Below are 40990 nucleotides of genomic sequence, written 5' to 3'. Positions count from 1 at the left end.
GAGCACGGCGAGCCCCGCCTGCGGCCCGTCCGCCATGCTGACCGCCACCGCCCGGTTGAGCTCCACGATCGGCGAGGGTGAGACCCGCATCAGTTCGCCGTAGAGCGCCGCGATCCCCGCCCAGTCGGTGTCCTCCGCACGCCGCGCCCGGGCATGGCAGGCGGCGATGGCGGCCTGGAGCGCGTAGGGGCCGCGTGCGCCGCCCAACGCTTCGGCGCGCTCCAGCGCCTTCAGCCCGCGCCCGATCATCAGCGGATCCCACAGGGCGCGGTTCTGATCGGCCAGGAGGACGGGCGTCCCGTCCGGTCCGGTGCGGGCACGCGCCCGCGATCCCTGGATTTCCATGAGGGCCACCAGCCCGTGAACCTCGGGTTCGTCGGCGGCCAGTCCCGCCAGCACCCGCCCCAGCCGCAGCGCCTCCTCGCACAGGGCCGGGCGCAGGAGGTCCTCGCCCGCCGTGGCGGAATAGCCCTCGTTGAAGACGAGGTAGATGACGCCCAGCACCGAGGACAGGCGCTCGGCTCGCTCGGCGCCCCGGGGGACCTCGAACGGCACGCCGGCCTCGGACAGGGTGCGCTTGGCGCGGGTGATGCGCTGGGCGACCGTCGGTTCCGGCACGAGAAAGGCCCGGGCGATCTCGTCGGTGGTCAGGCCGCCGACCAGCCGCAGGGTCAGCGCCGTGCGCGCTTCCACCGACAGCAGCGGATGACAGGCGGTGAAGATGAGGCCCAGGAGGTCGTCGCCGATGTCGTCATCCAGCGCCGCCTCCAGGTCCGGCGTCTCCGCCGTGTCCAGGTCGTGCGCCAGCTCGGCGTGCTTGCGCTCGAGCAGCCTGTCGCGGCGGAAGCCGTCGATGGCGCGACGCTTGGCGGTGGCCATGAGCCAGGCGCCAGGCTTGTCGGGGATGCCAGTGCGCGGCCAGGTCTGCATGGCCGTGACCAGGGCGTCCTGGGCCAGTTCCTCGGCCTGGCCGACGTCGCGGGTCATGCGCGCGAGACCGGCGATGAGCCGGGCCGACTCGATGCGCCAGACCGCCTCGATGGCCCGGCGGGTGTCGTGGGATGGATCGCTCGCGGTCACGGCGGAGGTTCATCACCTCCGCCGCGATCCCGCAAGTCCCGCTCAGGCCGAGGCGGGCTCGATAAGGTCGTCCATCTCCCAGAGAGGGCGGATTTCCAGCTCCACGTCCCCGTCCTCTCGGGGCCAGTCGCGAGCGACGGCGATGACCGCCTCCAGCGACGTCGCCTCGATGAGCGAGACGCCGGCCACCAGTTCCTTGGTCTCGGCGAAGGGACCGTCCACCACGGCGGGGCTGCCGTTCGAGAACGTCAGCCGTACGCCCTGGCTGCTGGGCCGCAGCCCGAAGCCGTCGACGAAGCGCACGTCGGGGCGTTCCTTCGTCTGGTAGGCGACCATGACGTCGTAGAGGTCCTGGCTGGCCAGCTTGCCGGCCTCGGTGTCCGGATCGGCTTTTCGGATGAGGGCGAAGCGCATGTTCTCGTCCTCAGGCCGCGCCGTGCTGCCCGGCGATCGCCGTGCGCAGCCGGTCTTCCTGTTCGGCGACTTCCGGCGTGTAGGCCTCGCCGAAGTCGGCGGCGTCGAAGACCTGGCGAATCTCGACCTGGCCGTCGCGGAAGGGCGCGCGCTTCATCCACTCGATGGCCTCTTCGCGCGACTTGGCCTGGATCATCCAGAAGCCGGCGATGAGTTCCTTGGTCTCGCTGAAGGGCCCGTCGATGACGGTGCGCCTGTCGCCGTCGTAGGCGATCCGGACCCCGTTGGAGCTCGGGTGCAGGCCTTCGCCGGCCAGCATGACGCCGGCGTTGACCAGTTCCTCGTTGAAGCGGCCCATCTCCAGCAGCTCCTGCTCGGTGGGCATGACGCCGGCCTCGGTGTCGGCGTTCGCCTTCACGATCAGCATGAACTTCATCGTCGTCTCCTCTCTCGTTCCAGGGCCGCTGCGGCCCGTTCATGGAGGCGACGAGCGGCGCGCCGGGGAATCGACACGCCGCCGGAATCTTTTTTCCTCAGTTGTCCCGCAGGAACTGCCGCAGCTGGGCCGCGGCCACTTCCGGGACGCCGGGGCCGGAAAGCTTCAGCCGGTCGATCTCGCGCTGCAGGAAGCTGGTGAAGAGGTCTGAGATCTCGGGCGAGAGATTGCGCAGCGTGCGGGCGCAGGCGCGGCCCAGCGCCAGGGCCACCTCCATGTCGATGTCGGCGACGGAGGTGCGGGGCGACAGAGTTTCGTGCGGCCGGAGGGGTCCGCCCGTTGTATCAGCCATGTTGTTGTTCTTGTGGTCTGCGATGGGACGCCCGGCGGTGGTCTCGGTGCGCGGCTGTGCGTCAGGAGGGCGCGCGCGGCGGGGCCAATGGGCGCCCTTAGTGACCACAATGTGACGTGGCGTCAGGCGCGCGCCTGACGTGGACCCGGCTTGGCCGCTAGGGCCTTGAAGCCCCGGGGGAATTCCCCGGTGAGGCTTTTGCGCCGCACCGGGGAATTAACCGCGTCAGGTCGCCGAACGCTGGGCGGCGATCCAGCCGTCGACCCGCTGTTCCAGCAGGTCCATCGGCAGGGGGCCGCCGCGCAGGACGAAATCGTGGAAGCTGCGCACGTCGAAGCGCTCGCCCAGCGCCGCCTCGGCCTTGCGGCGCAGCTCCAGCAGCTTCAGTTGGCCGATCTTGTAGGCCAGGGCCTGGCCCGGCCAGCCGATGTAGCGCTGCAGCTCGGTCTCGATGTTGTGCGGCGCCAGGGCCGAGTTGTCGCGGAAACAGGCGCGGGCCTGCTCGATGTCCCAGCCCAGCCAGTGGATGCCGGTGTCGGCGACCAGCCGGCAGGCCCGCCACATCTCGTAGCTCAGCCGCCCGAACCGCTCGTACGGCGTGCGGTAGAAGCCCATCTCCTCGCCGAGGAATTCCGCGTACAGCCCCCAGCCCTCGGTGAAGGCGGTGACGTTCACGTCCTTGCGGAAATACGGCCCCTCCTCAGCCTCCTGCTGCAGGGCGATCTGGATGTGGTGGCCGGGCGCGGCCTCGTGCAGGGTCAGGGCCGGCAGTTCGTAAAGTGGCCGCTGATCCAGCCGCGAGGTGTTGACCATGTAGCCGCCCGCCACGCCGTTCTCCATCGAGCCGGAGAAATAGCGGCCGGTGGTGTAGTTGGCCTCGATCTCGGCCGGCACCGGGCGGACCCCGTACGGGGTGCGGGGCAGGGTCCCGAACAGGGCCGGCAAGCCGTCGTCGGCGCGCTTGGCCATCTCCGACGCCTTCTCCAGCAGGTCCTCGCGCGTGGTGGAATAGAACTGCGGGTCGCTGCGCAGGAAGGCGAGGAAGCCGGCGAAGTCTCCGGTCCAGCCGGCCGCCCGCATCTCCACAGCCATGCGCGCGCGGATGCGGGCCACCTCGTCGCGGCCGATCTGGTGGATCTGGTCGGGGGTCAGGTCGGTGGTGGTGTAGCCCTGGGTCAGGAAGACGTAGAGCTCGCGGCCGCCGGGGCGGTGCACCAGGCCGAGGCTGCCGGGCGCGCGGGGCAGATAGTCGTCGCGCAGGAAGCGGACCCATTCGCGCCGGGCCGCCATCACGCCGCCCGACACCGCTGCGGCGGCGCGGGCGCGCAGGTCGGCCTGCGAGGCGGCGGGGATGGCGTCCGGCAGGTCGGCGAACGGCTTCAGCAGCGGGTCGGTTTCGGGCGTATGCGCCGCCTCCGGCTCCATCAGGCTCAGGGCGCTCTCGACCACTGATCGCGGCTGGACGAGGCCGCTGTCCAGCCCGCGCCGGGCGCTGTCCAGCTGGTCCGTGTAGAATTTCGGCATGGCCTCCAGCCGGGCGATCCAGGCCTCGGCGTCGTCGCGCGTGGCGATGCGGGTGACGCTGGCCGCATAGGCCATCGACTGGCCGGGGCCGCCCTCGGAGTTGAAGGCGCCGATGCGGTCGGTATCCAGCGGGATGCGGGCGCGGGCGCGCTGCAGCACCCAGCCCAGGAAGGCGTGGTTCAGCCGGTCGTCATCCCCCAGCGAGGCCGGATCGATCGCCGCCAGCCGGTCGGCGAAGCCTTTCAGCACCGGCTCCTGGGCCAGTTCGAAGGCGCGCGACACGTCGGGCAGGCGCGACAGGGCCTCGCGGTCCCCTTCCATCCCGGCCGAGATCGGGTCGTTGGCCCGCAGGTACGCCTCGTAGTCGGCGAGTATGGCCGCGAGGGCAGGGTGGTCGGCGTTCTTCACCGCCGGCGGCGGGGTCTGCGCCGGGGCCCCGGCCAGGGCGGGAGCTGCCGCGGCGGCGAGCAGGGCGGCGGCCCCGATGGCGATGATGGTCTTCATGGCGTCCCTCCGACTGGCGCGGGACTGCACCGGAGCCAGGGCGGCCCGTCAAGCCGCCCGTCAAGCCGGGCTCAGCCGCAGAAGGCGAAGAAGCGCTCGATGCTGGGAGCGGACTCCGGTTGCGGCGCATAGGCCTCGCGTTCGCCATTCCGCCACTGGGCCAGCCAGCCGACCCGGCGGAAGCGCTGGAACACCGGCTCGGCGGCGGAGGCCTCGGCGGTGAGGAAGACGCCGTCATGGATTTGCGAGGGCTCGGCGCTGGCGGGGAAGCGCTCGGTGTCACCGCCGGATTCGACGTGGATCTCGGGCTTGGCGCCCTTTTCGGCGATGGCGTTCAGCGCCAGCCGCCCCGACCCCCGCAGGCATTCCAGTCCCAGCTTCAGGTCGTCGCTTTCGGCAAGTCCATAGGCCAGCCGGGCGCTCTCCTCGTCCGCGTGATAGAACCAGTCATAGCCGGGGACGGGCGACGGGGCGGGGCCGGCCGCCGGGGAGGGAAGCGGCCCCGTCGCCGGCGGCTCGACCCCCGCGCAGGCGGCGGCCCCCAGGGCCAGGCCCGACAGGACAAGCAGGGCGGGAAGGCGCATGGGTCGGCTCCGGGCGATCAGCCCGAGCACAGTTCGGTGAAGCGGCGCAGTTTGGCAAGGTGCGGGCGCGGAACCTCGACGGCGCGGCGCTGACCGCCGACCGCGGCGGCCATCCGCCCGTCGGCGGCGAAGGCGGCGAAAACCGGATGGTCGGTGCGCAGCGCCAGCTTGATCGCGCCCCGCTCGGCGATCGATTCCGTCACCGCCGAGGCCTCGCCGGCGGTCACCCGGGCCATGCCCGATTCGCCGGCGCCGCCGTAGAAGGTCACCCGCGCCACGCCCGACGCGGGATCGCATTCCAGGGTGAAGCGCAGGTTGGGCGTGTCGGGCACCTCATTGGCCAGCGCCACCCGGGCCTCGTCGGCGTAGAGCGTCCACGTCCAGGCCGCTTCCGGCGGCGTGGACTGCATCGCCAGTAAGGCGAGGCCGGCGAAACTGGCGATCATGGTTCAGCCCCCGCTGATGGTCGTCACAGGATGTGATCAGACCGCTCTGGTTCCGCAATAGGCGAAAAACTCGCTGACCAGGCGCCGTTCGTCGCCGCTCGCGGTCAATTCGAAGTGACCGGCCTCGCCCTCGACCTCCAGCGTGCCGCGCCGGGCCAGCTTCTGCAGGGCGGGGTCGCGCAGCGGGATTCGGCTCTCCTCGGTCAGGCCGCCACTGAGCGGATCAATCGCGGCGGCGGCCATGGAGGCCTTGATCAGGCGCGGGCTGGCGGGCTGGACGTCGCCATAGACGACCGCCTGGGACTGGCCCGGCTCGCAGGTCATCATCAGCGCCAGCTGGTCGGAGTTCGCCATGCCATAGGCCAGCTTTGCCATGGAGCCTTCGTGGCTCAGGTGCCAGCTCATCGGGGCCGCCCCGCCTTCGACAGCGGCGTTGTCGGCCTGCGACTGGGCGGCGACGGCGATCAGGCCGAGCGCGGCGACGGCGGGAATGGCGAACTTGAACATGGAAACGGTACTCGCGTCTGACAGGGCAAACGCGGGTTTCCGTTAACGGTTCACGGCTCTGCTTCGGGAAAGCGTCTCGCGAAGCCGTGTTGGCCAAAAGGTCACGACCGGGGTCGCCTTGTCATCCCGGCCGAAGCGAAGCGGAGAGCCGGGACGGCCCACGGCCTCCAACCCTGACCTCCCGAAGGCGCGGAGTGACTGTCCGGGAGGATAGCATTGAGCGGCCCACGTCCCGGATAGCGCCTGCGGCGCTTCCGGGATGGCAAGATATCGCCTGCGATCAGAACGGGCTGAAGCGCTCGACCAGCGACTGGGCCGCCGGCGTGGCCTGGACGCGGCTGATGTCGCCGCGGCCGCCGTAGCTGATGCGCGCCTCGGCGATCTGGGTGTGGGCAATGGTGTTGGCCGAGCTGATGTCCTCGGGCCGCACGATGCCGGCGACGGTCAGTTCGCGGACCTCGCGGTTGGTGCGCACTTCCTGCCGGCCCTGGATGACCAGATTGCCGTTCGCCATCACGTCGGTGACCACGGCGGCGATGGTCAGGCTGACCTTCTCCGAACGGTTCACGGAGCCGGAGCCGTTGGCGTTGGACTCCCCCTCCAGCCCGACCAGGTTCTGCGGGTCGAAGCCGCCGGGGAAGGCGCGGCCGAGGCTGTTCTCGAGGCCGAAGAAGTTGGTGATGCCGCCCGAGATCTCGTTGGTGCGGCTGCGCTGCGTCGAGTTCTGGGTCTGGGCCCGGTCGTCGATGTCGATGCTGACGGTCAGGATGTCGCCGGCGCGGCGGGCGCGCTGGTCGCCGAAGAAGGTGCGGGCGCCGGTGCGCCACAGGCTGTTGGCGCTGGCGGCGCGGTCGGCCTGCTGCTGCTCCGGAGACGGCAGATAGACCTGGCTGGTCGGGACCAGGGCGGCCGGATAGCCGATCGGGGCCAGTTCGGGCCCGCGCACGGCCTCGATGGCGGTGGAGCAGGCGCCGAGCGCCAGGCTGGAGGCGAGGGCGGCGGCGGAGACGATCAGAGCGGTGCGCATGGTTACTGGTTTCCCTGGCGGGCGGCGAACTGTTGGGTGCGAAGGGTCTGGGCGGCCGGGCCGGCGACGGCCTGACCGGGGGCCGTGGCGACGGCGTCGATGGTGCGGCCGGATTGGAGATTGCGGATGGCGAGCCGCTGGCCCTCTGCGGCGTTGCCCTCGGCGCGGCCGGTGATGGTCAGGCGCACGCCGCCGGCTGCGTACGCCACCTCGACGATGTCGTTGCGGCTGATGATCCGGTCGGCGTAGGCGGTGCGTACCGGCGCGGCGCGGACCGGAGCCGGGGCCGCTGTCTCGTCCCCCGCCGCCGCCACGGCGGCCGGGATCGGGGCGACCGCGGCGTGGCGCACGACGACCCGGCGCAGCCCGGTCGGATTTGCCCACTCCAGCCCCGACTGGCGCGCCATGGCCTGCAGCTGCCCGGCCTCGAACACGACGGAAGGGCCCGACCGGGCGCCGATCACGACGCCGGAGGCCGATCCGGCCCCGTCGAACAGGTCGCCGAGCGTGACCTGGCCGTCCACGTCGACGGGATTGGCCTTCAGCGTGACCGGCCCGGCGAGGGCGGGCCCGGCGATCAGCAGCGCCGCGGCCGCGGCGATCAAGGCCCTCACGACTTCACCTGCCCGGCGACCGACAGCATCTGATCGGCGGTGGTGATGACCTTGGAGTTCATCTCATAGGCCCGCTGGGCGATGATCAGGGCGCTGATCTCGGCCACGGCGTCGACGTTGGAGGCCTCGGTGTAGCCCTGCAGCAGCTCGCCGAAGCCGACTTCCGCCGGCGTCCCGACGTTGGCCGGGCCGGAGGCGGCGGTTTCCAGCAGCAGGTTGTCCCCGATGGCCTCCAGGCCGGCCTCGTTGAAGAAGCTGGCCAGCTCGATCTGGCCGACGATCTGCGGCTCGGTCTCGCCCTGGGTGATGACCTGGACCTGGCCCGACTTGGAAATCGAGACGTCGATGGCGTCCTGCGGGATGGAGATGTTCGGCTGCACCGCATAGCCGTCGTCGGTGACCAGCTGGCCCTCGCCATTGACCGAGAAATTGCCCGCCCGCGTGTAGGCCGTCTCGCCCGAGGGCATCAGGATCTGGAAATAGCCGCGCCCGTCGATGGCGACGTCGTAGCGGTTGCCGGTCTGGGTCGGAGTGCCCTGTTCGGTCACGCGATACACCGATCCGGCCTTCACGCCCGCGCCGATCTGGATGCCGGTGGGAATGACCGTGCCCTGGCTGGACGACTGCGCGCCCATCCGCTCGACGTTCTGGTACAGCAGATCCTGGAACTCGGCCCGCTGACGCTTGAAGCCGACCGTGTTCATGTTGGCGATGTTGTTGGAGATGACCTCCACGTTCAGCTGCTGGGCGGCCATGCCCGAGGCGGCGGTTCTGAGCGCTCTCATGTCCCGTTCTCCTTACGCGGCCCGCCCGAGGCGCTCGACGGCGCGGCGGGACAGGTCGTTGGTGTTCTCGATCATCCGGGTCACGCTCTCGTAGGCGCGCTGGATCTCGATCAGATTGGTGATCTCGAGGATCGGATTGACGTTGGAGCCTTCCAGCATGGACTGGCGCACCTGCACGTCGTTGGCCGCGACCGGCGCGGCGTTGGAGGCGTTGCGGTAGAGGCCGTCGCCGCCCTTCTCCAGCACCGCGAGCGTGTCGAAGCGGACCACGCTGAGGCGCCCGACCGGCTGGCCGTTCTGGCTGATCGTGCCGTCGGCGGCGACGGCGACCTGCCCGAGCGCGGGATCGAGGATGATGTCGCCGCCGTCGCCCTGGACCGCCGCGCCGCCCTGGGTGGTCAGCCGGCCCTCGGGGTCGAGGGTGAAGGCCCCGTCGCGGGTGTAGGCGTCGCCCGCCCCGTCCTTCAGGGCGAAGAAGGCGCCTTCGCCCTCGATGGCGAAGTCGAGGGCGCGGCTGGTCTGTTCCAGCGCGCCCTGGCCGAAATCGCGGCCGACTCCGTTGTCCATCACGAAGCTGACGCCGGGCCGTACGAAGGCGTTGCGGGCCCGCTCGCCGACCTCCTCGCCGAGCAGCAGCTGTTCGACCTTGAAGCCGGTGGTGTCCGCATTGGCGATGTTGTTGGCCACGATGTCGAGCTCGCGGCGCAGCGTCATCTGGCGTGACAGTCCGACATAGGCGGCGTTTTCCACGGGCGGCTCCTTTCGCCCGGTCCCTCGCAACGGTCGTGCCAGCAGGGTTAATCCAGCAGGGACGGGGCTTTCAGCCGCAAAGCCTGCCTTGGCGCCCGGCAGGATTTGCCGGTTCTTAGCGCCTCGTTAACCAAAAACGTCTCGAATGGATCGGGAGATTCTCGGGGCGCGTGGCATGTTCAAATTCGGCAAGAAGAAGGGTGCGGCGGCGGGCGAAGACGCCGCCCTGCCGGCGGTCACCGATGGCGAGACCGTCGATGGCGAACCCGCCGCGCCGAAGAAGAAGAAACTGCCCCTGCTGTTCATCGTCATCCCCGCGGCCCTGGTCGTGCTGGGCGGAGGCGGCGGCGCGGCCTTCTTCCTGATGCAGCCCAAGGCCGAGGCGGCCGAGGGTGGCGGCCACGGCGCCGCGAAGAAGGGCGGCGATCACGGCAAGGCCGAGAAGAAGGGCGGGGGCCACGGGGCCGCCGGCGGAGAGGCCAATCCGGCCCTGGGCGTGATCAGCGAGGGTCCCGACGGCGTCACCTTCTACACCCTCCCGGACATGGTGGTGAACATCCAGGCGCCGGACGGCCGGCCCACCTTCCTGAAGCTGAAGCTGACGCTGGAGATGCACGACGCCGCTCTGGCCGAGCACCTGCAGGCCGAGATGCCGCGGATGCAGGACATGTTCCAGAGCTTCCTGCGCGAACTGCGCCCCGAGGATCTCGCCGGTTCGGCCGGAAGCTTCCAGCTGCGCGCGGAGATACTGCGCCGGGTCAACCTGATCGCCGCCCCCGGCAAGGTCGACGCCGTGCTGATCGAAGAAATGCTGGTGAACTAGCATGACCGACGCGGCCTTCGCCGACAGCCCGGACCCGCTGGCCGAACTGGATCCGCTGGCGGAGCCGCCGGCCCTGTCCGAGCGCGTGCTGAACCAGGACGAGATCGACAGCCTGCTGGGCTTCGACCTCGGCGACGACGACGGCTCGGAACGCTCCGGCATCCGCGCCATCATCAACTCGGCCCTGGTCTCCTACGAGCGCCTGCCGATGCTCGAGATCGTCTTCGACCGTCTCGTGCGGCTGATGACGACCTCGCTGCGCAACTTCACCTCGGACAACGTCGAGGTCAGCCTCGACAACATCTCGTCGATCCGCTTCGGCGACTATCTGAACTCCATCCCCCTGCCGGCCATCCTCGCCGTCTTCCGGGCCGAGGAGCTGGACAACTACGGGCTGCTGACCGTCGACTCCAACCTGATCTATTCGATCGTCGACGTCCTGCTGGGCGGACGTCGGGGCACGGCGGCGCTGCGCATCGAGGGCCGGCCCTACACCACCATCGAACGGGTGCTGGTCCAGCGCATGGTCGAGGTCGTGCTGGCCGACGCCCGCGCCGCCTTCGAGCCCCTGACCCCGGTCCACTTCAACCTCGACCGGCTCGAGACCAATCCGCGCTTCGCCGCCATCGCCCGCCCGGCCAACGCCGCCATCCTGGTCAAGCTGCGCATCGACATGGAGGACCGGGGAGGGCGCATCGAGCTGCTGCTGCCCTACGCCACCCTCGAGCCCATCCGGAAGATGCTGCTGCAGCAGTTCATGGGCGAGAAATTCGGCCGCGACAACATCTGGGAAGGCCACCTCGCCACCGAGCTCTGGACCACCGGCACCGAGGTCCGCGCCGTCCTCGACGAGCAGCAGCTGCCGCTTTCGCAGGTGCTCAACCTCAAGGTCGGCGACACCCTGATGCTCAACGCCACGCCGGATTCGGAGATTTCGGTCCGGGCCGGCTCGATCCCGCTGACCACCGGCCGCATGGGCCGCAAGGGCCAGCATATCGCGGTCCGCGTCGAGGCGCCGATCGATGTCGAAACCGCCTCGGGCCTCGCCAAGGGAAGACGCTGATGACCGGAATGATCCTCGATGGGGTGCTGATGCTGCTGCTGGTCGCGGCGCTCGGCTACGGGGTGCGGCTGGAGCGCAAGCTGACCGCCCTGCGCGAGGGCCAGCAGGCCTTCGCCTCGGCCGTCACCGACCTCAACGCCGCCGCCGGCCGGGCCGAGGCCGCCCTGGCCTCGCTGCGCGCCTCCGGCCAGGAGACCGACCTGCTGCACGACCGGATCGTCAAGGCGCGCGAGGTCAAGGCCCAGCTGGAGACCCTGATCGCCCGCGGCTCCGTCGCCGCCCCCGCTCCCGTCGCCGAGCCGGTCCGGGAGGCGGCGCCGGCCCGCGCCGTCGCACCGGCCCCCGCTCCGGCGGCTCCGCAGGACGAGGAACGCGCCGCCCGCATGGCCGCCCTCGCCGAGCGCATCCAGGGACTCGCCGCCCCGTCGAAGGCGCGGGCGCCCGGCGCCTCCAACGTCACCGCCATCCTCGGCGCCATGACCGCTAACCAATCCGCGAAGCAAAGCCTCAACCGCGCCCGCCGCAGTCTGGACGAAGACCTGTTCGCCGCCTGAACCATCCTTTTCGCCCTGTGGCGAGCGCACGGCGCTCGCCGACTTGAGGGCTGGAGTAGCCGATCATGAGCAAGATCCCCCGCCTGCTGCCGCTGATCGCCGTCGCCATCGGCGGGGTGGTCGCCGTCCGCGCCGTCGGCGTCGCCCCCGGCCTATTCGAGGGCGCCAGGGCCTGGGCCGAGGAGGCCGTCCCCGCCGCCGCCCCGGCCACGCCCGCCGCCGCCGTCTGCGCCCTGACGCCCGAACAGCTGGCCCAGCAGGCGGGCATCTCCCCGGCCGAACTGCGCATCATCCAGTCCCTGTCGGCGCGCCGCACCGAGCTGGACGCCCGCGACGCCGACCTCGCCTCGATGCTGCCGCTGATGACCGCCGCCGAGCAGAAGCTGGACGCCAGGGTCGCCGCCCTCGCCGCCGTCAAGGCCGAGGTCCAGGCCCTGCTGGGTCAGGTCGGCGAGCGCGAGAAGGCCGAGGTCGACCGTCTGGTCGCCGTCTATTCCGCCATGCGTCCCCGCGAGGCCGCCCGCGTCTTCGCCACCCTCGACGACGACGTGCGCCTGCCGGTGGCCGCCGCCATGCGTCCGCGCTCGCTGGCCGCCGTCATGGCCCAGATGGAGCCCGCCGCCGCCCGCGAGCTGACCGAGAAGCTGGCCGGCCGCTTCGCCGCCCAGCGCCAGCTTGCCGCCCGCGCCGCCGCCGCCGCCGAGGGACCGGCCGCCGCCGCGCCCGCGCCGGTCCAGACCGCGGAGGCGGCCGCTCCTGCGCCCACGACCGCGACGCCCCCGGCGCCGCGTCCGGCGGCCCGGCCTCCGGCCCGCCGTCCCGCGGCGCGCCCCGCGGCCCGCACGCCCGCGCCCGCTCCGGCGCAAGCCCAGGCCGAACCGGCCGGCGAGCGCCCCTACCAGCCCGCCGCCACGCCCCCGGCGACTCCGGACCGCCCGCGCCAGTCGGTGCAGTAGGCAGCCGTCCCTCTCCCATTGGGAGAGGGCTTGAGCGCCCAGGAGCCCGCAAGGGCGATTGGCTGCGCGAAAGGGTGAGGGTCGGCTCTTGCCTGACTTCCGCCAGCCGTAGCCCCTCACCCTTTCGCCTGACCAATCGCTACGCTCTTGGAGGCTCAATCCCTCTCCCGCCGGGAGAGGGCTGCCGGCTCGCCAAACAAAAGGGCCGCCTCCTTTCGGAAGCGGCCCCTGATCTCTTGAACGGGCGTGAACCCTATTCGATGTCTTCGTTGAGCAGGCCGACCTTGAAGAAGCCCTTGGCCTGCAGCTCGTTCATGACTTCCATGAACTGGTTGTAGGTCACTTCCGGGTCGGCGCGGATGAACACGCGCTCTTCCTTGCAGGCCGGGTCGCCGCCGCCGAGGGCGGCGCAGACGTCGGCCGACAGGCCTTCCAGCGTGGTCTGCTTGTCGGCGATGAAGATCGAGCCGGTCTCCTGGACGGTGATGTAGACCGGGTCCTTCTGCGGCGCGTCCGGCGGCGGCGGCACGGCCGGCGGCAGGTCGAGGCGGATCGACACGGTGGCCATCGGCGCGGCGACCATGAAGATGATCAGCAGCACCAGCATGATGTCGACGAACGGCGTGACGTTGATGTCGGCGTTCTGTTCAATGGTGTGGCCCTTGCCACCACCGGGTCCGGAAAGTTTGGCGGCCATCCGCTTCGGTTCTCCATCAGGCCCGGCGCGAGACGCGGCGAGCGACGCTTAAAGGTCGGATCGTCTCTTGGCGTTCCCGGCCCGGCTTGTAAAGCGGGTTCGGGCCGAAGATGGTTCCCTTGCGGTTTCCACCTTCACTTTACCCTTGTGAGGCGAGCGCTTTCAGCCTTTTGCGAGCTTCAGGAACCGGTCCTTCAGCGCGCTGTCGGTCTTGAAGGCGCCAGTGAACCGGGTGGTGATGGTCGAAACGTGGCGGTGATGCACGCCGCGGGTCGTCATGCACTGGTGCTCGGCGTCGATCAGGATCGCCACCCCGGCCGGCTGCAGGTGTGATTCGATGGCCTCGGCGATCAGCTGGGTCAGGGTTTCCTGGGTCTGCAGCCGGCGCGAGAAGATCTCCACCACCCGCGCCAGCTTGGAGATCCCGACCACCTTCTCGTTCGGAATGTAGGCGACGTAGGCCTTGCCGAGGAACGGGGCCATGTGGTGCTCGCAGTGGCTCTCCACCTCGATGTCGCGCAGCAGCACCATGTCGTCATAGCCCTGCACGTCCTCGAAGGTGCGGCTCAGCTCCTTCTCGACGTCGGCGTCATAGCCGTCGAACCACTCGCCATAGGCGTCCACCACCCGCTTGGGCGTGTCGATCAGCCCCGGACGGTCCGGATCGTCGCCGGCCCACGCCAGCAGCGTGCGGACGGCCTTCAGGGCCTCCTCGCGCGATGGCCGGCGCTTGGCCTGGTCGTTCTCGCCGATCAGGACGGGCTTGACGGGGGTGACGCTCATCGGGGAATTCTCGTACGCGCGGCGTTGTAAGTCGCGGGTGACTGTTTATCAGCTTGGCGGCGTATATGGGACCGCCCGTCCGTCCCGCAAGAAAACTCTCCCGCAAAGTCTCCCCATGCCGCTGACGATCCACGACACCCTGCACCGCGAGAAGCGCGTGTTCACGCCGCGCGACCCGGAGCGCGTGACCCTCTATGTCTGCGGCCCGACGGTCTACGACTACGCCCATATCGGCAACGCCCGGCCGCCGGTGGTGTTCGACGTGCTGGTGCGGCTGCTGCGCCGGACCTACGGCGCGGACAAGGTTGTCTACGCCCGCAACGTCACCGACGTGGACGACAAGATCAATGCGAAGGCGGCGAAGGAAGGCACGCCGATCGGCGAGGTCACCTCGCGTTACGAGGCCGCCTATCTCGAGGACATGGGCCGGCTGAACGTCTCCCCGCCCGACATCGCCCCCCACGTCACCGATCACATGGACGCCATCGTCGCCCAGATCGGCGCCATCATGAAACAGGGCTGCGCCTACGCCGCCGAGGGCCATGTGCTGTTCGACGTCTCGTCCTACGAGACCTATGGCCGCCTGTCGGGCCGCAACCTCGACGACATGATCGCCGGCGCCCGCGTCGAGGTCGCCCCCTACAAGAAGAACCCCCACGATTTCGTGCTGTGGAAACCCTCGAAGCCGGGCGAGCCGTCGTGGCCGTCGCCATGGGGCGAGGGCCGTCCCGGCTGGCACATCGAATGTTCGGCCATGATCGAGGAGACCCTGGGCCTGCCGATCGACATCCACGGCGGCGGCATCGACCTGGTCTTCCCGCACCATGAGAACGAGATCGCCCAGGGGGTCTGCGCCCACGGCCACGCTCATGAGCCGGCGGCCCACGCCGAATACAGCCGCTACTGGATGCACAACGGCTTCCTGACCGTCGACGCGGAAAAGATGTCCAAGTCGGTCGGCAACGTCCTGCTGCTGCACGACCTGGTCCAGAACATCCCCGGCGAGGTGGTCCGCTGGGCCCTGCTATCGGCCCACTATCGCCAGCCGCTCGACTGGAACCAGTCGCTGCTCGACCAGAGCCGCAAGGCGCTGGACCGGCTTTACGGGGCCCTGCACCGGGCGGCCGCTGTGGAGCCCTCGACCGACGAGCCGCCGGCGGAGTTCCTCAAGGCCATCGAGGACGACATCAACACCCCGGGGGCCATGGCGAGCCTGTTCGCCCTGTCGAGCGAGATCGAGCGCGCCATGACGGCCGGCGACCACGGTGTTGTCGCCCGCGCCAAGGGCGAACTGATCGCGGCGGCGGCGATTCTCGGCGTGCTCCAGGCCGACCCGGCCGCCTGGCTGGAAGGCGACGTGTCCGCTGACCTCCGCACCGAGGTCGAATCGCTGCTGGAACAGCGCGCCGCCGCCCGCGCCGCCAGGGACTGGCCCGAGGCCGACCGCATCCGCGACCGCCTCAACGCCCTGAACGTCGTCGTCATGGACAGCCCCCAGGGCGCGACGTGGCGGGTGAAGGGGTAGGGTTTGGTTTCCTTCTCCCCTTGAGGGAGAAGGTGCCCCCGGAGGGGGCGGATGAGGGGTGACACACCTATCCATCTGATCAGCCGCGAACATTCCGGAGCGGGCACGCGGACGCAGCTCCCTCATCCGGGCCTCCGGCCCACCTTCTCCCTTGAGGGGAGAAGGAATTCTGTGACGCTCTGCTGGCAATCCGCGGAATTATAGTCGGATAGTGCAGAAAACCCCCTGCCTTTCCAGACACATCGCCTTTTCTCGACCCCATCTTCCCGCCTGGGCGGACGGCGGGCGCATAATGGATGGGTTCGTTCGCCGCCGGTCTTTGACAATCGCATCCCCGCCGCACCGCCCGAGGCGCGCCGATATAGACTCTGCCGACTCCGCCCCCCCGTTTTTCGGGAGTCGCCGAAGCCCGCCCGATGCAGACTCTGCAGACTCTGCTCACTGCCTTTTTGGTTTTACCCGGGTAAAAACACGGGACCTCAGGTGATCCGCTTTACGCTGACGGGATCGCTGGCGGGGAAGGTCTCCTCCACCCCTTCGTCGACGAGGGCTTCCTGGCGGTTCTCGGCGTGGCGGTCTTCCTCGCAGAGCTGGTCCGGCTTGCCGGTCCTCGGGTCGGTCCGCCGCGCCGCCGCGATGTCGTCGGGTCGGGCCTGCTGATGGTCGGTGCGGCCGTCGTGGTCGGTGGTCATGATCTGACTCCTCAATCCTTGGGATGGTCTTCGTCGCCGTCGGGGCCGTAGCCGAGGTCCGCGATGTCGTCGTCGGACAGGCGTTTGGCCTCCCAATGGGCCGCGCTGGCCTGGGCGCCGCGCACCTCACGCATCAGGCCGGTGTAGACCAGCTCGACCTCGTCGTGGGTCTGCAGGTCGCCGCCGCCGGCATCGATCTCGGTCAGCCGGGCGCCGTCCACGCCGTACAGTTCGTCCGCCTCGGGCTCGACGCCGGACGCGGAAAGGCCCTCGTCGACGTCAGCTTCGATATCGGTGTCGTCGAGATCCTCCTCGTCGCCGTCGCCGTCGGCCGAGGTCACGTCCAGAACCTCGGGCAGATCCTCGAACGTCTTGAACTCGTTGGTTGGCGCGCCGGCGTCGGCCTCGTCGAAATTGTCCTCGTCGAACACTTCCGACTGTTCCTGGTCGTCCGAATAGTCGTCCAGCACCGGCATCTGACATCTCCCTGGCTTCGGGAGATCAACGCCTCTGCTTTATCCGGCGTTCCCCCCGGCGCTTCCCTCGGCCACCGCTTCCTCCAGGGCCGCCCGGATGCGGGCGATGGCGCCCTCCCAGTCGGCGAAGCTGTCGCGCCAGAAGAAGCGCAGGTGCGGGTAGAACGGATATTTGTCGGTCGCCAGATAATGCCAGTCGTCGGGCGCGGTGATCATCCATGCCGCGCCGCCGACGGCCGCCGCCAGATTGGTGCCGGCGATGCCGGGGCCGATCACCAGGTCGAGGGCCTTCGACAGGGCCGCGACATCCTCCAGATCGTCCTTCAGGTCGATCGGCGGCGTCCAGATCGACACGCCCGCCGCCTCGGCCGCCGCCAGGTCGTCCGAGACGTCGCCGCATTGCAGGTTGACCATGACCGCCCCCGGCGTGGTCAGGACCGGCCGCCAGCGCTCGAAGCTGGAGAAATATCGCGCCCGCGATCCGGTCAGCACCAGGCTCTTCCAGTGCAGGCCCACCTTGAGGCCGGGGCCGAGTTTCTCCAGCTCGGCCTTCCAGTGCGCCACCTTGTCGGGGTCGGGAACCAGATAGCCGCGCCGGTCGGGAAAGGCGTCCGTCGAAGGCCTGTAGACCGCCAGCAGCGAGGCCATGGGGATCCAGGCGTCGACGCCCCCCTCCAGCTCCTCGGCGAAGGGCACGTAGCGGGTGATGCGGCCCTCGAGCTTGACGGCCCGGTGTCCGCCGACCACGGCGGTGGGGAAGGCGCGCTGGAACAGGCCGATCAGGCGCGGCTCGACCGCCACATAGACCTGGCCCTCCGGCCCGACCGCCTCGATGGCGTCGCCGATGCAGGTGCCGAACACCATCTCGTCGGCGATGCCCTGTTCGCCGACGATCAGCAGCCGCTTGCCGCGGATCTCCTCGCTCCTCGGATCCCAGCGCGGCGCGTCGACCGCCACCCGCATGGCCTCGGGCAGGTGCGGGTCCAGCCGGACCTCATAGGCCTCGAATCCTTCCGGGATGCGGCCCAGGGTCATCAGCAGCATGGCCCGCGCCATGTTCATCATGGCCCGCTCGTAGGGGCTCTCGGCGCCGGGCAGGGCGGCGTCGATATCCTCCAGCGCCCCCAGGGCGTCGCCCAGCGGCTGGCGGGCGTTGGCGCGGTTGTAGCGCGCCTTGGCGAAGTCCGGGTCGTGCCGCAGCGCCTCCTCGAAGAAGGTCAGGGCCGTGGCCATGTCGCCCTGGTCGCTCAGCACCGTCCCGAGCGTGTTCCACAGCACCGGCGATTCGGGCTCGACCCCCAGCAGGGCCCGCAGCGTCTCGACGGCGTCGCCGTACCGCTTCTGGTCGCGCTGCACGCAGGCGAGGTTGTTGGTCGCCTCGATGTGGCCCGGGTCGGCCGCGAGGTATTTCAGCAGCAGCTTCTCGGCGATGTCGAGATAACCCATCTGCTGCGCCAGCCGGCCGAGGTCATGGGCCACGTCCGTCTCGTTGGGCAGCAGCTTGAGCGCCGCCTCATAGGCCAGCAGGGCCTGGCCGAGGTCGCCCGACTTCTCGCGGCAGATGGCCAGCACATGCCAGGCCAGGCCGCTGGTCTCGTCCATCTTCAGCGCCTCGATCGCGCGCTGCGCGCCGCGCTCGAAATCGCCGGCCCGGATGGCCATCAGCGCGGCCTTCAGCTTCTCCAGCGCCTTGCGCTGCGCCTTAACCGCCAGTTTCGGATTGGCCAGCTGGTGCGACAGCTTGCGGATGGCCTCGGGGGAGGCGGAGTCGCCCGCGACTCCCTGGGCTGTGGGGGCGATCGCGTGGATCTGTTCGGGCGACAACTCGACGGCTGACATGCGGTGATCCTGCGGTGACGGCCGACCATTGCCTGCCGGATCACAAGGGATGGTTAACCACGACTCTTTAGGCTGCGTTTGTTCCCGGCTTCCTAACGTCGCCGTGCGCCTGTCAGGAGTCGCCCCGCATGCCGCTGAAGCTGTCGCTCAAGCCCGGCGAGAAATTCGTGCTCAACGGGGCCGTGGTCCAGAACGGCGACCGCCGCGGCGTGCTGATCCTGCAGAACAAGGCCAGCGTCCTGCGCGAGAAGGACATCATGCAGCCCGAGGAGGTGAACACCCCCGCGCGGCGCATCTACTTCCCTGTGATGATGATGTACCTGGACGAGAGCGCGGCGCCCAAGGTGTACGACGAGTTCGCGATGCGCCTGACCGAGTTCATGGGCGCGACGCGCAATCCGCAGGTGCTGGCGGACTGCGTGGCGGCGTCGCGGCACGTGATGTCGCGCGAATACTACAAGGCGCTGATGGCGGCCCGGAAATTAGTGGATTACGAGGAAGGTCTGGCGAATGTCGCTTCAGGCGTACAAGACCGCGGCGACGCGGGCTGAGACCCCGCGCGAGATGGAGTATCGGCTGTTCGGGCAGGTGACCCGGGCGCTGATGCACGCCTCGACGGTGGACCCGGGCGACGTCGCCACCCGCATCGACGCCCTGGACTGGAACCGCCGGCTCTGGTCGACGCTGGCCACCGACTGCGCCAATCCGGACAACGCCATGGACAAGACGCTGCGGGCCCGGATCATCTCGATCAGCCTGTTCGTCAGCAAGCATTCCTCGGCCGTCATGCGCGGCGAGGACGACTTCGAGGCCCTGATCGACATCAACAAGATGATCATGCAGGGCCTTGCCGGCCCGGGTTCGGCCCAGGCGGCCTAGGCCCGGGATCAGCCCGCCCGGCGGATCAGTTCGTCGGCCAGATCGGCGGTCAGATAACCGTCCGCCAGACGACCCGTCGCCATCTGCCAGCGGCGCAGCGCCGCCCGCGTATTGGCCCCGATCACCCCGTCGACCCCCTGGGTGTCGTAGCCGAGGGCCGTCAGGGCGCGCTGGGCACCGATCCGCTGGTCCCGCGACAACGGCGCGTCGTCGGGCCAAGTCCCGACCAGTCCCGGTTTGCCCTGCACGCCGTCGGCGGTCAGTCCGATCGCCAGGGCATAGCTGACCGAATTATTGTAGCGCCGGATGACGTAGTGGTTCGGCAGGGCCAGAAAGGCGGGCCCGCGCGCGCCCTGCGGCAGCAGGATCACAGCCTCCTCGCGCGCCTCGGCGGCGTTGGGCGATCCGCCATGGGCCAGGGTGACGCCCTTGGCGGCCCAGTACGACCACGGATGGCGCGGGCCTTCGGCGTCCGAATAGTCGAAGTTCGAGGGCAGGCGCACCTCGTAGCCCCAGGTCTGGCCCCGCTTCCAGCCGGCCTGGGCCAGCAGGTTGGCGGCCGAGGCCAGGGCGTCGGACTCGGTGCCCCAGATGTCGACCTTGCCGTCCCCGGACTCGTCGACGCCGAGGCGCAGGTAGTTGTCCGGCATGAACTGGGTCTGGCCCATGGCCCCGGCCCAGCTGCCCTTCAGCCCGGCCCGGGCGCGGCGGCCATCGACGACGATGTCCAGCGCGTCCTTCAGCTGGGTCTCGGCCCAGTCGCGGCGGCGGCCGTCATAGGCGAGGGTCGCCAGCGAACGGATGACATCATAGTCGCCCTGCACCTGGCCGAATGCGGACTCCTGGGCCCAGACGGCGACGAGGATCTCGGACGGCACGCCGTAGCGCTGCACCACCGACCACGGCACCCGGTCGGTGCGCTGCCGCGCCTGGGCGATGCGGGTAGCGGTGACCGCGTTCTGGACATAGGCGCCGGCGGGGCGGCTGAATTCGGGCTGGTTGCGGTCCAGCCGGATCACCGACGGGTCCGGCGTCAGGCCCGCCAGCTCCCGCTCGTAGTCGTCGCGGCGGGCGCCGCCGTGACGGGCGAGGAAGCCCTGCTTCCAGCCATCGAAGCCCGCCTGGTCGGCGACGGGCGCCGCGGGAGCCGCAGGGGTGGTCGCGGGCGACGGGGGTGAAGGCTGGCTCGGCGCGGGCTGCGGCGCGGGTCCGACCGGCGGCGGCTCGGGCAGCATGGGCGCGCACGCGGCGACGGTTCCGATCAGGATGAGGCGAAGGCTGAAGCGCATGATGTCCAAGCTAGTCTCCACGGCCCGCGGGGGCCTCATAACAACTCCGCGAGTCGTCGGACGAATATAGCGCCTCAGTGGAGAAAGCGTTGCCGTAAGATTCCCCATACAGCGTCGTTAACCCTCAATCTCCTTGGCATGGTAACCGGTGCGGGCGCACAACGCCGTTGCTCCCTGAGACCGATACGGCCTGGTGGCGGAGGGGCTACGCGTCGGGCATGCAAGCCCGAAGACCCTCCGTTCGACCCGGAGGCCAGGCCTCCATCGTTTCAGGGTTCGATCGCCGGCCGCGCGGCGCTCGCCGCTTCAGCCCACGACCGGTTGACGCCCGCGCCGGTCATCTCTATACGCACCGCTCCGCCGCAGGTTCGTCCCGCGGCTTTTCTGTTTTGCTTTGCCTCAGGACGACGACCATGAAGGTCCGCAGCTCGCTCAAGTCGCTCAAGGGTCGCCACCGCGACTGCAAGGTCGTTCGCCGCAAGGGCGTGGTCTATGTGATCAACAAGACCGACCCGCGCTTCAAGGCCAAACAGGGCTAAGCGCCTTCGCGCCGGTGACGGCGCGGTCGAAAGTTTCGAGGCTGCGGACTTGTCCGCAGCCTTTTTCGCGCCCGTCGTTGAGTCGGGCGATGCGACGTGGTTAGCGTCGACCTGTCTTTCCGGAGTTCCTGCCATGGCCGATGACGCCGCCTTCGATTCGTCTCCCGACGTCCTGACCGCCACGGCCCAGGGCCGGCTGCGCACCATCATCGAGCGGCTGGAGCGTCTGGAAGAGGACAAACAGGCCGTCATGGCCGACATGAAGGAGGTCTTCGCCGAGGCCAAGGGCGAGGGCTACGACGTCAAGATCCTCCGCAAGGTCATCCGCATCCGCAAGCAGGACAAGGCCAAGCGCCAGGAAGAGGACGCCATCCTCGACCTCTATATGTCCGCCCTCGGCGAGATCTGACCCTGAAGCGAACCGGCTTCGGCGGGGGAAGGGGCGGTTCGAAGAAGCCGCCTCCCAGTCCATTTGAAGCCGAACGCAAGGCGGCACAGCGCGCTGCTCTCAACGCACTCAGGCGCGCAAAACGGGCCGCTGAGAAGGCCGGGATCGCCCTGTCCGAATGGGAGGGCGAGTTCCTTGATTCGGTGTCGGAGCGGGTGAAGACCCACGGCCGCGCCTTCGGCGATCCGGAGCTGGGCGCGCCCGGACAGGCCCTGTCCTCGATGCAGGGCCGCAAGCTCAAGGAAATCACGGCCAAGGCCAAGGGCGAGGAGCCCAGGCGGCGCTGGGGGCGCAAGACCCCCAAGGCCCCGGACGGCTGATCAGAACAGGATCTTGCGCAGCGAAATCCCGATGCTGCGGCCCTCGGGATCGAGGTAGTCGGGTTGGTAGTTCAGCGGCGTGTCCCCCGCGCTGCTGGTCACCTCGGTGCGGCTGTCGAACAGGTTGCGCACCCCGACCTGCAGGCGCGTGCCCTTCAGCCAGGGATATTTCTCGACCAGGCCGGTCTGGGAGCCGAGATCGACGAACAGATTCAGGTTGATCGTGGTCTGATCGGAGAAGAACAGGTCCGGACCGGATCCGCCGTCGATACGGGTGCCGTCGCGCCAGTTGCCGTTCAGGAAGGCCCCCATGCCGTTCTTGAACACGCCCATCTGCGCCTGAATCTCATGGCGGGGGCTGCCGCCCCGGCTCGAGGTCGCGGCGCCGTCCAGCAGATCGAGGATCGGCAGGCCGTCGGCGATCAGGATTTCATCCCGCACGCGGTAGGTGTGATAGAGCGAGACCATGAAGCGGCCCTGGCCCGGCTGCATGCCGCCGCCCCGCCGACCGCCGCCGCCCATGCGGACCGTCGGTCCGCCGCCGCCGCCCTCCCGCCGCTCCCCGCGCGGGCGGTCGCCGCCCACAGGTCCACCGATGATCACCGGCCCGCCGGCCCCCGGTTGGCCCGCGGCGCCGGCTGCGAGGGCCGTCGGCGTCCCGAAGGCCTTGGAGAAGTTGAAGCCGGTGCGGATGTCCTCGCGCTCCGCCCGGGCGAAGTTCAGCGGCCGCGTGTCGATCGAGACCAGCCTGCCGATGGGATCGTCCGGCGTCGGCGCCTCGCGGTTGAAGCGGCCGGGCAGGGCGGCTTCCAGGTCCGGCGTGATGGTCGGGAAGGCGTTGATCGAATCGTCGACGGCGTTGCGGGTCCAGGTCGAGCTGATCCTCAGATCCTCGTCCGTAAGCGGCTGAAGGGTGATCCCGACCTTCCAGATCCGACGGTTCTCGGCATTCAGGTTCGGATTGCCTCCGCTGAACTGGGTGACCAGCACGGTCTCGCCGGTCCGGAAGTCGAACACGGGCACATTGGGGGTGTCGATCAGCGGATTGTTGAGCTGGCTGATGCTCGGGGCGCCCTCCTCGTCGGTGTAGCTGGCGAGGAAGGAGAGCTTCTCTATGGGAGACCAGTTGATCGTGAGGCCCAGAATCGACAGGCCGCCGAAGTCCGACAGATCCTCAAAGCCGGCGTTCACGCCGATGGACAGGTCGCCGAGCAGGGGCAGGACCTCGGAGCGGCGACTGGCGATTGGGAAGTTCAGGTTGGTCAGGCCGCTGATGCGGTCACGGGACTGCCTGCGGTCCGTGGTCACGCCCCCCCGGGTGCTGGTGGATTCGAGCGACAGGCTGTCCGCCCCGACCTTGAAGGTGGTCGAGACGCCTCCGGCGGGGAGCTCCCAGAGGTCGCCGTTCAGCACCAGTTCTGTGTCGAGGCGCTGGGACACCGAACGGGCTGTGTCGTTCGCGGTCGGCGTGAAGTCGGCGAGCGCCAGCGGACCGAATGGGCTGGCGGTGGCGTCTCCGGCGGTGAGCCGGGCCTGGAAGGGGGCGGCGCCGTAACCGCGTCCGGTCACGGTGTCGGTTTCCACCCGCGTGAAGGCGCCGTTGAAGGTCCAGCGCCAGTCCTCTCCGAGGAAGCCGTCCAGCAGGACACCGGCCTCTCCCGTCAAGGTGTCGGTCCGGCGGCGCAGCGCGGCGGCGTCGTCCAGATAGCGGTAGACCAGCACGTCTTCGGCGAATGGCGAGAAGGGGTTGCCGTCGGGTAGCGTCAGGACCACGCCCGGCAAGCCGTTGAAGCTGCGGTCGCTTTGGTCCTCGAGACTGGCGCTGAAGGTCACCGAGGTTTCGCTGTTCAGGTCGCGCTTGATCGTCCCGCGGGCGGTCGAGCTCTCCGTCTCCGACATCAGGGTGCGATAGGCGCCCAGATCGTCCGTGCGCGGAGCTCCGCCGGCGGCGACGAAGTCGGCCAGCGTCGGATTGGCGCCACCGCCAGGTACGGGCGTGATCGCCGTGCCCAGGGCCGGATCGATCGCGATGCAGGTCGGGGGAGCGGCGTCCAGGCAGCCGGGCGTGTATCCGACGCTCGTGACGTTGCCGATCAGGTCGAAGGGAGTGGCGCCCGGCTCACGGGTCAGGTCGCGCTCGCTCTCGAACAGCGGCGACGCCTGTTCGTGTTCCAGATCGAGGGACCAGCGCTGGGCCCCGGAGATGCGCAGGAGGTTGGCATCCAATTCGGTGACGGTGCGGCCGCCCGCGGTAGGGACGCGCCCTTCGACCTGAGCGGTGATGGACCGGAAGTTCGACTTGAGGACGAAATTCACCACGCGCTGGTCGGCGCGGTATCCGTAGTCCAGAGCCACTTCCTCGGGGAGGATGTCGACCCGTTCGATGGCCTCGGGCGGAATGCCCTGGATTTCGCGGAAGCCGGAGATGCGCCGGCCGTTGACCAGCATCACCGGCTGACCTCCGGAGCCGCGCGAGCTGCGTGTGACGGGCTCCAGATAGGTCAGCAGTTCGGCGATGCTGGAGGCGCCGTAGGCCTGAATTTCCTCGGCGCTGAGAACCAGGTCCGGCGGAATGTCGCTGTCGACGCTGCCGCGCGGCCGCTGGGCGGTGACGTTGACCGTGCCGAGGTCGGTGGCGCCACGGGTGTCCTCGTCCGTCGCGGGGGGCGCCGGCGCCTCGTCCTGCGGCGCCGCCCCGGGCTCCTGGGCCTGCTGGGCCGAAGGCTGCTGCTGCGGCGGGGGAGCGGCCTGGGCTGGCGCGGTCTGGATCGCGCCGGCCATCAGGCCGGACAGGGCGGTGGTCACGAGCAGCATGCGTCGGCGTTCCGGGAAGGAGGATAACGGGCGTTCAACGTGCCGCGCCCGTATTTCCGTCGTGTTTCAGCGACGAAACCGGAAGTTGCGGCTTCGCTCGTGTCGCACGTTGGGCCGGTCCCGCTCAATGAACTTTCGTTGAGGCCGCCGACGTCGCCGGGGGATCAGCCGGCCTCTTTCAGCGCGCCTTCCAGGCCCTGTTCGCGAACCTTGCGGTACAGCGTCGAGCGGCCGATGCCGAGGCGGCGGGCGATCTCGGACATGTGACCGGCGTAGACCTCGATGGCGTGCTGGATCAGGTCGCGTTCGATCTCCTCGAGCGTGCGCAGGTGGCCGCGCTCGTCGAGGATGCGGATCGGCGTGTCCGGCAGCGGCGGGAGGTCGACGCCGCCATTCGCCGACGCGCCCGCCACCGTCTGCTCCGCCTCGCCCGCCCCGTGCTCGGCGGGCAGGAAGGGTGCGGCGACGCCCGAGATGGCGGGGAAATCGTGCGGCTGCAGGAAGGGCGAGTCGGACAGCACGATGGCGCGGTAGACGGCGTTCTCAAGCTGGCGGACGTTGCCCGGCCAGTCGAAGGCCGACAGCAGGGTCAGGGTCTCGGGCGCGCAGCCGGCGACGCGTTTGCCCTCCTCGACATTGAAGCGGGCGACGAAATGCTCGACCAGGGCCGGGATGTCCTCGCGCCGGTCGCGCAGGGCCGGGGCCTCGATCGGGAAGACATTGAGGCGGTAGAACAGATCCTCGCGGAAGCGGCCCTCGCGGACCTGTTCGGCCAGATCCCGATTGGTGGCCGAGACGATGCGGACATCGACCTTCACCGACCGCTTGGAGCCGACCGGGTCGATCTCGCCCTCCTGCAGCGCGCGCAGCAGCTTGACCTGCATGTCCAGCGGCAGTTCGCCGATCTCGTCGAGGAACAGGGTGCCGCCGTTGGCCTCGGCGAACTTGCCCAGGTGCTTGTCGCTGGCCCCGGTGAAACTGCCCTTCTCGTGGCCGAACAGGATCGACTCCACGAGGTTGACGGGCAGGGCGCCGCAGTTGACCGCCACGAACGGCTTGCCGCCGCGGTCAGAGGCGCCGTGCAGGGCGCGGGCGATGACCTCCTTGCCGACGCCGCTCTCACCGGTGATCAGCACCGGGATGCCGGATTTGGCCGCGCGCAGCCCCAGCGAGCGGACCATCCGCATCGGCGCGCTCTGGCCGACCAGATCGTCGAACGAGGTGCGGCCGGAGACATGCTTCTTCAGCCGGCCGACCTCGGCGGTCAGCTGGGTCATCTGCAATGCGTTGCGGACCCCGACCAGCAGGCGCTCGGCCGAGACTGGCTTGACGAAGAAGTCCTGGGCGCCGGCCTGCATGGCCTTGACCACCGCGTCGACCCCGCCCGAGGCGGTCAACACGATCACAGGGGTCGCGACGCCGGCGGTTCGAATCTCGGCCAGGGCCTCAAGGCCGCTCATGCCCGGCATGACCATGTCCAGCAGGACCACATCGGCGCCGCCGCCCTTCGTCAGGCGGTCGATGGCCTCGCCGCCGGATTCGGCGTGGACCACCGCGTATCCCTCGCGCTCCAGCACCGCCTGCGCCAGACGGCGCTGGGTGGGATCGTCATCGACCACGAGTACGGTCCGGCTCATCGCGGGTCACCCTTCATCATCACGTCGGCGGCCGGTCCTCGTTGCGCGGGACTGGCTCATTCCGGGACGTTTCTACCCCGCACAAGGTGAAGATCGGGTTGTGCGGGACGGTGAGCGCAGGGTTAACGGGGGGCGTCACATTCCGCGGGGCGCCAGGCGGCCGTGGCTCTCGCCCACGACCGGCGGCTGCGCTGCCGGTCGCGGAGAAGCCGCGGCCTCTGGTTCATCGCGGTCGCATTCGGGCGAACCCTCCTGGTGCCGGAAGCGCGTGCCGTTGAGGATCAGATCCGGAAAGGCCGGCGCCGCCGTCTCGAACTGGTTCGCTCGCAGGGCTTGCGCGACGTCAATCGAGCCCTCCTGGCAGGAAGGTGGCACATATTCCGCCCATTCGAACCAGCGTCCATCCGCCTCCCGCTTGAAGACAGAGAGCGCCCCACGGGCAGCCACAAGCACCTCCGTCGCTCCATCCCCGTCCAGGTCGAGCATGCGGGCTTCGCAAGGGGCGCCTTCCACACATCCGCTCAGCACCTCCCTCAGAGAGGAATACTGGTCCGTGAACGAGGCCGGCAGCACCGCGCCGACCGGGTTGGCGCGGATGCGAATGTCGTCCGCGGCGGGGAGAGAGTCTACGAGGTCGACGCCGTAACGGTGCTTCTCGGCCTGCATTGATTTCGCCAGCCCCGCGATCTCGTCGTTATCCGACCGCGCCAGTTTCGCCAGCGCGGCCTCGCCGGTCTTCCCACTCTCAAAGCGCAGGAAGGCGTAGTCGAACTGGTCCGGACTGACCGCCCCGCGCTCCAGCCGCGCGAGCTGGTCGGCGACCGACAGCCGGGCTGGATCGGCGATGGGGCTGAACAGGGCGAGGATCACCACGACCTCCAGCACGGCTGTCGCCACATTGGTGCGTTCCAGCGGCTGCATCCAGCCGGCGCCCTTGCGCCAGAGCGGGCTCAGCGCCGCGAAGCCGTAGCCAGCGGCGTAGGCGGCGCCGATCAGGGCGCAGGCGAAGGCGATGATCCGGTCCGGCGTCAGTCCGTGCTGGCCGATGCGCAGCGCCAGGCCCCAGAAGGCGATGATCAACAGCGGAGTCAGCAGGACGGCCGCGACGCGGACCGTCACGCGCAGGACCAGCGGCGGCAGGTTGTCGGCACGCCCGTCCTGGTAGGCCGTGTTGATGAGGATGATCAGGGCGGCGGCCGCGGACAGCACGAGCGCGGTGGCGCTGCCGGTCTCCCACAGGCCCTGAAGGCCGGTGAAGGGCAGGGCGGTGAGGAAGCCGGCGGCCAGCACCGTCATCAGCAGCAGCAGCCATGACAGCAGCATCAGCACCACGCTGCGGACACCGCGGATCAGCCCGTCGCGCACGTCGGTCAGGTGCACGGCGGTGGCGAACATCAGGGTGGTGACCGGGATGGCGAACCATTCCTCGCCGAGCAGGTCCTGCAGGAAGTCCAGTCCGATGACGTGGAACAGGGCCGCGCCGAGGAAGAGCAGCAGCCAGAAGGCGCCGGTGAAGCCAATGGACAGGGCGAGTTGCACTCCGGCTTTCCACGCCGTGTCGAAATAGGTCGGGAAGGCCGCGACCCACCTGCGCTCCAGGTCTCCGGGCAGCACCAGGTGGTGGCCGATGAACAGGGCGGTCGCCGCGAAGAGGGGCATGGGCCAGGGCAGGAAGGGGGGATGGCTGCGCGGGCCGTATTCGCTGATCGACTGGGCGGCGACGCCGTGCCACCCCAGCAGGGCCAGGAAGGCCGTGGCCGCGAGCGCCCACAGGGCGAGGGTCAGCGGTCGCATCCGACCGGCCCCGGCCAGCAGGAGGATCGGGACCATGACGAGGATCATCGCCAGCGGTCCCCACAGCTCGGGGATTGTTGCGGGCCAGCTGGGGCCGGAGCATCTGGACTCGTCGGCCAGATTGCACAGCCCCCAGCCCGAGGAGGCAGAGTCGTACAGCCACCACAGGGCCGCGCCCTGCAACAGGCCGACGGCGAGTCGGAAGGCGACCAGAAGGGGCGGGCTCTTGCGGCCCAGGCTGTTGCGGCCCGTGGCCTCGAGGACGTCGGTCATGCGGTCTCCCCTCCGTATGCCGGACCAACCTGCACCATATTCACCCTGTGCGTCTTGAGGATTTCTCGTGCAGATGGCGTGCATGGCCGCCGCCGCTTGAGTTTCCGGCCGGGCCGTGTATAGAGCGCGCCTTCTCCGTCGCAGCTTCGGCCGCGGCGGTCCTGTCCGAGAACTTCGGGGCGTGGGGGTCACCCGCGCCATAAATGCCAGAGAGCCCTCTGGCGCCGTGGGGAGATGGGGATGCAGACGACGCCAGACGCTCCGGTATCCGGACGTCGGAGTTCGAGCTTCCTTCGGACATTACGACCGGCCTGAACGCTTCGCAGCGATGCGCGGCGCTTGAGCCAAATCCGTCGTCGGGAATAAGCCCGGCGGCGAATACCAGACTGGAGACCGCAATGGACCGCGCACAAAAAGCCGAGTCGATCGAGACGCTGAAGGGCGTTTTCGCCGACGCGGGCGCCGTGGTCGTGACCCACAACCTGGGTCTGACCGTTGCGGACATGGAAGACCTGCGTGGACGCCTCCGCAAGGAAGGCGGCACGTTCAAGGTGGTCAAGAACCGCCTGGCGCTCAAGGCGCTCGAAGCCGACGAAGGCAGCGAATACCACGGCCTGTTCAAGGGTCCGGTGGGCATCGCCTACGCCTCCGACGCGGTGACGGCCGCCAAGATCACCGCCGAATACGCCAAGGCCAACGACAAGTTCGTGGTCCTGGGCGGCTTCATGGGTGAGAAGGTTCTGGACGCGAAGGGCGTGGAGACTCTCTCCAAGCTTCCGTCGCTGGATCAGATCCGCGCCTCGCTGCTCGGCCTGCTCAACGCTCCCGCGACCAGGATCGCCGGCGTCGTGCAAGCCCCGGCGGCCCAACTGGCCCGGGTGTTCAACGCCTACGCCACCAAGGACGCCGCGTAAGCGGACCCGCCTCTTTCATCTCTGCAAACTCTCTACTGAAACCCAATCCTCCGAAGGAACCTACTCATGGCCGATCTCGCCAAAATCGTTGAAGACCTGTCGTCGCTGACCGTTCTGGAAGCCGCCGAGCTGTCCAAGCTGCTGGAAGAAAAGTGGGGCGTCAGCGCCGCCGCTCCGGTGGCCATGGCCATGCCGGGCGCTGGTGGCGGCGCCGCCGCTCCGGCCGAGGCTGCTGAAGAGCAGACCGAGTTCACCGTCGTCCTGCTGGACGGTGGCGACAAGAAGATCAACGTCATCAAGGAAGTCCGCGGCGTCCGTTCGGACCTCGGCCTGAAGGAAGCCAAGGACCTGGTCGAAGGCGCCCCGCAGAACGTCGTCGAGAACGTCTCGAAGCAGAACGCCGACGAAATCGCCAAGAAGCTGACGGAAGCCGGCGCCAAGGTGCAGATCAAGTAAGAACGGGCCGTCCCTCGGGACATCCGTTGAACGGGCCGGGGAGCGATCCCCGGCCCGTTTTCTTTTGCCGACGGATTGCGGCAGCATGACTGGATGCTGCCCAATCTGATCACCGGCGTCCGGCTGCTGGCTCTCGTCCCGCTCTATGTCCTGGTCGCCCACGGCGGAGAGCCGGCGCGCGGTGCGGCGCTGGCCCTGTTCCTGCTCGCCGGCGCCAGCGATGTCGTCGACGGCTGGCTGGCCCGGCGCATGGGCCTGAGTTCCGCTTTCGGCGCCTTCCTCGACCTGATCGCCGACCGGCTGCTGACCCTCGCGGCCGTCGTCGGGTTGATCGCCGCGGGGCATCTGCCCGGCGTCTGGGCGGCGGCGGGCCTCCTGCTGGTGGTGCGCGACCTCGTTGTCGCCGGACTCAACGAGACCTTCGCCGGCCTCGGCATCCGGGTCACGACCGCCGAGAAGGCCAAGGTTGCCCTGCAGTTCCTCGGCCTGGCCCTGCTGATCGCGCCGGCCGGGGTGGAGGCCCAGGTCTGGGCCGGGCGAGGCGCGCTGGGGCTGTCGGCCCTGCTCGCCGCGATCCTGACAGTCGGCTACGTGCGCCGGGCGTCGGCTCCGCGCTAGCGCCGCCGCGGGGCGAGGATGTCGCCCAGCCGGTCCGGCGTGCCCTCCAGCCGCTCGAGGCGCGGGTAACGCAGGCCGCCGTGATAGTCGAAGCTGAGGGTGCGGAACTCGTCGCCCCGCTTCACCACCAGGACGATCGGCTCGCTGCCGCCCTTGGCCGCCGTGACAGCATTGCGGAGCGCCTCGGCCGAGGCCGTGCGGTCGCCCACGGCCACCAGCTCCCAGCCGGAGCCGAGGCCCTGCTCATAGGCGAGTCCGCCCCAGCGGACGCCGGTGATGCGGTTGCCCGAGCCGAGCGTGAAGCCCAGCGAATACTGGAAATCATTGGCCCAGCCGCCCTGCACCCGCTTCTCGACCGGGGTCAGGCTGTCGACATAGGTCAGGCGGTAGCCGCCGCGTGCGATGCCGTCCAGCGGAGCTCGAGCCTCGGGGCCGACCGCGTCGAGCCGGCTGCGCAGGAAGGTCGCCCAATCGTGGGGGTGGACCGCGTTCAGGTGCTGGACCACGTCCTCGAAAGTGTAGGGCCGCGCCTCCCAGACGCCGTCTTCCACGCCGTAGAAGGCCCTGGCGAAGTCATCGAGGGATTTGCGGTTGTTGGTGGCCTCGCGGATCAGGGTGTCGGCGTCGAGCCAGATCAGCAGGGCCTCGCGGTAATAGTCGCCGGTGCCTCGCATCCACGACGGCCACGGGTTGGTGGTGCGATAGCCGAGCAGATTGTGGTTGGTCGTGTCCTGCAGCGCCCGCCATTGGCGGCCCGGCTGGTTCTCGTAGAAGGCGGCGACCTCTGCGATGGTCGCCAGCTGCTCCTCCTTCGACGCCAGGCCCGAGCGTGCGGTGAGCACCTCGCCCCAGTACTCGGTCTGGCCCTCGTAGACCCACATCAGCGAGTTCTGGGTCGGGACGTTGAGGTTGGGCACATATTCGTCGGACGGCCGCCGGAACTTGCCGTTCCAGCTATGGGTGTACTCGTGCGGCAGCAGCGCCAGGGTGCCGAAGCTCTTTTCCATCCCGTCGGTGAAGAAGTCCGGCGGGGCGGAGTTCTCGGACGACCGGTGGTGCTCCAGACCGATGCCGCCCATGCGCTCGGTCAGGGCCAGCAGGAAGTCGTACCGGTCGTAGTGGCGGGCGCCGTAGAGGTAGTCGGCCTGGTCGACCATCGCCCGGTACTTGCCGATCTGCTCGTCGGTCGCGGCGAGGTTGGCGGCGGAGTCCGCGACCATGTTCAGGAACACGGGCGAGCGGCCGCCCGGATCCAGATCGACGCGCCTGAAGTGGGCCCCGGCGAACATCGGACTGTCGGCCAGATGCTCCAGCGAGATCGGGGCGAAGGTGATCACGTCGCCCTCACGCCCGGTGGCCTCCAGCGCCGAACCCTGCTGCCAGCCGGCCGGCAGTTTCACGGACGGGGCGAAGGTGATGCGGCTGTGGGCGTAACCGGCCGGGTAGAGCAGCGCCTTCTCCCACTGCAGATTGACCATCTCCGGGGTCATGACCACGCGCCAGACGGCGTTGCTCGGCTGGGTCAGCCACTCGAACGCCACTTCGATCGAACTGACTCCGGCGGGGATGTCGAGGTGGAAGGCGTGGGGATCGACGGTGTCGCGCACCCACTCGATACGCCGCCCGTTGCCGGTGACGGTGACGCCCGAGATCAGCTGGATGGGGCCGGTGTCGGCGTGGTTGCCCGGAATGAATTTCGGATACTGCAGGACCAGATGACCGGCGCTGACCGGCACCGTCTGGCGCACCCGGATGACCTGGTGATCCAGGTCGGTGAGATCAGCCTGGATTGCGATGACGCCGGGATAGTCGCGGTCCTGCGGCGCCGGGATCGGCGGCAGCGAATGCGGCAGGCTGGTCGGCGCGGGCAGGGGCGTTTGCGCCTGCGAGGCCGGGACCTGCGCCACCGCCGGAATGGCGGCGGCAGCGAGAAGCAGGGCGAGGGCGGTGGATTTCAACATCGGTCGTTCCCTCGTGATCAGCGCCGGCGGGGGGCGAGGATGTCGCCCAGCCGGTCCGGCGTGCCCTCGATCCGCTCTAGGTGCGGGTAGCGCAGGCCGTCGTGGTAGTCGAAGCGCACCGTGCGGAAGCGGTCGCCGCTCTTCAGCATCATCTCGATCGGCGTTGAATTGCCCTTCGAGGCCGTGATGGCGTCGGCGATCGCGGTCGGGCTGGCGGCGCGGCCGTTGACCGCCACGACCTCCCAGCCGGAGGTCAGGCCGGCCTCGAACGCCGGCGAACTCCAGCGCACCGAGGTGATCCTGTTCGCGGCGTTGGTCATGATGCCGAGCGAGTACTGGAAATCATTGCGGCCGAGCTCGGTGTACAGCGCCTTGTGGTAGGCGTTCATGGCCTCGCGCCAGACCAGCCGGTAGCCGCCGCGCTCGATGCCGCCGAGGGGAGGCGCGGCGTCGGGACCGACGGCGTCCAGCCGCGTGCGCAGGAACCCGGCCCAGTCGTTGGCCTGCACGCCGCTCAGGGTCGAGGTGATGTCGTCGAAGGTGTAGGGCCGCGGATCCCAGTCGCCGTCGTCGACGCCGAAGAAGGCTTTTGCGAAGTCGTCCAGCGACTTGCGGTCGCCGGTCCGCTCGCGGATCCAGGTGTCGGCGTCCAGCCAGATCAGGGCGCCTTCGGAATAGTAGTCCTCGCTGCGCTGATAGGTGCTCCACGGCTGAGGCCGGCGCTGGGCGATGATCGGATCGTTGGTGGTGTCCTGCATGGCGCGCCACTGGCGGCCCGGCATGGTCCCGTAGTTGGCGGCGGTCATGGCGAACCAGTCCAGCGCCTGCTGCTTGCTGGACAGGCCCGCCCGCGCGGTCAGCACCTGACCCCAGTACTGGGTCTGGCCCTCGTAGACCCACAGCAGCGAATTCTGCAGCGGCTCGTTCAGCGTGGGGGTCAGCTGGTCAGCGGGGCGCCGCCACTTTCCGTTCCACGAGTGGGTGTATTCGTGGCCCAGCAGGTCGCGGTCGGCCAGGGTGCTGGTCCGGTCCGTGAAATAGTCGGTGTCGACGCTGTTCTCGGACGAGCGGTGATGCTCGAGCCCGATGCCGCCCAGCTTGTCGCTGACGGCGAGCAGGAAGTCGTAGTGGTTGAAGTGGCGAGCCCCGAACAGGCGGTCGGCCTGGTCGACCAGGTTGCGGTGCAGCTCGATGTGCTCGTCGGTGGCGGCCAGCATGCCGGCTTCGTCGGCCACGACGTTCAGCCGGACCGGCGAGCGGCCGCCCGGATCGAGGTCGATCTGGCGGAAATGCCTGCCGGCGAACACGGGGCTGTCGGCGAAATGTTCGAGGGTGACGGGCGCGAACGTCGCCACGCCGTTCTGGAAGCTCTCGGTGTCCAGGGCCGTGCCGTACTGCCAGCCGGCCGGCAGGCGCAGGGTCGGACGGAAGGTGATCTGGCTGGAATAGTAGCCCGCCGGGTAGAGCAGGGCCTTCTCCCACTGGATGTTGAGCATGTCGTCGGTGATGACGACCCGGCCCTGGTCGCCGTCGATCGGAGTCAGCCATTTGAACGAGACCTCGATCGAGGCTGCGCCCGCCGGAACATCCACCTGGAAACCATTGGTGTGGACGGTGTTGCGCACCCAGCGCAGCGGCTGGCCATTGGCGGTCACGCGCAGGTCGGCGACGTCGTCCACCGGGCCCACCGGACCGTGGTTGCCGGGGATCCACTGGGGATAGAGCAGAATCAGCGGGCCAGGGGCCGCGACGGGGATGGTCTGCCTCACCGAGACTATGCGGCGGTCGATATCGGTGGCGTCCATCTCCAGCGAGATCACGCCGGGGTAGGGGGCGTCGCGCGGCGCGGGGATCGGCGCCAGCGTCCGGTCCAGCGCCGGCGTTCCGACCTGGGCCAGCGCCGGCATCGAGCCGAACAGCAGCGCGACGGCGCAGGCGGAGGCGAACAGACGGGCGGGACGCATCATCGGAGGCTCTCGGGCAGTGAGGTTCGGCGGCACGCTAGAGCGCCTTGCCGCCCAGCCGGATTAAATCCCTGTCATGTTGGCGGTTCCCCTGCCGCGACGATGCCGCGAATCCGCGCTCACATGTTCATCTGTTGAAGTCTGCGTCTGTCCCGGTCGTGTCCCCGTTTGTCCTGAGCCTGTCTCCCCGACAGGGACAAATGGGGCGGGTACAAAACCGTCAGTTCGCCGGCTTCACTTCCAGCAGTTCGACGGTGAACAGCAGGGTCGAGTTGGGCGGCAGCTCGTCGCCGCCGATCCAGCGCTCGCCGTAGCCGAGCGAGGCGGGAATGACGAACTCGAACTTTTCGCCCTCACGCATCAGGCCGACGCCCTCGGTCCAGCCCTTGATGACGCGGTTGAGCGGGAATTCCGCAGGCTCGTTGCGGGCATAGGAGCTGTCGAATTCGCGCCCGTCGACGAAGGTCCCGCGGTAGTGGACCCTGACCGTATCCGTCGCCGCTGGCTGACGGCCCTCGGGCCGGGCCGGGCCGACGCGGCGGTACTGAAGGCCGGAGGCGGTGGTGGTCCAGCCGCCCTTGCTCGCGTTCCAGGCCAGATAGGCGGCGTTGCCCGCGTCCCAGTTGGCCTGGGTCGAGGATCCCGAGAAGTCGTAGGGATTCGGCCCCGCCGAGGCGCAGGCGGCGAGGGTCAGGGCGGCGGCGGCCGCTAGCGCGATGCGTGTCATGCGGCGACGCTATTTTCCCTGCTGCCGCAAAGCAATGGGGGCCGACGGCCGGCGAAAGCGCGGTCTCGGGCGATACCGACGAAAAAGGACGGCGACGGTCTTTATTTCGCCGTCAAAGCGAGTATATCAGCGCGTTCCGCTAACTCCGTGAGAGATACGCGCGAAAGCGCCGAGGCCCGGTTTGTCGCCCTCCGACCGGTGCGAAGGCGCGCTCCTCCCCAAGGGAGCCCTACATTTCAGGCGTCCTGGGACCGCAAGGCCCGAGGGTGGACGCCGAAACCGATGGTCACGGGTCGCCGGAATGGCGGAGCCGTGGCTGCTGCATTGAGCAGGCTGCCCGGCCTGCCGCATTGGGAAGACAGAATGGCCAAGTCGAAAGCGGAACTCACCGTCAACGGTCAGTTCCTCACCGCCACCTCGTTCACTGGCAAGAAGCGCATCCGCCACTCCTTCGGGCGTATCCCCGAAGCGGTGCAGATGCCGAACCTGATCGAGGTTCAGCGCGCCTCCTACGAGCAGTTCCTGCAGCGCGAGGTCCGCTCGGGCCCGCGCAAGGACCAGGGCATCGAGGCGGTGTTCAAGTCGGTCTTCCCGATCAAGGACTTCAACGAACGCGCCATCCTGGAATACGTCTCCTACGAATTCGAGGACCCCAAATACGACGTCGAGGAATGCATCCAGCGCGACATGACCTATGCCGCACCGCTGAAGGTCAAGCTGCGCCTGATCGTCTTTGAATCGGACGAGGAGACGGGCGCGCGCTCGGTCAAGGACATCAAGGAGCAGGACGTCTACATGGGCGACATCCCGCTCATGACCGACAAGGGCACCTTCATCGTCAACGGGACCGAGCGGGTGATCGTGTCCCAGATGCACCGTTCGCCGGGGGTCTTCTTCGACCACGACAAGGGCAAGACGCACAGCTCGGGCAAGCTGCTGTTCGCCGCCCGCGTCATCCCGTACCGCGGTTCTTGGCTCGACTTCGAGTTCGACGCCAAGGACATCGTCTACGTCCGCATCGACCGCCGCCGGAAGTTGCCGGCCACGACCTTCCTGATGGGTCTGGGCATGGACGGCGAGGAAATCCTCAAGACCTTCTACGAAACCGTGCCCTACGAGAAGCGCGGCGAAGGCTGGGTCACGCCCTACAAGGCCGAGCGTTGGCGCGGGGTGAAGCCGGAGTTCGATCTGGTCGACGCCGACACCGGTGAAGTCATCGCCGCCGCGGGGACCAAGATCAGCGCCCGTCAGGCCAAGAAGCTGGCCGACACGACCACCTCGCTGTCGCTGGCCGCCGACGCCCTTCTGGGCAAGTATCTGGCCGCCGACGCCGTCAACTACGAGACCGGCGAGATCTACGCCGAAGCCGGCGACGAGCTGGACCAGCCGACGATTGAGCTGCTGGAAAGCCACGGCTTCACCACCATCGACGTGCTGGACATCGACCACGTCACGGTCGGCGCCTACATGCGCAACACCCTGCGCATCGACAAGAACACGGGCCGCGAGGACGCGCTGTTCGACGTCTACCGCGTCATGCGTCCGGGCGAGCCGCCGACCCCGGAAGCCGCCGAAGCCATGTTCAACTCGCTGTTCTTCGACAGCGAGCGCTACGACCTGTCGGCCGTCGGCCGGGTCAAGATGAACATGCGTCTGGAGACCCCGGAGGTCTCGGACGAAATCCGCGTGCTCCGCAAGGAAGACGTGCTGAAGGTGCTGCAGATTCTCGTCGGCCTGAAGGACGGCCAGGGCGAGATCGACGACATCGACAACCTCGGCAACCGCCGCGTCCGTTCGGTCGGCGAACTGCTGGAGAACCAGTACCGCGTCGGCCTGCTGCGGATGGAGCGCGCCATCAAGGAGCGCATGTCCTCTGTCGATATCGACACGGTCATGCCGCACGACCTGATCAACGCCAAGCCGGCCGCCGCGGCCGTGCGCGAGTTCTTCGGTTCGTCGCAGCTGTCGCAGTTCATGGACCAGACCAACCCGCTGTCGGAGATCACCCACAAGCGCCGTCTGTCGGCGCTTGGCCCCGGCGGCTTGACCCGTGAGCGCGCGGGCTTCGAAGTCCGCGACGTGCACCCGACCCACTACGGCCGGATCTGCCCGATCGAGACGCCGGAAGGTCCGAACATCGGCCTGATCAACTCGCTGGCCACCCACGCGCGGGTCAACAAGTACGGCTTCATCGAGAGCCCGTACCGGCGCGTGAAGGACGGCAAGGCCACGGACGAGGTGGTCTACATCTCGGCCATGGAAGAGGCGAAATACACCATCGCCCAGGCCAACATCGAGCTGAACAACGGCGAGATCGTCGAGGACCTGGTCCCCGGCCGGATCAACGGCGACTCCCAGCTGCTGATCAAGGCCGACGTCGACATGATGGATGTGTCGCCGAAACAGGTCGTCTCGGTCGCCGCCGCCCTGATCCCGTTCCTGGAAAACGACGACGCCAACCGGGCGCTGATGGGCGCCAACATGCAACGCCAGGCCGTGCCGCTGGTGCAGTCGGACGCGCCGCTGGTCGGCACCGGCATGGAGGCGGTCGTGGCCGTGGACTCCGGCGCCGTCGTGGTCGCCCGTCGTGACGGCGTCGTCGAGCAGATCGACGGTACCCGCATCGTCGTGCGCGCCACCAACGAGCAGGACGCCAGCCGTTCGGGCGTCGACATCTACCGCCTGTCGAAATTCCAGCGTTCCAACCAGTCGACCTGCATCAACCAGCGCCCGATCGTGCGCGTGGGCGATGAGGTGAAGGCCGGCGACGTCATCGCCGACGGTCCGTCGACCGACCTCGGCGAACTGGCGCTGGGCCGCAACGCCCTCGTCGCCTTCATGCCCTGGAACGGCTACAACTTCGAAGACTCGATCCTGATCTCGGAGCGCATCGTGCGCGACGACGTCTTCACCTCGATCCACATCGAGGAGTTCGAGGTCATGGCCCGCGACACCAAGCTGGGCCCGGAAGAGATCACCCGCGACATCCCGAACGTTGGCGAGGAAGCCCTGCGCAACCTCGACGAGGCCGGCATCGTGGCGATCGGCGCCGAAGTCCAGCCGGGCGACATCCTCTGCGGCAAGGTCACGCCAAAGGGCGAAAGCCCGATGACGCCGGAAGAGAAGCTGCTGCGCGCCATCTTCGGCGAGAAGGCGTCTGACGTCCGCGACACCAGCCTGCGCCTGCCCCCGGGCGTCGCCGGCACCATCGTGGAAGTGCGCGTCTTCAACCGGCACGGCGTCGACAAGGACGAGCGCGCCCTGGCCATCGAGCGGGAAGAGGTCGAGCGTCTCGGGAAGGACCGCGACGACGAGCTGAAGATCCTCGAGCGCAACACCTACGGCCGTCTCGAAGCCCTGCTGATCGGCAAGAGCGCCGTCTCGGGTCCCAAGGGCCTGGGCCGCGGCGAGATCACCAAGGACAAGCTGGGCGAGGTCTCCTCGCGCGGCCTGTGGTGGCAGATCGCCCTCGACGACGAAAAGGCGATGGGCGAGATCGAGGCCATGAAGCGTCAGTTCGAGGAAGCGCGTAAGCGCCTCGACCGCCGCTTCGAGGACAAGGTCGAGAAGCTCCAGCGCGGCGACGAACTGCCCCCTGGCGTCATGAAGATGGTCAAGGTCTTCGTGGCCGTGAAGCGGAAGCTTCAGCCGGGCGACAAGATGGCCGGCCGGCACGGCAACAAGGGCGTCATCTCCAAGATCCTGCCGATCGAGGACATGCCGCACCTGGAAGACGGCACCTCGGTCGACGTCGTGCTGAACCCGCTGGGCGTGCCCTCGCGCATGAACGTCGGCCAGATCTTCGAGACCCACCTGGGTTGGGCCGCCGCCGGCCTCGGCAAGCAGATCTCGCGTCTGCTCGAGGAATGGCAGAACGGCGGCCAGCGCAAGGCGATCGTCGACTGGCTGGTCAGCGTCTACGGCGAGGACCAGGAACTGCCCGAGTCGGACGAGGAACTGGTCGAGCTGGCCCGCAACCTGTCCAAGGGCGTCCCCTTCGCGACCCCGGTCTTCGACGGCGCGCACATCGACGACATCGAGAACCTGCTCGAGAAGGCGGGCCTGAACCGCACCGGCCAGTCCATCCTGTTCGATGGTCAGACCGGCGAGCAGTTCAAGCGTCCGGTGACCGTCGGCTACATCTACATGCTGAAGCTGCACCACCTGGTGGACGACAAGATCCACGCTCGCTCGATCGGCCCGTACTCGCTGGTCACCCAGCAGCCGCTGGGCGGCAAGGCGCAGTTCGGCGGTCAGCGCTTCGGGGAAATGGAGGTCTGGGCGCTGGAAGCGTACGGCGCCGCCTACACCCTGCAGGAGATGCTGACGGTGAAGTCGGACGACGTGGCCGGCCGTACGAAGGTCTACGAGTCCATCGTGCGCGGCGACGACACCTTCGAGGCCGGCATTCCGGAGAGCTTCAACGTGCTCGTGAAGGAAATGCGGTCGCTCGGCCTCAACGTGGAGCTGGAGAACAGCTGATCGAAATCGGCCCCTTCGCCGCGGAAGCGGCGAGGGGGCCCGGTCGCCTCCGCCCCTCTATCTTTTTCTGCGAAGCCTCCCCTTCGCACTGACGAACTGGAAGTTCCATGAACCAGGAAGTCCTGAATATCTTCAATCCGGTCCAGGCCGCTCCGACCTTCGACCAGATCCGCATCTCGCTGGCCTCCCCGGAGAAGATCCGGTCGTGGTCGTTCGGCGAGATCAAGAAGCCAGAGACGATCAACTACCGCACGTTCAAGCCCGAGCGTGACGGCCTGTTCTGCGCCCGCATCTTCGGTCCGACGAAGGACTACGAGTGCCTGTGCGGCAAGTACAAGCGCATGAAGTACAAGGGCATCATCTGCGAGAAGTGCGGCGTCGAGGTCACCCTCGCGCGCGTCCGCCGCGAGCGGATGGGCCACATCGAGCTGGCCTCGCCCGTCGCCCACATCTGGTTCCTGAAGAGCCTGCCGTCGCGTATCGCCCTGATGCTCGACATGGCCCTGAAGGACGTCGAGCGGGTCCTGTACTTCGAGTACTACATCGTCACCGAGCCGGGCCTCACCCCGCTGAAGCTGCACCAGCTGCTGAACGAGGACGAGTACTACCGCGCCCAGGAAGAGTACGGCGACGACAGCTTCACCGCCGAGATCGGCGCCGAGGCGGTCCGGAACATGCTGATCGGCATCGACCTGCACAAGGAAGCCGAGCGGCACCGTGAGGAGCTGGCCGGCACCCCGTCGGAGATGAAGGCCAAGAAGGCGTCCAAGCGCCTCAAGCTGATCGAGGCCTTCCTCGAGAGCGGCAACAAGCCCGAGTGGATGATCCTGACCGTGGTGCCGGTGATCCCGCCCGAGCTGCGCCCGCTGGTGCCGCTGGACGGCGGCCGCTTCGCCACCTCGGACCTGAACGACCTCTACCGCCGCGTCATCAACCGCAACAATCGCCTCAAGCGCCTGATCGAGCTGCGCGCGCCGGACATCATCATCCGCAACGAGAAGCGGATGCTGCAGGAGGCCGTCGACGCCCTGTTCGACAACGGCCGCCGCGGCCGGGTCATCACGGGCGCCAACAAGCGTCCGCTGAAGTCGCTCGCCGACATGCTGAAGGGCAAGCAGGGCCGCTTCCGCCAAAACCTGCTCGGCAAGCGCGTCGACTACTCGGGCCGCTCCGTGATCGTGGTGGGTCCGGAGCTCAAGCTGCACCAGTGCGGCCTGCCGAAGAAGATGGCGCTCGAGCTGTTCAAGCCGTTCATCTACTCGCGCCTCGACGCCAAGGGTCTTTCGATGACCCTCAAGCAGGCGAAGAAGCTCGTCGAGAAGGAGCGCCCGGAGGTCTGGGACATCCTCGACGAGGTGATCCGCGAGCATCCGGTGATGCTGAACCGTGCCCCCACGCTGCATCGCCTCGGCATCCAGGCCTTCGAGCCTGTGCTGATCGAGGG

38 protein-coding genes and 1 pseudogene are annotated in these 40990 nt (G+C 68.8%); 15 read left to right on the top strand and 24 right to left on the bottom strand.

The annotated features are described in order from the left end of the window. The 12 genes from VEA62_RS09400 to flgF all read right to left on the bottom strand — a co-directional run. Positions 1 to 1080 (bottom strand): RNA polymerase sigma factor (locus VEA62_RS09400; RefSeq protein WP_324820887.1); only part of this gene is annotated, 1080 nt, incomplete at its 3' end. A gap of 42 nt (positions 1081 to 1122) precedes the next feature. After that, positions 1123 to 1494 carry a YciI family protein gene (locus VEA62_RS09395; protein ID WP_324820885.1) on the bottom strand — a complete coding sequence of 124 codons (372 nt, stop codon included), beginning with the start codon at positions 1492 to 1494 and terminating at the stop codon, positions 1123 to 1125. Between the two features lie 10 nt (positions 1495 to 1504). Further along, on the bottom strand, positions 1505 to 1930 hold the full coding sequence (locus VEA62_RS09390; protein ID WP_324820882.1) for a YciI family protein: 426 nt from the start codon (positions 1928 to 1930) through the stop codon (positions 1505 to 1507). 97 nt (positions 1931 to 2027) lie between these two features. After that, positions 2028 to 2282, bottom strand: coding sequence for a hypothetical protein (locus VEA62_RS09385; RefSeq protein WP_324820881.1), 255 nt, complete (start codon positions 2280 to 2282; stop codon positions 2028 to 2030). A gap of 225 nt (positions 2283 to 2507) precedes the next feature. Beyond that, positions 2508 to 4310 carry a DUF885 domain-containing protein gene (locus VEA62_RS09380; protein ID WP_324820880.1) on the bottom strand — a complete coding sequence of 601 codons (1803 nt, stop codon included), beginning with the start codon at positions 4308 to 4310 and terminating at the stop codon, positions 2508 to 2510. Positions 4311 to 4381: 71 nt separating this feature from the next. Next, positions 4382 to 4894 carry a hypothetical protein gene (locus VEA62_RS09375; protein ID WP_324820878.1) on the bottom strand — a complete coding sequence of 171 codons (513 nt, stop codon included), beginning with the start codon at positions 4892 to 4894 and terminating at the stop codon, positions 4382 to 4384. 17 nt (positions 4895 to 4911) lie between these two features. Next, the gene (locus tag VEA62_RS09370; RefSeq protein ID WP_324820875.1) at positions 4912 to 5340 is read right to left on the bottom strand and encodes a hypothetical protein; all 429 of its coding nucleotides are present in this window, start codon (positions 5338 to 5340) and stop codon (positions 4912 to 4914) included. Between the two features lie 36 nt (positions 5341 to 5376). Next, positions 5377 to 5847: a hypothetical protein gene (locus VEA62_RS09365; protein WP_324820873.1), complete on the bottom strand. Its 471-nt coding sequence runs from the start codon at positions 5845 to 5847 to the stop codon at positions 5377 to 5379. A gap of 280 nt (positions 5848 to 6127) precedes the next feature. Further along, the gene (gene flgH, locus VEA62_RS09360; RefSeq protein WP_324820871.1) at positions 6128 to 6874 is read right to left on the bottom strand and encodes a flagellar basal body L-ring protein FlgH; all 747 of its coding nucleotides are present in this window, start codon (positions 6872 to 6874) and stop codon (positions 6128 to 6130) included. Between the two features lie 2 nt (positions 6875 to 6876). Next, positions 6877 to 7488, bottom strand: coding sequence for a flagella basal body P-ring formation protein FlgA (locus VEA62_RS09355; RefSeq protein ID WP_324820868.1), 612 nt, complete (start codon positions 7486 to 7488; stop codon positions 6877 to 6879). Further along, positions 7485 to 8273 carry a flagellar basal-body rod protein FlgG gene (gene flgG / locus VEA62_RS09350; RefSeq protein ID WP_324820866.1) on the bottom strand — a complete coding sequence of 263 codons (789 nt, stop codon included), beginning with the start codon at positions 8271 to 8273 and terminating at the stop codon, positions 7485 to 7487. The genes VEA62_RS09355 and flgG overlap by 4 nt, the downstream gene beginning before the upstream one ends. A gap of 12 nt (positions 8274 to 8285) precedes the next feature. Continuing rightward, complete coding sequence (gene flgF, locus VEA62_RS09345; protein ID WP_324820863.1) at positions 8286 to 9023, bottom strand: flagellar basal-body rod protein FlgF; 738 nt, start codon at positions 9021 to 9023, stop codon at positions 8286 to 8288. 175 nt (positions 9024 to 9198) lie between these two features. On the opposite strand from flgF, the gene VEA62_RS09340 reads away from it, so the two are divergent. The 4 genes from VEA62_RS09340 to VEA62_RS09325 all read left to right on the top strand — a co-directional run bounded on the left by VEA62_RS09340 (position 9199) and on the right by VEA62_RS09325 (position 12419). Beyond that, entirely contained in the window at positions 9199 to 9846 is a 648-nt protein-coding gene (locus tag VEA62_RS09340) for a flagellar basal body-associated FliL family protein (RefSeq protein WP_414641872.1), read from the top strand. A 1-nt stretch (position 9847) separates the two neighbouring features. Further along, positions 9848 to 10909 (top strand): flagellar motor switch protein FliM, encoded by a 1062-nt coding sequence (gene fliM / locus VEA62_RS09335; protein ID WP_324820858.1) that lies wholly within the window; start codon positions 9848 to 9850, stop codon positions 10907 to 10909. Continuing rightward, positions 10909 to 11463 (top strand): DUF6468 domain-containing protein, encoded by a 555-nt coding sequence (locus VEA62_RS09330; protein ID WP_324820856.1) that lies wholly within the window; start codon positions 10909 to 10911, stop codon positions 11461 to 11463. Before fliM ends, VEA62_RS09330 begins: the two co-directional genes overlap by 1 nt. A 65-nt stretch (positions 11464 to 11528) precedes the next feature. After that, on the top strand, positions 11529 to 12419 hold the full coding sequence (locus tag VEA62_RS09325; protein ID WP_324820854.1) for a hypothetical protein: 891 nt from the start codon (positions 11529 to 11531) through the stop codon (positions 12417 to 12419). Positions 12420 to 12672: 253 nt separating this feature from the next. Here VEA62_RS09325 and VEA62_RS09320 read toward each other — a convergent pair whose 3' ends face one another. Together VEA62_RS09320 and folE are read right to left on the bottom strand one after the other, a co-directional pair. After that, on the bottom strand, positions 12673 to 13116 hold the full coding sequence (locus VEA62_RS09320) for a biopolymer transporter ExbD (protein WP_324820851.1): 444 nt from the start codon (positions 13114 to 13116) through the stop codon (positions 12673 to 12675). A 162-nt stretch (positions 13117 to 13278) separates the two neighbouring features. Further along, on the bottom strand, positions 13279 to 13899 hold the full coding sequence (gene folE / locus VEA62_RS09315) for a GTP cyclohydrolase I FolE (RefSeq protein ID WP_324820849.1): 621 nt from the start codon (positions 13897 to 13899) through the stop codon (positions 13279 to 13281). A 115-nt stretch (positions 13900 to 14014) separates the two neighbouring features. Here folE and cysS point away from each other — a divergent pair, with 115 nt between their 5' ends. Beyond that, positions 14015 to 15424, top strand: coding sequence for a cysteine--tRNA ligase (gene cysS, locus VEA62_RS09310; protein ID WP_324820846.1), 1410 nt, complete (start codon positions 14015 to 14017; stop codon positions 15422 to 15424). A 479-nt stretch (positions 15425 to 15903) separates the two neighbouring features. Here cysS and VEA62_RS09305 read toward each other — a convergent pair whose 3' ends face one another. Genes VEA62_RS09305 through VEA62_RS09295 form a run of 3 tightly spaced genes read right to left on the bottom strand, consistent with a single transcriptional unit; the run spans position 15904 to position 18431 of the window. Then, positions 15904 to 16116, bottom strand: a complete 213-nt coding sequence (locus VEA62_RS09305; protein ID WP_324820844.1) for a hypothetical protein — start codon at positions 16114 to 16116, stop codon at positions 15904 to 15906. Between the two features lie 11 nt (positions 16117 to 16127). Further along, positions 16128 to 16592: a hypothetical protein gene (locus VEA62_RS09300; protein WP_324820842.1), complete on the bottom strand. Its 465-nt coding sequence runs from the start codon at positions 16590 to 16592 to the stop codon at positions 16128 to 16130. A 39-nt stretch (positions 16593 to 16631) separates the two neighbouring features. Further along, a complete protein-coding gene (locus VEA62_RS09295) occupies positions 16632 to 18431 on the bottom strand; it encodes a tetratricopeptide repeat protein (RefSeq protein WP_324820840.1) in 1800 nt (599 codons plus the stop codon). Positions 18432 to 18559: 128 nt separating this feature from the next. Here VEA62_RS09295 and flbT point away from each other — a divergent pair, with 128 nt between their 5' ends. Both flbT and flaF read left to right on the top strand, forming a co-directional pair. Next, positions 18560 to 18982 (top strand): flagellar biosynthesis repressor FlbT, encoded by a 423-nt coding sequence (gene flbT, locus VEA62_RS09290; RefSeq protein WP_324820838.1) that lies wholly within the window; start codon positions 18560 to 18562, stop codon positions 18980 to 18982. Beyond that, complete coding sequence (flaF, locus tag VEA62_RS09285; protein ID WP_324820835.1) at positions 18942 to 19310, top strand: flagellar biosynthesis regulator FlaF; 369 nt, start codon at positions 18942 to 18944, stop codon at positions 19308 to 19310. The genes flbT and flaF overlap by 41 nt, the downstream gene beginning before the upstream one ends. An 8-nt stretch (positions 19311 to 19318) precedes the next feature. Here flaF and VEA62_RS09280 read toward each other — a convergent pair whose 3' ends face one another. Next, on the bottom strand, positions 19319 to 20599 hold the full coding sequence (locus VEA62_RS09280) for a lytic murein transglycosylase (protein WP_324820892.1): 1281 nt from the start codon (positions 20597 to 20599) through the stop codon (positions 19319 to 19321). A 413-nt stretch (positions 20600 to 21012) separates the two neighbouring features. Between VEA62_RS09280 and ykgO the strand changes: the two genes are divergently transcribed. The 3 genes from ykgO (at position 21013) to VEA62_RS09265 (ending at position 21906) form a co-directional block, all read left to right on the top strand. Further along, positions 21013 to 21138: a type B 50S ribosomal protein L36 gene (gene ykgO / locus VEA62_RS09275; protein ID WP_168044709.1), complete on the top strand. Its 126-nt coding sequence runs from the start codon at positions 21013 to 21015 to the stop codon at positions 21136 to 21138. A 133-nt stretch (positions 21139 to 21271) separates the two neighbouring features. After that, positions 21272 to 21547: a DUF2312 domain-containing protein gene (locus VEA62_RS09270; protein ID WP_324820833.1), complete on the top strand. Its 276-nt coding sequence runs from the start codon at positions 21272 to 21274 to the stop codon at positions 21545 to 21547. A gap of 2 nt (positions 21548 to 21549) precedes the next feature. Continuing rightward, a complete protein-coding gene (locus VEA62_RS09265) occupies positions 21550 to 21906 on the top strand; it encodes a hypothetical protein (protein WP_324820890.1) in 357 nt (118 codons plus the stop codon). Here the strand turns inward: VEA62_RS09265 and VEA62_RS09260 are convergent, their stop codons facing one another. The 3 genes from VEA62_RS09260 to VEA62_RS09250 all read right to left on the bottom strand — a co-directional run bounded on the left by VEA62_RS09260 (position 21907) and on the right by VEA62_RS09250 (position 28424). Then, positions 21907 to 24720, bottom strand: coding sequence for a TonB-dependent receptor plug domain-containing protein (locus VEA62_RS09260; RefSeq protein WP_324820831.1), 2814 nt, complete (start codon positions 24718 to 24720; stop codon positions 21907 to 21909). It lies immediately after the preceding gene. A gap of 164 nt (positions 24721 to 24884) precedes the next feature. Further along, positions 24885 to 26357, bottom strand: coding sequence for a sigma-54 dependent transcriptional regulator (locus tag VEA62_RS09255; protein WP_324820829.1), 1473 nt, complete (start codon positions 26355 to 26357; stop codon positions 24885 to 24887). A gap of 135 nt (positions 26358 to 26492) precedes the next feature. Continuing rightward, positions 26493 to 28424, bottom strand: coding sequence for a DUF4153 domain-containing protein (locus VEA62_RS09250; RefSeq protein ID WP_324820827.1), 1932 nt, complete (start codon positions 28422 to 28424; stop codon positions 26493 to 26495). A 398-nt stretch (positions 28425 to 28822) separates the two neighbouring features. Here VEA62_RS09250 and rplJ point away from each other — a divergent pair, with 398 nt between their 5' ends. From rplJ to VEA62_RS09235, 3 genes are all read left to right on the top strand, one after another. Continuing rightward, the gene (rplJ, locus tag VEA62_RS09245) at positions 28823 to 29338 is read left to right on the top strand and encodes a 50S ribosomal protein L10 (protein WP_324820825.1); all 516 of its coding nucleotides are present in this window, start codon (positions 28823 to 28825) and stop codon (positions 29336 to 29338) included. A 66-nt stretch (positions 29339 to 29404) separates the two neighbouring features. After that, on the top strand, positions 29405 to 29794 hold the full coding sequence (rplL, locus tag VEA62_RS09240) for a 50S ribosomal protein L7/L12 (RefSeq protein WP_324820823.1): 390 nt from the start codon (positions 29405 to 29407) through the stop codon (positions 29792 to 29794). 93 nt (positions 29795 to 29887) lie between these two features. Then, a complete protein-coding gene (locus VEA62_RS09235) occupies positions 29888 to 30412 on the top strand; it encodes a CDP-alcohol phosphatidyltransferase family protein (RefSeq protein ID WP_324820820.1) in 525 nt (174 codons plus the stop codon). Here the strand turns inward: VEA62_RS09235 and VEA62_RS09230 are convergent. From VEA62_RS09230 to VEA62_RS09220, 3 genes are all read right to left on the bottom strand, one after another. Further along, the gene (locus tag VEA62_RS09230) at positions 30409 to 32373 is read right to left on the bottom strand and encodes a peptidase M61 (protein WP_324820817.1); all 1965 of its coding nucleotides are present in this window, start codon (positions 32371 to 32373) and stop codon (positions 30409 to 30411) included. The two genes, VEA62_RS09235 and VEA62_RS09230, sit on opposite strands and share 4 nt — an antisense overlap. Before the next feature lie 17 nt (positions 32374 to 32390). After that, entirely contained in the window at positions 32391 to 34337 is a 1947-nt protein-coding gene (locus VEA62_RS09225) for a M61 family metallopeptidase (protein WP_414641870.1), read from the bottom strand. A 220-nt stretch (positions 34338 to 34557) separates the two neighbouring features. Then, on the bottom strand, positions 34558 to 35064 hold the full coding sequence (locus tag VEA62_RS09220; RefSeq protein ID WP_324820814.1) for an FKBP-type peptidyl-prolyl cis-trans isomerase: 507 nt from the start codon (positions 35062 to 35064) through the stop codon (positions 34558 to 34560). Between the two features lie 363 nt (positions 35065 to 35427). Here VEA62_RS09220 and rpoB point away from each other — a divergent pair, with 363 nt between their 5' ends. Together rpoB and VEA62_RS09210 are read left to right on the top strand one after the other, a co-directional pair. Further along, complete coding sequence (gene rpoB, locus VEA62_RS09215) at positions 35428 to 39546, top strand: DNA-directed RNA polymerase subunit beta (RefSeq protein WP_324820811.1); 4119 nt, start codon at positions 35428 to 35430, stop codon at positions 39544 to 39546. A gap of 107 nt (positions 39547 to 39653) precedes the next feature. Then, positions 39654 to 40990: pseudogene (locus VEA62_RS09210) on the top strand (DNA-directed RNA polymerase subunit beta'); the annotation flags it as partial.

This window comes from Brevundimonas sp., from assembly GCF_035627475.1.
Classification (GTDB): Bacteria; Pseudomonadota; Alphaproteobacteria; order Caulobacterales; family Caulobacteraceae; genus Brevundimonas.
The sequence above is the reverse complement of the archived record's forward strand: the minus strand, read 5'-3'. Positions and strand labels throughout refer to the sequence as shown.

Excerpts from the sequence above, each read along its gene's own strand:
- VEA62_RS09305 (WP_324820844.1), bottom strand. The coding sequence starts at position 16,116 with ATGACCACCGACCACGACGGCCGCACCGACCATCAGCAGGCCCGACCC.
- rplJ (WP_324820825.1), top strand. The coding sequence starts at position 28,823 with ATGGACCGCGCACAAAAAGCCGAGTCGATCGAGACGCTGAAGGGCGTT.
- fliM (WP_324820858.1), top strand. The coding sequence starts at position 9,848 with ATGACCGACGCGGCCTTCGCCGACAGCCCGGACCCGCTGGCCGAACTG.
- rplL (WP_324820823.1), top strand. The coding sequence starts at position 29,405 with ATGGCCGATCTCGCCAAAATCGTTGAAGACCTGTCGTCGCTGACCGTT.
- VEA62_RS09390 (WP_324820882.1), bottom strand. The coding sequence starts at position 1,930 with ATGAAGTTCATGCTGATCGTGAAGGCGAACGCCGACACCGAGGCCGGC.
- VEA62_RS09255 (WP_324820829.1), bottom strand. The coding sequence starts at position 26,357 with ATGAGCCGGACCGTACTCGTGGTCGATGACGATCCCACCCAGCGCCGT.
- VEA62_RS09225 (WP_414641870.1), bottom strand. The coding sequence starts at position 34,337 with ATGCGTCCCGCCCGTCTGTTCGCCTCCGCCTGCGCCGTCGCGCTGCTG.
- VEA62_RS09320 (WP_324820851.1), bottom strand. The coding sequence starts at position 13,116 with ATGGCCGCCAAACTTTCCGGACCCGGTGGTGGCAAGGGCCACACCATT.
- VEA62_RS09325 (WP_324820854.1), top strand. The coding sequence starts at position 11,529 with ATGAGCAAGATCCCCCGCCTGCTGCCGCTGATCGCCGTCGCCATCGGC.
- VEA62_RS09375 (WP_324820878.1), bottom strand. The coding sequence starts at position 4,894 with ATGCGCCTTCCCGCCCTGCTTGTCCTGTCGGGCCTGGCCCTGGGGGCC.
- VEA62_RS09380 (WP_324820880.1), bottom strand. The coding sequence starts at position 4,310 with ATGAAGACCATCATCGCCATCGGGGCCGCCGCCCTGCTCGCCGCCGCG.
- folE (WP_324820849.1), bottom strand. The coding sequence starts at position 13,899 with ATGAGCGTCACCCCCGTCAAGCCCGTCCTGATCGGCGAGAACGACCAG.
- VEA62_RS09330 (WP_324820856.1), top strand. The coding sequence starts at position 10,909 with ATGACCGGAATGATCCTCGATGGGGTGCTGATGCTGCTGCTGGTCGCG.
- ykgO (WP_168044709.1), top strand. The coding sequence starts at position 21,013 with ATGAAGGTCCGCAGCTCGCTCAAGTCGCTCAAGGGTCGCCACCGCGAC.
- VEA62_RS09365 (WP_324820873.1), bottom strand. The coding sequence starts at position 5,847 with ATGTTCAAGTTCGCCATTCCCGCCGTCGCCGCGCTCGGCCTGATCGCC.
- VEA62_RS09300 (WP_324820842.1), bottom strand. The coding sequence starts at position 16,592 with ATGCCGGTGCTGGACGACTATTCGGACGACCAGGAACAGTCGGAAGTG.
- rpoB (WP_324820811.1), top strand. The coding sequence starts at position 35,428 with ATGGCCAAGTCGAAAGCGGAACTCACCGTCAACGGTCAGTTCCTCACC.
- VEA62_RS09295 (WP_324820840.1), bottom strand. The coding sequence starts at position 18,431 with ATGTCAGCCGTCGAGTTGTCGCCCGAACAGATCCACGCGATCGCCCCC.
- VEA62_RS09340 (WP_414641872.1), top strand. The coding sequence starts at position 9,199 with ATGTTCAAATTCGGCAAGAAGAAGGGTGCGGCGGCGGGCGAAGACGCC.
- flbT (WP_324820838.1), top strand. The coding sequence starts at position 18,560 with ATGCCGCTGAAGCTGTCGCTCAAGCCCGGCGAGAAATTCGTGCTCAAC.
- VEA62_RS09270 (WP_324820833.1), top strand. The coding sequence starts at position 21,272 with ATGGCCGATGACGCCGCCTTCGATTCGTCTCCCGACGTCCTGACCGCC.
- VEA62_RS09230 (WP_324820817.1), bottom strand. The coding sequence starts at position 32,373 with ATGTTGAAATCCACCGCCCTCGCCCTGCTTCTCGCTGCCGCCGCCATT.
- VEA62_RS09220 (WP_324820814.1), bottom strand. The coding sequence starts at position 35,064 with ATGACACGCATCGCGCTAGCGGCCGCCGCCGCCCTGACCCTCGCCGCC.
- flgG (WP_324820866.1), bottom strand. The coding sequence starts at position 8,273 with ATGAGAGCGCTCAGAACCGCCGCCTCGGGCATGGCCGCCCAGCAGCTG.
- cysS (WP_324820846.1), top strand. The coding sequence starts at position 14,015 with ATGCCGCTGACGATCCACGACACCCTGCACCGCGAGAAGCGCGTGTTC.
- flgH (WP_324820871.1), bottom strand. The coding sequence starts at position 6,874 with ATGCGCACCGCTCTGATCGTCTCCGCCGCCGCCCTCGCCTCCAGCCTG.
- VEA62_RS09370 (WP_324820875.1), bottom strand. The coding sequence starts at position 5,340 with ATGATCGCCAGTTTCGCCGGCCTCGCCTTACTGGCGATGCAGTCCACG.
- VEA62_RS09260 (WP_324820831.1), bottom strand. The coding sequence starts at position 24,720 with ATGCTGCTCGTGACCACCGCCCTGTCCGGCCTGATGGCCGGCGCGATC.
- VEA62_RS09280 (WP_324820892.1), bottom strand. The coding sequence starts at position 20,599 with ATGCGCTTCAGCCTTCGCCTCATCCTGATCGGAACCGTCGCCGCGTGC.
- VEA62_RS09235 (WP_324820820.1), top strand. The coding sequence starts at position 29,888 with ATGCTGCCCAATCTGATCACCGGCGTCCGGCTGCTGGCTCTCGTCCCG.
- flaF (WP_324820835.1), top strand. The coding sequence starts at position 18,942 with ATGTCGCTTCAGGCGTACAAGACCGCGGCGACGCGGGCTGAGACCCCG.
- VEA62_RS09385 (WP_324820881.1), bottom strand. The coding sequence starts at position 2,282 with ATGGCTGATACAACGGGCGGACCCCTCCGGCCGCACGAAACTCTGTCG.
- VEA62_RS09250 (WP_324820827.1), bottom strand. The coding sequence starts at position 28,424 with ATGACCGACGTCCTCGAGGCCACGGGCCGCAACAGCCTGGGCCGCAAG.
- VEA62_RS09395 (WP_324820885.1), bottom strand. The coding sequence starts at position 1,494 with ATGCGCTTCGCCCTCATCCGAAAAGCCGATCCGGACACCGAGGCCGGC.